Origin of the sequence: Leifsonia sp. NPDC056824 (genome assembly GCF_042789575.1) — a bacterium.
Taxonomy (GTDB): Bacteria; Actinomycetota; Actinomycetes; order Actinomycetales; family Microbacteriaceae; genus Leifsonia.
Window position 1 is genome coordinate 614,134 of the sequence record NZ_JBHUAV010000002.1, and the last position, 54,978, is coordinate 669,111.

A 54,978-nucleotide genomic window follows, 5' to 3' on the forward strand; every position below is an offset into this window, starting at 1 on the left:
GCACCTCCCAGGCACGCACGGAGGCCGAGACCTTCGGCACCGAGGCCCGCGAGACCGTCAAGAAGGCCCGCAAGGACGCCGAGAAGGTCGCCGCCGACATCGTCCGCGAAGCCCAGGAGCGTGCCGACGCCCTGGTGGCGGACGCCGAGGAGCGCACGCAACGCCTGGTCGCCGACGCGGAAGACCGCCTCTCCCAGATTAGGATTGAGCGCGAAGCCGTGGCCGGATACTTCGAGAACCTGAGGGGTATGCTCCAGCAGGCGGATACGGTTTCGGCCGACGACTGAGCTCCGCCTTCCCGGGCGGAGGGCCCGGAGGGGGACTGAGTGAAGATCCAGAACGCGTTTCGAGTCGGCCTGATCGGCACCCTCGGCGTGGGGCTGGGCTTCCTCATCCTGACCTCGATCGTGAGCCTGGCCACGATCATCACGTACATCGGCGCCGCGCTGTTCCTGGCGCTCGGCATCGAGCCGCTCATCTCCTTCCTGGAGCGGCGCAAGTTCCCGCGCTGGGCGGCGCTGGTGGTCACGCTCGTCGTCATCGTCGGCGCGTTCGTCGGCCTGATCTGGGCGATCGTCCCCATCGCGGTGAGTCAGGCCACGCAACTCGTCCAGAACTCGATCAACTGGGTCAACAACGGCGGCGCCGAGAAGTGGTTCCTCAGCCTCCAGCACCAGTTCCCGACCATCGTCAACCAGCAGAACATCGACGCGGTCACCCAGTGGCTGCAGAAGAACCTGCCCGACATCACGTCCAAGGTGCTGCAGACCGGTTTCGGCATCGTGCAGGGGGCGTTCGGCGTGGTCATCGTCGTCATCCTGACCATCTACTTCACCGCGTCGCTGCCGAGCATCAAGCGCGCGACCTACCAGCTCGTCCCGGCCTCCCGCCGCTCCCGCTTCGCCGACCTGGGCGACCAGATCACCGACTCGGTCGGCAAGTACGTCGGCGGCCAGGTGTCGCTCGCGCTCGTCAACGGCGTGCTGAGCGCGATCTTCCTCACGATCATCGGCGCGAAGTTCCCGATCCTGCTCGCGTCGATCGCGTTCTTCTTCTCGCTCATCCCGCTCGTGGGCACGATCACCGGCTCGATCATCATCGTCGCGGTCTGCTTCTTCTCGGGACCGCCCACCGCGATCGCCGCGGCGATCTACTACCTCGTGTACATGCAGGTGGAGGCATACGTGCTGAGCCCGCGCATCATGAACCGCGCGGTCTCGGTGCCGGGCGCGCTGGTCGTGGTCGCGGCCCTCGCCGGCGGCACGCTGCTCGGCATCCTCGGCGCGCTGGTCGCCATCCCGTTCGCCGCGGCGATCCTGCTCATCATCAAGCAGGTCGTCATCCCGCGGCAGAACGAGCTCTAGACCGCCGGTCTCGCCGGGCTCAGGCCGGCGGCCACTGCGTCGGCAGGGGCGCCGCCGCGGGGTTCATCCGCTCCACGATCTCGTCGAGCACGCGGCGGGTCTGGTTCTCCCCCACCCACAGGTGCTTGCCGCCCTCCACGTCGACCAGCTCGATCTGCGGCAGCGGGCGGAACCGCTCCGCCGCCTCCGCGGGCTGGAGGTAGTCGTCGTGCTCGGGGATCAGCGCGACGATCGGGCGGTGGTCCCCCGCCCAGGCGGCCAGGTGCTCCGGCTTGGCCCTGTGCAGCGGCGGCGACAGCAGGATGATCCCGTCCACCGGGCACTCCCGCCCGTACATCAGGGCGAGCTCCGTGCCGAACGACCAGCCCAGCAGCCACGGGTGCGGGAGGCCGCGCTCGGCGACGAACTCCATCGCCGCCTCCACGTCGTAGCGCTCGTCCACACCGTGGCCGAACTCCCCCTGACTGCGGCCGCGCGGCGACGCTGTGCCGCGCGTGTTGAAGCGCAGCACCGCGATGTCGGCCAGCGCAGGAAGGCGCCCGGCCGCCTTGCGGAGGATGTGGGAGTCCATGAAGCCGCCGCCGGTCGGCAGCGGATGCAGCGTGACCAGGGTCGCCACCGGCTCGCGGTCCAGCGGGGAGGCCAGCTCGCCGACGAGGGTCAACCCGTCGCGCGTGCGCAGCTCGATGTCCTCGCGCCGGGCGGGCAACTCGACGCCGCCGCGGACCTCGATCGGCCCCTGGGGCGCCGTGGCGCCTGCACTGTCGGTCATTCCGCTCTCTCCCTCATTCACGCGACCCGCCAGCACGTCGTGTGCCAGTGCCGGCGGGCGGCCAGGTCGGCCGCGTCGCCCATCACGCCGTCCGCGCGCCACGCGACCAGGTGCGCGACGCCGGGACCGATCTCGCGGCCGCAGCCGGGGCAGATGTAGCTCTTCTGCGCCTGCACGGCCGACACGGGCTGCACGTTCCATTCGGCGCCGCGCCGCACCTCCGTGCGCCGCCAGCCCGCGAGCAGGCGGTCGAGGCCGTCCTGCTCCTCCTCGGGCTGCTCGCCGTGACGGCGGCGGGGACGATTGCTGCGGGGCACCGCTCCAGTCTATGCAGGCCACGGCTGTCGCCCGCCGACCCACGCGCAGTACCATCGGCGGCATGAGCGACGACGCTCGAGACGACGGCTCCCGCAACACGGATGCCCCCAAGACGGATGCTCTGACAGCGCAGTTCCTCGCGACGGAGCACTGGAGCCTCCTGGCCTCTCGCAGCACGACCCAGAGCGAAGTGCTGACGCGGATCAGCATGCTGCTGACCCTCATGTCCGCGGCGCTGGTCAGCATCGCCCTGGTGGGGCAGGCCACGAAATTCACGGGCATCTTCCCGGCGTTCGCCGACGCGCTGCTCGGCCTCGTCGTGGTGGTCGGCGTCCTCACCCAGGTCCGCGTAACCAACGTGTCGATGGAGGACCTCATGTACGTGCTCGCGATGAACCGGTTGCGCGCGGAGTACGTCAGGCTGGCCCCGGAGGTCGCGCGGGCGCTCTCGGCGTCGTGGCACGACGACCGCGAGGGCGTGAGCCACACTTACTACTTCCTGGGCCGGCGCGATAAGACCCAGGTGATCGGCAGCAGCATGATGTTCACGCTCGTCGTGAACGGAGCGCTCGTCGGCCTTTTCCTCGGCGTCCTGCTCGCCACCAGCGGGGTCGACGTCCCCGTGGCGTGGACCGTCGGCATCGTCTGCGCCGTCGCCTATGCAGCGGTGTCGCTGTGGCTCGGCGCGCGGACCTACTTCCGCTTCTGGCGCGAGTACACGCCGGCCTCACCCACGGACTGAGGGACGGACTCCGCTCAGTACCAGCCGGCCGACTGCGACTGTCCCCAGGCGCCGCACGGGTTCGTGTAGCGGCCGGCGATGTAGCCGAGGCCCCACGAGATCTGCACGGAGGCGTCCGTCTGCCAGCCCGGGCCCATCTTGCTGCCGGGGAGGGCCTGCGGGATGCCGTAGGCGCCGCTCGGGTTGGACGCGTTCACGCGCCAGCCGGACTCCTTGTTCCACAGCGAGACCAGGCAGCTGTACTGATCGTCGCCCCAGCCGCGCTGGTGCACCATCTGGTAGGCGATCGCCTTCGCGGTGCCCGGGTCAGGGATGGGAGCGGACGGTGCGCTCGATCCGCCCGACGACGACGAGGACGACGACTTCGTCGGCGTGGGCGTCGGTGTCGGGGTGGGCGTCGGCTTGAGCTTCACGCCCAGCGTGTCGCGCGTGACGGCCGTCTCCGAGGCGTTCGGGGCCGTCAGGCTCTGAACGGGGACAGCGCCGTACCGGGAGCTCTGCTGGATGTTCTGGAGGGTGTCCGCGTACGCCGGCGTGGCCGCGGAGCCCGAGTACGGGTCCACCACGTTGACCAGCGCGAAGCCGACGGCCGCCGTGAAGGCGAACCCCCAGATGACGGCCCGCGAACGGACGTGAGGCCGTCGCGAACGACGGAATGCGACTCCGACCGGGTTGGCAGGGGTCAGCGGAACGAGCTCTGCTGCTTCTTGTCTACCCACGATCACAGAACCATAACGGACATTTCACACGTTTCCAACACGGCGCTCTCCTACTCAGGTAACGGCCAGGATCAGCGGACCGCGAGCATCACGTCCGTGACGCTGTCCAGGAGGAGGTCCACCTGGGCCTCACGGTACCCCCCTCGCTGCTCACGGAAAGTGACCGTGCGAACTTCGTCGACACTCATCGGGCGGCCGTCCTGGAAGTACTTCACCAGCCGTCCGGCGAACCGGTCGACGTCTTGGCGGCTGTAGCCGAGGGTCAGGAAGCTCACCCGCTGGAAGCGGTGGCCGACCGGCCGCTCCAGCCGGTCGAGGATCGCCTGCGCCGCCGTGCGGGCGTCCTCGAACCACGCCGAGTCGTGGCCGCCGCCCCGTGCGATGTCGCGCTCGCGGGCCGCGAAGGCGTCCTCCAGGCGCTCGAGGGCCGCGTCCACATGCGAGGTCGAGTAGCCGCCCTTGGTCATCGAGAAGGCCGTGTGGCGGATGTCGGAGGCCGACAGCGTGTCAGGGGTCGACGGGTCGGAGTCGTAGGCGCGTCGGGCGCTGACGAGGAATTCGTCGACCTGCGCGACGTCGTACCCTGGCTTCGACTTGGGGCTGCGGGGGAACGTGCTCACCCGCCCATTCTGTCAGGAGAAGATGAGGAACAGCACGTAGGTGGCGGCCGCGGACGGCAGGATCGAGTCCAGCCGGTCGAGGAAACCGCCGTGTCCGGGCAGCCAGGAGCTCATGTCCTTGATGCCGAGATCGCGCTTGATCAGCGACTCCGCGAGGTCGCCCGCGGTCGCCGTGAGCAGGGCGACGACGCCGAAGATCACCCCGAACCACCACGGCTGATGGATCATGAACAGCGAGACCAGGACGCCGGCGACGATCGCCGCGACGGCGGCCCCGGCGAAGCCCTCCCAGGTCTTCTTCGGGCTGATGATCGGCGCCATCGGGTGCCGGCCGAAGGACAGCCCGCTCGCGTACGCGCCCGTGTCGACGGCCACGACCACGATCAGGAAGCCGAGCACCCACCACTCGCCGCCGTTCTCCGCCAGCAGCAGGATGGCGAAGGAGCCGAGCAGGGTCACGTACATCTGGACGAGCACGCTCCAGGCGAGGTCGCGGGAGAGCGCCACTCCCCCGGCTCGCTTCGCGGGCAGCACGGCCTCCTCGACCAGCCGCCACACGACGACCAGCACGATGCCGGAGGCCAGCGCGACGAGCTGACCGCCCGCGTGGAACCAGAACGTGGCGGGGACGACCGCAAGCGAGGCGATCAGCGTCGGGACGCGCGGCACGCGCCGCCCCGCTCCCCGGAACGCCTGAGTGAGCTCGAAGGCGGCGAAGCCGATCATCCCGGCCCCGAAGACGAGGAACAGCTCCTTGATGAAGATGAGGCTGACCACCAGCAGCGCGCCGGCGACGAGCCCGATCAGGGTCGCCAGGATGAGGTTGCGTCCCGTCCGCGCCGCGATCCGCTCGTTCGTCGCGTCCAGCTGGGCCTTGCGGGCCAGCACCTGGCGCTCGAAGTCGGCACGGGTCGCCTGGACCTGCGCGCGCATCTCCGCACGCGTCACGGACTTCCCCCGTCTGCCCGACGCCGGCGTGCGAGGCTCGTCGGGGCTGCTCCCCTCGCTCATCTAGACCTCGAGGAGCTCGGCTTCCTTGCGCTTGAGTGCCTCGTCGACCGCGTCGACGTTCGTGCGGGTGATCGCCTCGAGCTCTTTCTCGCCGCGGGCCACCTCGTCGTCGCCGACCTCGCCCTTGAGCGCGTCCAGGTCGTCCTTCGCCTTGCGGCGGATGTTGCGGATGGCGACCTTGGCGTCCTCGCCCTTGCCGCGCACGAGCTTGACGAACTCCTTGCGGCGGTCCTCGGTCAGCTCGGGGAGGGAGACGCGCACGATCTCGCCGTCGTTGCCGACGTTCGCCGACAGGTTCGGCATGTTGACGATCGCCTTCTCGATCTCCTTGAGGGCGGACTTGTCGTACGGCGTCACCAGCAGCACGCGCGCCTCCGGGTTCTGGAGGCCGGCCAGCTGGGCCAGCGGCGTCGGCGAGCCGTAGTAGTCGACGAGCACCTTCTGGAAGAGGGCCGGGTTCGCGCGGCCCGCGCTCACCGTGCCGAAGTCGTCCCTCGCCGCGTCCACGGTCTTGGCCATGCGCTGGCGGGCGTCGGAAATCACATCCGCGATCACGGTTTCTCCTTCAGATCGATGAGTCTTGTCTAGTCTAGGGCCAGGCCGCGGAACGGCCCGTGCACGGCAGGGCGCCCCGCCGGGCCCGGTCAGCCGAGCAGGGTGCCGATCTCGGCGCCGAGCAGGGCCGCGGTCACGTTGCCGGCCGGCTCGATGCCGAAGATGCGCATCGGCATCCCGTTGTCCATGCAGAGGCTGAGCGCGGTGGAGTCGACGGCCTTCAGGCCCTGCGTCAGGGCGTCCTGGTGGCTGATCTGGTCGATCTTGCGCGCGTCCGGGTTGGTGCGCGGGTCGGCGTCGTACATGCCGTCGACGCCGTTCTTGGCGACCAGCACGAGGTCCGCGCTGATCTCCAGGGCGCGCTGGGCGGCCACGGTGTCGGTCGAGAAGTAGGGCAGGCCGGCGCCGGCGCCGAAGATGACGACGCGGCCCTTCTCCAGGTGGCGCTCCGCGCGGCGCGGGATGTACGGCTCGGCGACCTGGGTCATGGCGATCGCGGACTGCACGCGCGTCTCCGCTCCGGCCTGCTCCAGGAAGTCCTGCAGGGCCAGCGAGTTCATCACGGTGCCGAGCATGCCCATGTAGTCGGCGCGCCCCCGGTCCATGCCGCGCTGCGACAGCTCGGCGCCGCGGAAGAAGTTGCCTCCGCCGACGACGATCGCGATCTCGACGTCCTCCGCGGCCTGGGCGATCTCGCGGGCGATGCCGCTGACGATGTCGGGGTTGACCCCGAGCTGTCCGCCGCCGAAGGCCTCCCCCGAGAGCTTCAGAAGGACCCTGCGTCTGTGAGTGGCTGCCGTCATGTGTGTGGGAGTCCTTCCGTGTGTTTCGTTAACGCTAGTGCGTGCCCGCTGTGCCTGAACAGGGAGAGGCGGACACAGAAAAGGAGTCCGGATCGTTGTTCACGATCCGGACTCCTTCATGCCTGGGTCAGGCGCCGACCTTGAAGCGGGCGAAGCCCGAGACGGTCAGACCCGAGTCCTTGAGGACCTGGGCGATCGTCACCTTGTTGTCGCGGGCGTACTCCTGCTCGAGCAGGGCGACCTGCTTGAAGTAGGCGCCGAGGCGACCCTCGATGATCTTCGGCAGGGCGGCCTCCGGCTTGCCCTCGTTGCGGGAGATCTCCTCGACGATGCGACGCTCGTTCTCGACCTCGCCGGCCGGGACGTCCTCACGGGTGAGGTAGGTCGGGTTCGCGAACGAGATGTGCTGCGCGATGCCGCGGGCGGTCTCCGCGTCGGCGCCGGCGTAGCCGACGACCACGCCGACCTGCGGGGGCAGGTCCTTGGAGGTCTTGTGCAGGTAGATCGCGAAGTTCTCGCCCGAGACGACGGCGATGCGGCGGAGCTCCACCTTCTCGCCGAGGATCGCGGCCTCGTCACCGATGAGCTCGGCGACGGTCTGCGACCCTGCGGGGGCGGCAAGCGCCTCCTCGACGGTGGTGGCGCCCGCGGCGGCTGCCGCGTCGAGCACCTTGTCGGCGAGGGCGATGAACTTCTCGCCCTTCGCGACGAAGTCGGTCTCGCAGGCGAGCTCGATCATCGTCGCGGCGCCGTGGCCGTTCTCCTTCGCGGCCACGAGGCCCTCGGAGGTGGAGCGGTCGGCGCGCTTCGCGTTGCCCTTGGCGCCCTTGAGGCGGAGGATCTCGGTCGCCTTCTCGATGTCGCCACCGGCCTCCTCGAGGGCCTTCTTGGTGTCGACCATTCCGGTGCCGAGCTGCTCGCGCAGGGCCTTGATGTCAGCGATGCTGATGTTTGCCATGTTCTGAGTGGAACCTTCTGACTCGAAGTTTGGTGAGTGTGCTTACTTGGCCTCGGCGGCGGCTTCGCCCTCGGCGGAGTCCGCCTCGGCCTCGGCGTCGGCTTCGCCCTCGGCGACGATCTCGGCGGAGTCCGCCTTGGCCTCGGCGAGGTCGGCGTCGGCGGCCTTCTCGTTCTCGGCGGAGGACTGGACCTCGTCGCTCGGCTGGGCGAGGAGCTCCTGCTCCCACTCGGCGAGCGGCTCGGCCGGCTCAGCGCCCTCTTCCGGCTTCTGGTGACGCTGGATGAGGCCCTCGGCCGCGGCGTCGGCGACGATGCGGGTGAGGAGCGTGACGGAGCGGATGGCGTCGTCGTTGCCCGGGATCGGGTACTGGACCTCGTCCGGGTCGCAGTTCGTGTCGAGGATGGCGATGACCGGGATGCCCAGCTTCTTCGCCTCGTCGATCGCGAGGTGCTCCTTCTTGGTGTCCACGACCCAGATGGCGCTCGGGGTCTTAGCCAGGTTGCGGATGCCGCCGAGCGACTTGTGGAGCTTGTCCAGCTCGCGCTTCTTGATCAGCAGCTCCTTCTTGGTGAAGCCGCTGGTGGTGCCCTCGAAGTCGAGCTCCTCGAGCTCCTTCATGCGGGCGAGGCGCTTGGACACGGTCTGGAAGTTGGTCAGCAGACCACCCAGCCAGCGCTGGTTGACGTAGGGCTGGCCCACGCGGGTCGCCTGCTCGGCGATGGCCTGCTGCGCCTGCTTCTTGGTGCCGACGAAGAGGATGGTGCCGCCGTGGGCGACCGTCTCGCGCACGAACTCGTACGTCTTGTCGATGTAGGTCAGCGACTGCTGCAGGTCGATGATGTAGCTGCCCGAGCGCTCGGTGAGGATGAAGCGCTTCATCTTCGGGTTCCAGCGGCGGGTCTGGTGTCCGAAGTGGACGCCGCTGTCGAGCAGCTGGCGCATGGTGACGACGGCCATTTGCCGTTCTCCTGTTCTTGCGCGCCCGGCCTCACGGCGGGGACACGACTCTCGGTTTGTCCAGCGGCAGCCGATCGGCCGCCGCTCCTGGTGCCCCGCGCCTCCCCGCACCCGCGCTTCCGCACGGAGGACCGTGCTGGATGAGCGGGAGACCGGTGGGAAAGCGCACACCCTCATCGAGAATGAACTCGTGGAGGGCGTCCGGACACGCGTAGTCACTCCGACATGCGGAGTGCAGGACACACTCTATCAGGAACCGGGCCCCGGCCGCGGCGGCGGACCGCCGGCGGCCGGGCGGCCGTCACTGGCGCGGGACGGTGTCCCCGGACGACCGCACCTGCGGCCCGCGGCTGCGGCCCGCGTTGGCGAACAGGGTCTCGGCGTGCTCCAGCGCCATCCCGTTCGTCTCCGGCACCTTGAAGAACACGAAGAAGAACGACAGGGCGGCGAAGATCGCATACATCCCGTACGTGAACGGCAGCGAGAAGTCCGACATCGGCGGGAAGGAGACCGTGACGAGGAAGTTCGCGATCCACTGCGCCGACGCCGCGACGCCGAGGGCCGCACCGCGGATGCGCGGCGGGAAGATCTCGCCCAGCAGCACCCACACCAGCGGACCCCACGAGGCGCCGAAGCAGATCACGAAGAGGTTCGCCGCCACCAGGGCGATCGGCCCCCACGGGTTCGGCAGGCTGACGGCGCCGTTGACCTTGTCGGAGAAGCTGAACGCGAGCGCCATCACCGCGAGCGACAGGGCCATGCCCACCGAGCCGGTGAGCAGGATCGGCCGGCGACCGACGCGGTCCACCAGCAGGATCGCCACGACCGTCACCGCGACGTTCGTGACCGAGGTGATCACGGTGATGAGCAGCGAGTTGCTCTCGGTGAAGCCCACCGCTTTCCAGAGCGTCGTCGAGTAGTAGAAGATCACGTTGATGCCGACGAACTGCTGGAACACGGACAGGATGATGCCGATCCAGACGATCGGCTTCAGGCCGAACCGGTTGCCGCGCAGCGTGCCCTTGGCGGAGTTCTCGTCTTCCTTGATCGCGCTCTCGATGTCGCGCACCTGCCGGTCGACGTCCTCCTCCGGGACGAGCGTGGCGAAGATCTCCCGCGCCTCGTCGTGCCGGCCGGTGGAGAGCAGGTAGCGCGGGGACTCCGGCAGGCGCAGCGCCAGGATGCCGTAGATGACCGAGGGGATCACACCGACGAGGAACATCCACCGCCAGGCCTCCAGCCCGAACCAGAGCTGGTTGGCGGCCGCACCCGCGGCTCCCGCGAGCAGCGCGTCGGACAGCAGCGCCACGAAGATACCGATGGTGATGGCGAGTTGCTGGAGTGAGGCGAGGCCGCCGCGGCGCTGCTTGGGCGCGATCTCCGCGATGTACGCCGGCGCCACCACGGACGCGATGCCGATGCCGAGGCCGCCGATGATGCGCCAGAAGCCGAGGTCCCAGACCGAGAACGAGAGGCCGGCGCCGATCGAGCTGGCGAGGAACAGGACCGCGCCGATGAGCATCACCCGGATGCGTCCCCACCGGTCGGCGAGCCGCCCGGCAAGATAGGCGCCGAGCGCACAGCCGAGCAGGGCGATGGCGACGATGAACCCGGTGACGAACGCGTTGAGCGCGAAGTGGTGCTGGATCGAGTCGACCGCCCCGTTGATGACCGAGGAGTCGAAACCGAAGAGGAACCCGCCCATTGCGGCGGCGACGGCGAGCCCGACGACCTTCCGCCGCATCGCCGCCGTGGGCTGGGGAACGTTCTCCTCCTCCCGCTCGGACCCGGTGCTGCGCTGATCGGACATGAGACCCCTCCTCCGTCGGGTCGCCGTCCTCAGAACAGGACGGCGGAACGTGCGCTCGTCAACGTACGCCGACTCGTCCGCGTGCAAAAGACTCCTGCACAGGGCGGGCGTGGGAGCGAGTTGTGCACAGATGTGGTGGAGCCGCGAGTGGGGAGGCGGTCGACGGCGGAGGGTGGAGGTGGGGGTGACGGAGCATGTGGGTTCTTTCGAGGGTGGTGCGGGTGGCGGTCATGGTGGCTGTACCGATCGCGGTCGTGTTCGGTCTTGCCGCCGTCGCTGCGCCGACCGGCGGTCTCCCCTCCTCGCTGGCGAAAGGCGGCGTCTCGCCCCGAACCGCTGCGGCCTCCACCGAACCCCCGCGGGCCTCCCCGCGCTGGTCGTGGCCGCTCACGCCGCACCGGCTGGTGCGAGCGTACGAGGCCCCGCCGTCGCCGTACGCCGCCGGGCACCGCGGGGTCGACCTCGCGGCGCAGCCCGGCACGATCGTGACGGCCCCGTCGGAGGCGACGGTGCACTTCACCGGGGTGGTCGTGGACCGTCCGGTGCTCACCCTGGACCACGGATCGGGCGTGCTCTCCTCTTACGAGCCCGTCGTGGCGGCAGGCCTGGCCGTTGGCGCCCCGGTGACGCGCGGCATGGCGCTCGGCGTCGTCGGCGAGGGCGCGCACTGCTCCGGAGCCTGTCTGCATGTCGGCGTCCGCGTGGACGGCGAATACGTGTCCCCGCTGCAGTTCTTCGACCGGCCGCCGCGCTCGGTGCTGCTACCGCTGCGGCCGGGAGAAGCCTCGCCCGCGGCGCCGCGCGGCCGTCCCGTCAGGCGCGGGGATGCGCGATGCGGTAGGTCTCCTTGAGCCGCTCGCTGGAGACGTGGGTGTAGATCTGCGTTGTCCCGAGGCTGGCGTGCCCGAGGATCTCCTGGACCGCCCGCAGATCCGCTCCCCCGTCGAGCAGGTGCGTCGCGGCGGTGTGGCGCAGTGTGTGCGGACCGGCCGGCCCGCCGCCGGGAAGGTCGACGAGCAACGACGCCACCAGCTGGTAGACCGCGCGAGTGCCGAGCCGCCCGCCGCGCGCCCCGAGCAGCAGCGCGGGGCCGGAGCCTTCGGCGGCGAGCGCCGGCCGTGCGACCTGGAGGTACCGTCGGATCGCGCGCAGCGCAGGCACACCGAACGGGACGACCCGCTGCTTGTTCCCCTTACCGACGACCCGCAGCGTCAGCCGCTCGAGGTCGACATCGTCGACATCCAGCCCGGTGAGCTCGCTGACCCGGATACCGGCCGCATACAGCACCTCGATGACCGCCACATCCCGGATCGCCCCCGCCTCCCCGCCCTCCGCCCGGGCCGCGAGCGCATCGAGCAGCCCGTCGATCTGCGCCCGGGTGATCACGCGCGGGAGATGCTTGTCGGGCTTGGGCGCGCGCAGTCGCGCGGCGGGGTCGGTGGTGGTGGTCGCGGTCGCCGACGCGTCTGTCTCCGAGACGGCGACAACATCAGGCCCTGTCGCCGGCTCTGCCTCACTCGCGGACCCCGGGCCGGCGGGGGGCACAGGAGCGCCTCCGATCCGCGCGTTCCACCCGCTGAAGCCCCGCACCGCGGCCGATCGCCGCGCCAGCGTGGCCCGGGCGAGCCGCCGCTGCGCCCCCTCCCACAGCCAGTCCCGGAACAGGTCGAGGGTGAGCGCCTCCGTGCTGGTCACCTCACGCGTTTCGGCGAACCGCTCGAACTGGGCGAGGTCGGAGCGGTAGGCCCGCACCGTCTGCGCCGAGTACCCGCGCTCCACCTCCAGGTGGCGCAAGTAGCCGTCGACGGCGAGCCGGAGGTTCACTCCCCCAGCATCCGCCATCGGCGCCACCACCGGGCCGCGGACGCACCGGCGGCGCCCGATTCCGGTCCAGGGTGCGAGTGGCGATCGGTTATGCGTGGAGATCAACGAGGACACCTCGAAGACCTCGAGCGCGATACTCGCCTCCAGCGACGCGACGAAGCTCTTCAGCTACGCCGAGGCGTGCTTTCGTATCGGGTCTCAGCCCTGGGCATTATGACGACCGTCGAGCTGAAGCCGTGGTAGCGGAAGCCCCAGCGCCTCGCAGGACGCACAGAATGCCCTGGCCGAGACCGTGCCTTGGTCGGGGCTTTTCGTGCGTCAATACAGCGCGCACGATTTGTCGGCCTGTCGCAGGTCAGGTCGCGCGTGTGGCGGACCACAGAAAGACGGCCCTTGGGATCTCCGAGGGCCGCTGCCTGGTGTAGATCATGCGGCCGGGTCATCGAAGGCCCCTTCCTCATTGTGCTCGCGGTCGACGCGGTTATGACTCTCCTTCGCGGCTAACTCAGGTTCTGCGCGACGTGGGATGCGACGTCAGCTCGCGGGGTCTGCTAGCTGGGCCTTGCGCCACTGGAGAGCCCAGTACGGACAAGCCAATGTCCAATGTCCAATGTCCAATGTCCAGCGTCCTTTCGACCGTGCAGGAGAACTATCGCCGGACTCTCAACTGAGCGGTTGCATTGCGTCATGGGGGCGCGCTGTGTTGACCTTCGTCTTACTGGCATGGGCCGAGGCCTTCCGGCGGCGCCGGAGGGTTTTGCTCAGCCACCGGCTGAAAAGTAGTTCGACGATGGGAATCGTCAACACGGCTCCGAAGGCCGAAACGAAGATGATCTCGACTACTTGCCCAACCGACTTCGACGTTGGCCCCAACGTTGAAACCATTTTGTGCACGCAAACGTACTCGGACCCGGCGAAGGCGGCGGCCAGCGATAGGGCCAACACGGTAGCCAAGGTTATTGCCGCTCCCCGCCTCCAGGATGCTCCGGCGATGGGTTTACGCTTCCTACCGCGCTTCCGCTTTAGCTTTCCCGTGGTGAGGCCGAGCATGTACGGGATAGCGGCTATGGGAATAAGGGTCGCCATCGGGGCCCAGAAGGAAGCAACTTCGTCCGCGGAGTTCACTAGTTCAGCCTGACAGCAACGAGTTTGCGACGGACGGAGGGCTTCCACCCCATTTTGCGGGTCTGAGAGAGGGGCAGAGTAATAGCGGAGTGGTCGGACCAGGACGCAGGGCCGACGACGGACGCAAGAAGCGAAGTCTCTCTAGCATCCCGGCAGATCTCAACCGGCGTACCGACCGTGTCGACAGGCGCGTTCGTTCTTTCCGTCCGGGGCGTTCGGTATTCTTCGACCGTGAGTGATAGTCAGCCGCCGCGCACGCCCTGGTACCACGAGAACCTCTGGTCGAACATCCTGGGCGGAGTTGCTACGGCGCTTGTTCTTGGAGTCCTGTACTGGGCGTTCGGAGTCGTCAGTGCGGCCAAGCTACCTGTCTGGGTCTACGTCTTCGTCGTTGGGCTAGTGGTGCTCGTCGTATCAATGCTTATCCCGCTTTGGCGTCGTGCGATCTGGGGCAATGTCGGCCGCGGCCTCAAATGGATCTGGTCGTGGCACCCGGTATCCACTCGCCGATTTCGAGCGGCAAGGAAGGCTGACTACGAGTACCTGGACAAGCTCTTCGCAGATAACTTCGCATCTTGGGTTCGGAAAGTCATCAAGGACGACAAACAAGCTGAAGAGCGAATGAAGGAGATCATCGCGCCGGTCGTTGAGCAGCGCATGCGCAATCTGCAGGCAATCCGAGACGAGGCTGCCGCGGTTTCGGATCCCGGGCTCGCACCGGTGCCTCGGCCAGTGCCTAGGTGGAGCGTCGAGGTGGTCCGCGACGGCGTTAACGAGTTTGTCCTCGTCAACCACGTCCCTCGTAGCGGGGCGCGGGAAGTGAGGATCGAAGGCGACGACGATTTTACAATCACCAGTGCGGGACAGTGGGAAGACCTTTCCGGAGAAGCGCGAGGCGAGTTCACTGGCACATTCACTCGCAATGCAATGCAGGTGGGAGTCAAGTTCTTCATTACGTGGTTCGACGACAACGGCTTGACTAAGACCGCCGTAGTTTTCGTTTCCGCGCCTGAGATAGGCCTCGCAGCCCCGTTCTGAAAGAGCGCTTATGGGCGCGGCGAGGCACTCGCGAGATCAGCTATCGACTACCGACTAACCGTCGCATTGTGGCGACACCAGCCGCCTGCAGGCGACGCAATGCACTCGACATTGGTCAGAAGGGGGAATCATCCTCGGCGGACGCTTCGGCCGTAGTCGCGCTGCAGACGGCATGGGCGTAGCCATCGAGGCTGCGGAGGCGATTGATCCGCTGAGCCTTTTTGATCGACGCGGGCAGGGTCGCGTAAAGCGCTCGCTCTGCGCACAGTGCGAGGCGGCGCGCAGACCGTGAGGGCTCGGGACGGTCGTCGGCGTACGCGAGTGCTGCCCCGGCTACGCTCGCCGGATCCCATCCGTGTCGAGGCGTGACGGGCGAGAAGATGGGCGACGCGTGGTCGCCGTCGTACGGGGCGACGGTCATTGTCCGAGGCGACACTGTCGCTTCGGGTCGTCTCACCTCGCGTACCTTGCTCGGGCCGCGTCACGGCCTCTCCGCGAGGCTGCCTTAGGAACCGACAGTGGGCGGTACCAGGCGAGGATCGACGCCGCCGCGGTGCGTGCGAGCCGAGCCTCGGCGACCGCCGGATGGATGACTGTTTGGCCCGTCGACCCCTGCGCGATCATCCCGGCGGCGATTGCGACCTCGTCGAGTCGCTCGGCGGTCGAGTGCAAGGCGGCGGCGTACTCCAGCTCGTCCAGCTCAGCCCCCGCAAGGTCTGGCAACTGCTCTACGACTGAGAGGAAGAGATCCCGTGCGCCCTCGGTCCAAGAGCTAGGGAGTTCCCATCCGGTCGTGCCGGTGGTGACTGCGATAGAGAGATTGAAACAGGACCCCTAGCGGCAGTCACAAGGAGGGCGCTTACGCACCAGGGCGGCCAATTCGGACCCGGCGAATGTTCATCGTGCACTCTGCCGTTTCCTGGTCGCTCATCGGCGCCTGCTGCCTGCATGTCATCCGCGTCATCCGTCCACCCATCCCGCCAGGCGCCCGGACTCCCCGCCACCGATGTGCCCACCCAGCGGCTCCGCCAGCTCCGCCATCTCGTCCGGGCTGGTGACGCAGATCGCGCCGTATTCGCGGATGAGGCGGTGGCAGCCCGCGGACGCCGGCGAGGTGATCGGGCCCGGCACCGCTCCCAGGGGGCGGCCGAGCTGGGCGGCGTGACCGGCGGTGTTCAGGGAGCCGGAGCGGGCGCCGGCCTCGACGACCACGGTCGCGTTGCTCGCGGCGGCGATCAGCCGGTTGCGCATCAGGAAGCGCCAGCGCGTCGGGGTCGAGCCCGGAGGGAGCTCGGCCAGCAGCAGGCCGGTGTGGGCGATGCGCTGCAGGAGGTCGTCGTTCCCGGCCGGGTAGAGGCGGTCCACGCCTCCGGCCAGGAACGCGACGGTGACCTGGCCGCTCGACAATGCCGCGCGGTGGGCGGCGGCGTCGACGCCGTAAGCGCCTCCGGAGACGATCGCGAAGCCGCGGTCGCTCAGTCCGGCCGCGCTCTCCAGCGCGACGTGCTCGCCGTAGCCGCTGGCGGCGCGTGCTCCGACCAGCGCGATGGACTGCGCGAGGCGGGCCAGCCGGGCGGGGTCGCCGCGCACCCAGAGGGTGAGGGGCGCGCCGAGCTCCAGTCCGTCCAGGGCGGTGGGCCAGACCGGGTGCTCCGGCGTCACGAGCCGCGCGCCGAGGCGGGCGGCGCGTTCCAACGGCGCGTGGAGGGGCGCCCGCGGGAGGCGTCCGCGCCACCGGTCGAGGGCGTCCCGGAGCCGGTCGATCGGCGGAAGGGCCGGCGAGCCGGTGTTGCGCAGCGCGGCGCGGACGGACTGCGGCGATGTGTCGCCGATCACGGCGTTGAGGGTCGGCAGTGGGCCGAACGCGCCGACCAGCAGCGCGGCGTCGGTGTCGCCCGGCTCGATCGCCGACGAGAGGGCGGCCCGCGCCGCGGCGGCGAGCATCGACGACTCGTCGGGGTACTCCATGTCCGTGGAGACCCTGCCGACGAGGGCGGCGATCTCGCGGGAGGTCAGCCCGGGGAACGTTTCGGCGCTCATCGGGCACCCCCGGGGGTGATCGGCGTGGATGCGGGTGAATTCGCGACAGGGCTCCACACCTCCTCCACCGGACCCCGCACCTCCCCGACATCCGACCCCGTCTCTCGTTCCCCGTCCGTCTCCCCCGTCCCGGTCGCCGCCTGCCATACCGCACACTCGCCGCACCACCTCTCGCGCCCCCGCTCCGGGTTCTCGCGCTCCTCACGGATGAGGTCGACCCAGATCCTCCTCATGCGAACGCACCCCGTCTCAGGTACAGCGCCCGCGCGACGTGCTCGGCGGTCGGGCTTGCGGTGCCGTCGAGGTCGGCGAGGGTCCAGGCGAGGCGGAGGGTGCGGTCGTAGCCGCGCATCGTGAGGGCGCCGCGTTCCAGGGAGCGATCCAGCGTGGAGCGGGACGACGCCGAGAGCTGGTGTTCGGGGGCTCTGAGCCAGGTGCCTGCGGCTTGGGAGTTCGTCGTCCAACCCGTGCCGTGCAAGCGTTCGCGGGCGGCGGCGCGGGCGTGCTCCACCGCGCGGCGGAGCTGCTGGCTCGCGCGCGACGGGGCGGTACCGTCGGAGGCGGTTCGCAGGGCGCCCAACCCCAGGCGGCGCACGGTGAGGCGGATGTCGACGCGGTCGAGCAGCGGGCCCGAGAGGCGCGTGAGGTAGCGACGGCGCGCGGCGGGGGTGCACGAGCACTCCTCGTCGGCCGAGCCGTAGCGACCGCACGGGCACGGGTTGGAGGCGAGCACGAGCTGGAAGCGGGCGGGGAACGTGGCGCTCGCGGCCGCGCGGTCGACGGCGATCGAGCCGGACTCCAGCGGCTGGCGGAGGGCGTCCAGGACGTTGGGCTGGAACTCCGCCGCCTCGTCCAGGAACAGCACGCCATTCGACGCCCGCGCGATCGCTCCCGGCACCAGCCGTCCGCTGCCGCCGCCGACGAGGGCGGCGGACGACGCGGTGTGGTGCGGGGCCTCGAACGGCGGCCGCAGGATCAGACCGCCGCCGACGCCACGGCCCGACAGGGAGCGGATGGAGGTCGTCTCCAGGGCCTGCTCGGGGGTGAGGTCTGGCAGCAGGGACGGCAGGCGGCGCGCCAGCATGGTCTTGCCCGCTCCGGGCGGGCCGATCATCGACACGTTGTGACCTCCGGCGGCCGCGGCGACGAACGCGTCGACCGCGTCGTCGTTGCCGGCGACGTCGGCCATATCGGGCTCCTCGTCGACAGGTCCGCTGTCGTCGGGCAGGGCGACAGGGGTCTGGTCGATCGGGTCCAGCTCGGCGCCGTGGACGATCGCGGCGGCGCGGAGGCCGACCACAGGAACCACCTCGACGCCGTCGACCAGGGCGGCCTCCTCGGCGTTCGCGGTCGGGACCAGGACCCGCGCGAAGCCGGCGTCCCTGGCTGCCAGCACGACGGGCAGCACGCCGGGGACCGGACGCAGGCGGCCGTCGAGGCCCAGCTCGCCGACGTGGACGGCGCCGGCCGCCGACTCGGCAGGGACCTCGCCGGAGGCCGCCAGCGCGGCCACCGCGATCGCGAGGTCGAAGCCGGAACCCTGCTTGCGCAAGGATGCCGGCGACAGGTTCACCGTCAGCTTGCGCTGCGTGAGCGTGCAGCCGGCGTTGGCGGCCGCCGCGGAGACCCGCTTGCGCGACTCACCGAGTGCGGCGTCGGGCAGCCCGATGAGCACGAAGGCGGGCAGCCCGGCCGAGATGTCGGCCTCCACCTCCACGATGTCGCCGCGCATCCCGGTCAGTGCCACGGCGAACGTGCGTGCGAGCGCCATCACGCCACCCCCGCCCGGTGCTCCACCGACGGCGTCGTGTTCCACGCGTCGAGCACGGCGATCGCGTCGATGCGCGTCACGCCGCGGACCGGGCCGTGCGCCCGGCACCACTCAGCCGCCAGACGGCGCAGCCGCGCGGCCTTCTTCGCCGTGATCGCCTCGAACGGGTGCCCGAACTCGATCGAGCTCCTGGTCTTGACCTCCACGAACGCGGTCACGCGCCCGAGGCGTGCGATCAGATCGAGCTCGCCGCTCGCGCAGCGCCAGTTGCGGGCAACGATCTCGTAGCCCTGCGCCTCCAGCCAGTCCGCCGCCACGGCCTCGCCGCGACGACCCAGACGGTCTTTCTCTGCCATGTTTCCTCCCACGACCAGCGTGGTCGGAGGGGACCGGGCAGAACCGGGCGGAGCGGAATCTGTGGAGAAGTCGTCAGCTCAGCGCGTTGTGCAGGACAAAGCCAGACAGGACAAAGCCAGACAGAACACGCAGCACGAACGCGACGACCTCACTCGTCGAGCGCCAGCTCCTTCGGGAGCTCGAACTCCTTGCTCGAGAGCTCCTCGATGTTCACGTCCTTGAACGTCAGCACGCGAACGGACTTCACGAACCGGTCGGCGCGGTAGACATCCCACACCCAGACGTCGTTCATCGTCAGCTCGAAGTAGAAGTCGTGCTCCGTGTCCCGTCGCACGAACTCCACCTCGTTCGCGAGGTAGAAGCGGCGCTCGGTTTCGATCACGTACTTGAACTGCGAGACGACGTCCCGGTATTCGCGATACAAAGCCAGCTCGACCTCGCGGTCGTAGTCGTCGAACTCGTCCTCATCCATCGTTCGCCAAGTCTAGCCGTGCCGACTCAGCTCGGCATGTCGAGCGTCGCCAGGTCCTTCAGCCAGGTCAGCCGGTGCAGCGCGCTCGGGCCGAGCTCGGCGATCGCGGCGAAGTGCTCCGGGGTCGAGTAGCCCTTGTTGCTCACCCAGCCGTAGCCGGGGTAATCCACGTCGTGGCCGATCATCAACCGGTCGCGGTGCACCTTCGCGATGACGGAGGCCGCGGCCACCGACGCGCAGTCGCGGTCGGCCTTGATCCGCGTGACGACGCGCACCGGGCGCATCACCGCCGGGCTGAGGTAGTCGTAGTTCCCGTCCAGGATCAGCGTGCTCTCCCGCACCTGCGCGCCCTGTTCCTCCAGCATCGCGAGGGCGCGGGCGCCGGCGAGGCCCAGGCAGCGCATGATGCCGAGCGAGTCGACCTCTGCGGCGGAGGCCATCCCGACCGCGTGGAACAACGACCAGCGCCGGCAGGCGGGCTCGAGCGCCTCGCGCACCGGCTCGGGCAGCAGCTTGGAGTCGCGCAGCCCGGGCGGGATGCGCTTGACCGCGGTGTCGATGACCACCATTCCGACCGCCACCGGGCCGGCCAGCGCCCCGCGGCCGACCTCGTCGACGGCCACGATCGAGGTGACGCCGTCGCGGTAAAGCGCCTTCTCGAAGCGCAGCGACGGCGAGACCGGGGTCATCATTCCTTCTTCTCCTCCACGCCTCTGAAGACATCAGGATAGTCGTCCAACCACGTCCATCTGCTGACCGGCCAGCTGATCACGGACGCCCGCCCGACGACGTGGTCGAGCGGCACGAAGCCGTGGCCGGGGAGCGCCTGATTGCGGGAGGAGTCCTGCGAGTCGTAACGGTTGTCCCCCATGACCCAGATGCGGCCCTTCGGGACCGTCACGTCGAAGGCGAGCGTCGCGGCGTTCTTCTGCCCGGGCGGGATCACGATGTAGGGCTCGTGGATCGCGGTGCCGTTGACGGTGATCCGGCCCGCCGCATCGCAGCACACCACATGGTCCCCCGGGAGGCCGATGAGCCGTTTCACGAGGTGGTCGTCGCTGTCGGAGGCGGACAGGCCGACGAACGTCAGTGCCGTGTCCGCCGCCTGGGCCACCGGGTCGCGGACGACCGGCGGCGACTTCGGGAGCCAGCCGCCCGGGTCCCGGAACACCACGACGTCACCGCGGCTCAGCGGGAACACCGACGGCTGCAACTCGTTGACCAGGATCTTGTCGTTGACCTGGAGGGTGTTCTCCATCGATCCGGAGGGGATGTAGAACGAGCGCACGACGAAGGTCTTCACCAGGAACGCCACGAGCAGCGCGATCACCACCACGACCAGCACGTCCCGCAGGAACAGCAGGCCGCCGCGCCTGCCGCGCTCTCCCCGCACCACGCGTTCGGGCCGCGTGGGCAGTGTCTCGTCCGTCATCCACCCTGCCTGGCTCGTTAACCGCCTGAGCTCCCGGTCCAGTGTAGGACCGGGAGCTCAGGAAGAGTCGCGCGCGAAACGCTCAGTTCTCGCGCTTCTCCTTGATCTTCGCCTTCTTGCCGCGCAGCTCGCGGAGGTAGTACAGCTTGGCGCGACGGACGTCACCGCGGGTGACGACCTCGATGTGGTCGATGACCGGCGAGTGCACCGGGAAGGTACGCTCGACGCCGACCTGGAAGCTGACCTTGCGGACCGTGAAGGTCTCGCGGACGCCTTCGCCCGAGCGGCCGATCACGACGCCCTGGAAGACCTGGATACGAGAGCGGGTGCCCTCGATGATGTTGACGTGCACCTTCACGGTGTCGCCGGCGCGGAACGCGGGGATGTCCGACTTGAGGGACGCGGCGTCCACCTGATCGAGGATGTGCATTGCTGTTCGCTCTCTGTACCCGCCTGCAGGTCGGGGACGGATTCGGGGCCGTCGTGGGGTTGCGCGCTGCGCACCGCGGACGGCCGGGATTCGATTGGGTGTGCACGCTCGAATTGCTGGCTCCCCTGCGGCAGAGCCTGGCGGCGGCACGAACAACCATTCTGCCACGCGCACGGCCCTATTGCCAAAGCGCGCAGGCGCGGAGAGCGCGGAGGTCAGTCCTCGCGGTGCTCTTCGATGACGATCACGTCGGCGTCGTCCACCACAGGGCTGGACGGACGGGGCACCTGCTGCGGCTGCGCGGCCTGCTGGTAGGCGGCGAAGGTGACCGCCACCCGGTCGCGCGCCTCGGTCACCAGCTCCCACAGCCCGACCCAGAACGTGGCCAGGAAGAACAGCACGCCGAGCACGGCGAGCCAGCCGGTGGCGCCGGGCGGGAAGAACCCGAAGGCGATGATGGAGGCGCTCCAGCCGGCGAGGAGGCCGGTGTCGTACCAGGAGACCGCGCGGGTCTCCCTGACGCTCTTGCGCGCCATGACGATGCCGCCGATCGCGAGCAGCGCGACGAAGAGGATCGGGCACAGGATGAGCAGCCCGAGGAACGTCCAGCCGCTGCCCTGGTTGAACGCGGCCCAGCCGATCAGCAGCCAGACGGGCAGCACCACGGCGGACGGGAAGAGCCACCAGTAGAACGCCTTGCGGATGAACATGCGGCCAGCGTAACGTCGCGCGGCTGTGCGCGGGCTGCCGGTTCGCCGAGGGCGGACTCCGGACCGCGCCGCATGGAAGACTGGACGCAGTCACACCAGAGAAAGAGGACGAGCGTGATCGAGCTGAGGACCCCCGCCGAGATCGAGCAGATGCGACCGGCCGGCCGGTTCGTCGCCGAGGTCCTCGCCGAGACCGCCGCCGCCGCGAAGGTGGGCGTCAACCTGCTGGAGCTGGACCGGATCGCGCACGAGCTGATCCGCAGCCGTGGCGCGGAGTCCTGCTACATCGACTACCACCCGTCGTTCGGCGCGAGCCCGTTCGGCAAGGTGATCTGCACCTCCGTCAACGACGCCGTGCTGCACGGCCTCCCGCACGACTACCGGCTGCGCGACGGCGACCTGCTCAGCCTGGACTTCGCGGCGAGCGTCGACGGCTGGGTGGCCGACTCGGCGGTCAGCCTCGTGGTCGGCTCGGCGCGCGACGAGGACCTCCGCCTCATCGACACGACCCGCCGGGCGCTCACCGCGGGCATCGCGGCCGCGCAGCCTGGAGGCAAGGTGGGCGACATCTCGGCGGCGATCGCGGCCGTGGCGCACGCCGAGGGCTACTCGGTGAACACGCAGTTCGGCGGGCACGGCGTCGGCCGCACGATGCACGGCGACCCGCACATCCCGAACGACGGCCGCGCAGGACGCGGCTTCCCGCTGCGTCCCGGCCTGGTCGTCGCGATCGAACCGTGGTTCCTTCAGACGACCGACAAAATCTTCACCGACCCCGACGGCTGGACGCTCCGCTCCGCCGACGGCTCCCGCGGCGCCCACTCCGAGCACACTGTCGCCATCACCGACTCCGGCCCCCTCGTCCTCAGCGCCCCCTGACCATCCGTTCCGGAGTTGTGTACGCCTCGCATCGGCGTGTCGCGTACAGAACTCCGGAAGAGATGGATCGGGGTCGCTACGGGAGGAGGTCGGGGCGGACGCGGGCGGTGCGGGCGAGGGACTGCTCGCGGCGCCACGACTCGATGGCGCCGTGGTTGCCGGAGAGCAGGACGGGCGGGACCTCATGGCCGCGCCAGGCGGCGGGCTTCGTGTACGACGGGTACTCGAGGAGGCCGTCCTCGTGCGACTCCTGCACCAGGCTCTCCGGGTTGCCGACGACGCCGGGGATGAGCCGCCCGATCGCCTCGATCATCGCCATCGTGGCGACCTCGCCGCCGTTGAGCACGTAGTCGCCGATGCTCACCAGCCGCACCCGCGCCCGGGAGGCGTACTCGTCGAAGACGCGCTGGTCGATGCCCTCGTAGCGGCCGCAGCCGAACACGAGGTGGGACTCGGTCGCGAGCTCGCGGGCCATCGCCTGGGTGAACACCTCGCCGGCCGGCGACGGGAACAGGAGCACGGGGTCGTCCGAGCCGTCCAGGACGGCGTCCAGCGCCTCCCCCCAGGGCTCCGGCTTCATCACCATGCCGGCGCCGCCGCCGTACGGGGTGTCGTCGACGGTGCGGTGCCGGTCGTGGGTGTGATCGCGCAGGTCGTGGACGCCGAGCGCGATGATGCCCGCCTGCCGCGCCTTGCCGAGCAGGGAGATGTCGAGCACATCGAAGAAAGTCGGGAAGATCGTGACGATGTCGATGCGCATGGGGGAATTCTATTCGGGGACGACCGCGAGCTCCCGGTCGCGCGGCACCAGCGGGGCCGCCACCGCCGGGCAGACGGCGACCGCGGCGAACGCCAGCGGGAAGCCGACGAAGCCGATCAGCGCGCCGACGGCGGGTCCGACGACCGACGCCGCCAGGAACTGGCCGGTGTTCTGCGCGCCGAGCGCCCTGCCCGACCAGAACGGCCCGGCGATCTCGGCGACCGACGTGTAGGCGAGGCCGTTGTCGGCGACGGTGACGATGGCCGCGACGATCAGGATGACGGCGGCGGCCACCGAGCCGAGAGCCGAGGCCGCGCCCATCAGCAGCATGACGACGATCGCCGCGACGGACACCCAGCGCAGCGGCACCAGGTGGCTGCCGACCCGGTCGCTCAGCACGCCGACGCCGATCCGGCCGAGCGCGCCGGCGAACTGGCTGACCGCGATGACGATGCCCGCGGCGAGCGAGGTGAAGTGCAGCTCGGTGACGAGCCAGACCAGCCCGAACGTGGACACGGTGAACTGCGGGACGACCAGCAGCATCGACACCAAGTGGATGCGCCAGAGCAGGGAGGTCTCCCGGTACGGACGCCACGCGGCCTGCGGGTGGGTGTCCTCCCCCTCCGCCGTGCGACGCGGCGGCCGGGGCGGGTCGACGATCCCGATCGCGCACAGCACCGCGGAGACGCCGCACAGCACCGCGGGCACCGTGAGCGCCGCTGCGATCCCGCCGGAGGCCGCCAGCAGCGGGACGCTGATCGCGGCGATCGCGACGCCGAGCGGCTGGCACATCTGCCGGATGCCCATCGCGAGACCGCGCCGTTCCTTGGCGAACCAGCCGATCACCACGCGGCCGCTCGCCGCGTTGGGGCTGGCGGCCGCCATCCCGCCCACCAGGAACAGCGCGCCGAGCGCGATGTACGACGAGACGAACATGGCGGCGACCGCGGCGGCCGCGGTGACGGCCAGCCCGGACGCGATGACCCAGCGCTCCCCGATCCGGTCGCTCAGGGCGCCCCACGCGATCAGCGCGAGCACCAGCCCGAGGGTGGGCGCGGAGGCGAGCAGGCCGGCCTGCGCGAGGCTCAGCCCGCGCTCGGTGTGCAGCAGCGGGATGAGGAAGGCCGGGGTCGAGACGAAGACCGTCGAGGAGGCCTGACCGATGACGCCGAGGGCGAGCATGAGCCACGGTCGAGGGGTTCTGGTCGCCTGCCCGGTCTCGTCTCGTGTTTCTCGGTTCATACGGTATACCCTAGCGGTATACCGGCTTGGTATACCAACGAAGGAGACCGATGCCCGAGCAGCCTCACGTCTACGAGCGCCTGCGCTCCGCGATCCTCGACCTCGACCGCGTCCCCGGCTCCCGCATCACCGAGCGCGGCCTCGAAGCCGAGCTCGGCGCCTCGCGAACGCCGTTGCGCGCGGCGCTCATGCGCCTGGAGGCGGAGGGGCTGGTCCGCCGCGAGGGCCGCGGGTGGGAGGTCTCCCCCATCGACCTCGGCGAGATCGCCCGGCTCAGCGAGCTGCGCGACGCCCTGGAGACCGCCGCCGTGCGGCTGAGCGCCGTCCGGGCTGCGGATGACGACCTGCGCGCGCTGCACGACGACCTCGGCGCCTACGACCCCGACCGGCGCGACGAGGACGCGGTCGGCGCCGGCGCGGGCTTCCACGTACGGCTCGCCGCCCTCAGCGGCAACCACTTCTTCGCCGACTCGGTGTCCTCCGCGATGACCCGGCTGGCCCGCACCCGCTGGCTGGAGGTCCGCACCGCCGACGCGCGGCGCACCGCGTGGGAGGAGCACCGCGCGATCGTCGAGCAGCTCGCGGCGCGGGACGCGGACGCGGCAGCCGACAGCATCCACCGCCACATCGTCGGCACGCACGAGCGGCTGCTCGCGGCCCTGGACGCCGACACCCGCCTCCTCCGCGCCCGCGGCCTCACCATCCTCCGGCCCGAGAGGTGAGTCGTCGCGGGAATGACCGCGCGGATTTCCGCAACGAGTCACATCTCGGCGGCGGGGGTTAGGAGTCCTCGGGGGTCTCCGGGTCGGCCGGAGCGTCCGGCTCGTCGTCGTCGGGGAGGTCCTCGAAGAGGCCGGGCGGCGGCGTCAGCGTGACGGTGCCCGCGGCGATGTCGACCTCGGGCACGATCGCCTTCACGAACGGCACCAGGACCTCGCCGTCGGCCGTGCGGACGACGAGCAGGTCCTGTGCGGGAAGGTGGTCGACCCGTGCGATCGTGCCGACCTCCACGCCGTCGCGGCGTGCGCTCAGCCCGACCAGCTGGTGGTCGTACCAGGCGTCCTCCTCCCGAGGGAGCTGTTTGGCGTCCTGGCTCACCCAGAGGATGGCCTTCACCAGCGTCTCGGCCTCGGTGCGGTCGTCCACGCCGGCGAAGAAGCCGACCGGGTGACCGTTGTACCAGCGCAGCTCGATGAGCTCGAGGGTCTTGCCGTGCCATTTGGAGGCCGTGGGCACCTGGAGCGTGAACACCGCGCCGGGGACGAAGCGGTGCTCCGGCTCGTCCGTGAACAGCTCGAGCTTCAGAGCGCCCTTCAGACCGTGCGCCTTGGTCAGCCGGCCGACGCGCAGCTCGGTCTCACCCGGTCGCGGTGCGACCTCCTTGCGGGGCAGCTTGTGGTCCGCCACCTCAGTCGTCGACGACGTCGACGCGGACGCGTCGGCCGTCGGCCAGTGCGGCCACGATGGTGCGGAGGGCCTTGGCGGTACGGCCGGAACGGCCGATGACCCGCCCGAGGTCCTCGGGGTTCACTCGAACCTCGAGGACCTCGCCACGCGGCGAACCCTTGGCCACGACGTGCACGTCGTCCGGGTGGTCGACGATGCCCTTGACCAGGTGCGTGAGAGCGGGAGCGAGCAAGGTGTTACGCCTTCTCGCCGTCGGCCTCGGCCGTGATCTCCTCGGCCTCGGCGACGACCTCGGCCTCAGCGGCCTCCTCGGCCTCGACCTCGGCCTCGACGACGGCCTCCGCCTTCTTGGCGGTGTCGTCCTTCTTGGGCTTCAGGACCGGCTTCTTCTTCTCGTCGGCGACGAACGTCTCCTTGGCCTCGGCCGTCTTGACGGTCGAGACGGCGTTCTTGTCGCCCTTGAACTTTCCCCAGTCGCCCGTGAGCTTGAGCAGCACGAGGACCTGCTCGGACGGCTGAGCGCCGACGCCGAGCCAGTACTGAGCGCGCTCGGAGTCGACCTCGATGCGCGAGGGCTCCTCGGTCGGGTGGTACAGACCGATCTCCTCGATGACGCGGCCGTCGCGCTTGGTGCGCGAGTCGGCGACGACGATGCGGTAGTACGGAGCGCGGATCTTGCCCAGGCGCTTCAGACGGATTTTGACAGCCACAATTCTCCTGTGTTGACGTCCGGAACCCGCAGGGTTCCGGTGGATTCGTTGTCGAACTGACTGCCGTGGGCGTGGGGGCACACGCGGCAGGAGGTCTATTGTTCGTCCGTCGCGCCGGATAGAGGGTCGGGCACGATGAACTCAACTAGATATTCTGTCAGAAAAGCGCGCCCAATGAACAATCGGACGGACGGGGTCACAGCGATGCAGATCCAATTCGCAGAGTCGGAGCGCTCCACCGTGGGCATCGAGTGGGAGCTGGCGCTCGTCGACGGCGCCAGCGGCGACCTGGTGCAGATCGCGGACGACGTGCTCCGCGAGCTCGGGACGCCGGACGGCCAGGAGCATCCGCAGATCACCCACGAGCTGCTGCTGAACACCATCGAGTTGGTCAGCCGGGTGCACCACAGCGTCCCGGCCGCCATCACCGACCTGCAGGAGCTGGTCGCGCTGACCCGCGAGGTCACCGACCCGCTCGGCGTGGAGCTGATGTGCGCGGGCACGCATCCCTTCGCCCAGTGGTACGACCAGAGGATCACGCCGAACGAGCGCTACGACCGGCTGCTGGACCGCACGCAGTGGTGGGGCAGGCAGATGATGATCTGGGGCATCCACGTCCATGTCGGCATCGACGACCGCGACAAGGCGCTGCCGATCGTCAACGGGCTGCTCACCTACTACCCGCACCTCCAGGCGCTCAGCGCGTCGAGCCCGTTCTGGGCGGGCGCGCGCACCGGGTACGCCTCGAACCGCGCGCTCATGTTCCAGCAGCTCCCGACCGCTGGGCTGCCGTGGCAGTTCGGCAGCTGGGCCAACTACGAGGAGTACGTGCAGGACCTCGTGACCACCGGGGTGGTGGAGGACCACAGCGAGGTGCGCTGGGACATCCGGCCGTCGCCGCGCTGGGGCACCGTCGAGATGCGCGCGTGCGACGGGCTCTCGACCGCGGACGAGGTCGGGGCGGTCGGCGCGCTCATCCACTGCCTGACCGACCGGATGTCCGGCGACCTCGACGAGGGCGTCGAGCCGGTCACGCTGCAGCCGTGGTTCGTGCGCGAGAACAAGTGGCGCGCCGCACGCTACGGGCTGGACGCCGAGATCATCGTCGCGCCGGACGGCACGGAGCGCCTGGTGCGCGACCAGCTCCTCCAGCTCGTCGACGAGCTCGGCGACACGGCAGAGCGGCTGGGCTGCTCCGCCGAGCTCGCCACGGTCGCCGACGTGCTCGGCACCGGCGCCAGCTACCAGCGCCAGCTCGCCGTCGCCGAGACCAACGGCGGCAGCCTGCAGGCCGTGGTCAGCTCGCTCACGCACGAGCTCCGCAGCGGACTGGACCGGACGCCGCGGGACGCCGCCCAGCCCGGCACAGGCGGCTCATAGCCGTGCATAGAGCATCCATAGGCTCTTCGTTTAAGCTCGAAGACATGTTCCGCCACCGGCCTCTCGCCACCGCCGCCACGGCGCTCGCCGCGCTGCTGCTCGGCACGGTCGCCCTGAGCGGATGCGCGTCCGCTTCGTCCCAGCTCGCCGTCGGCGCCACCGTCGCGGCCGGCAAGCACCCGGTGGTCGCGATCGTCGGCGACTCGATCGAGTCGGGCATGGGGCTGGAGCCGTTCGAGGCCTGGCCCGCCCTCGTCGCCGTCGACCGGCGCTGGGGCCTGGAGAACTTCAGCCAGCCGGGTGCGGGCTTCGTCGCCGTCGGCGCCACCAACGCCGACTTCAACGGCCAGGTCGACCAGGCCATCGCCGCGAAGGCGAACGTGGTGCTGATCGGCGCCTCCGACAACGACCTCGGTCAGGACAACGCCTCCGTCGCCAAGGCGATGGCGGCCGCGGTCGAGCGGCTGAGCGACGCCCTGCCGAAGGCCCACCTGATCGGCTACAACGCTCTCACCGGGGAGGCCAGCGACAGCGACCTCGCTCCCCTGAACGCCGCACTCAAGCAGGCAGTGACCACGGCGGGCGGCAAGTGGATCGACCTCGGCCAGCCCTACCGCGGCCAGCTCGGCCTCGTCCAGGACGACGGCGAGCATCCCACGCTCGAAGGCCAGCAGGCGATCGCATCGGTCGTCCTGTCGAAGCTCGACGGGATCGTATGAGGCAGGCGATACGACGCGACGGTCGGGTGCGCCGCGTCGCGGCCGTCCTCGCCGTGGTCGCGGGCCTGGCGCTGACCGGCTGCACGACGCTCACCACGTCCGGGCCGGCGACCCCGTCCCCGTCGGCGCCGACGGTCCGGGCACAGCCCACGGCCGCGGCGATCGGCGACTCCATCGCGATCGGCTGGGGCGTGCCGGCCGACGACGCCTGGCCGCTCATCGCCGCGACCCGGCTCGGCTGGGACCTGACGGACCTCGGCGAAGGCGGCGCCGGCTTCACGAAGCCGGGGGTGAACACGCACGACTTCGACGACCAGGTCAGCGCGGCCATCCGGTTGCGCCCGCAGGTCGTCATCGTGGCCGCGACGCGCAACGACTCCGCCACGGCCGCCGCCGCTCCCGCGACGGTCAAGCGCGACACGGTGGCGGCGATCGACCGGCTGTCCACCGCGCTCCCGCGCACCACGATCGTCGGGATGGGCTCGGTCTGGGGAGCGACCGCCGCCGACCGGACGGCCACCGTCATCGACGAGGCCCTGAAGAGCGCCGTCCTCGCCGTCGGCGGCCACTGGCTCCCGCTGGGCCAGCCGTTCCTCGGCAAGCCCACCCTCATGCAGTCGGACGGCATCCACCCGACCAGCGCCGGCCAATCGCTGCTCGGGAGGACCGTGGCTGACGCGATCGCGAAGGCGCGGATCGAGCCGGGACCCGCTCGCGGCTAGGGCCGGCCGGCACGATCCGACACGCCCGGGCGGGATACACAGCGATCTGCCAGTCAGGGCGGTCTAGCCTCACCTCGTGCCCACCCGTCCCCGCCTGATCGCCGTCGTCGCGATCGCGCTCGCCACAGCCGCTCTCGCCGGCTGCTCCTCGGCCGTCACCGCGCGCCCGGTCGCCGCCGGCGGCACGGCCGTCGCGGCCCCTGCTGAGCACGCGAAGCCGCAGGTCGTCGCCATCGGGGACTCCATCGCGTTCGGCAAGGGTGTCCGCCCCGATCAGGCCTGGCCCGCGCTCGTCGCGGCGCAGCACGGCTGGACGCTCACCGACCTCGCGGTCTCGGGCTCCGGGTTCGTCAAGCCGGGCTGGAACGGCGACACCTACCGCGAGCAGGTCGCCACCGCCGTCGGCCTGCACCCCGACTACATCCTGATCGCGGCCACCAGGAACGACCGCACCGAGAGCGCCGCGCTCGTGGCCTCCTCGGCGGACGAGCTGCTGGGTGAACTGCGCGACACGTTCCCGCGGGCGCGCATCATCGGCATCACGACGGTCTGGGGCGCGGACACACCGCCGCCGACCGTGGCGACCGTCAACGGGATCGTCGAGAAGGCCGTGACCGGCGTCGGCGGGACCTTCCTCGACATCGGCTACCCGCTGGCGGGACACCCGGAGCTGGTGCAGGCGGACGGCATCCACCCGAACGCGGCGGGCGAACGCGCCGTCGCGAAGGTCATCGAGGACCGGCTCGCGCCGCTCGGCGTGACCTCCTGAGCAGTCGCGGGGCCTAGCGCCCTGGCGTCATCGCCCCATGAACTTCTGCAGGGCGGCCAGCTCCTCCTCGCTCGGGCCTCCGGCCTTCGCCTTGTTGCCGGAGCCGAGCCCGAAGCCGGTGCCTGCCGGTGCGTTCCCCGCCGGCTTGACACCGGAGGCGAGCGCCGCGTTCTCCGCGGCGCGCTTGGCCGGGTTGCCCGAGCGGGAGCCCTTCTTCTTGGGCTGCGGCTTGCCCTTGCCCGCGTAGCCGGCGCCGGGGATCGGGCCCATGCCCGGAACGTTCGGAACGCCACCCTTGGCAACGGTCTTCATCATCTTGGCGGCCTGCTCGAAGCGGTTGACGAGCTGGTTCACCTCGGTGACCGTCGTGCCGGAGCCCTTGGCGATGCGCAGGCGGCGGGAGCCGTTGAGCAGCTTGGGGGTGGTGCGCTCGGCCGTCGTCATCGACTGGATGATGGCCTCCGTGCGCACGATCTCGCGCTCGTCGAAGTTGTCGAGCTGCTGCTTCATCTGGCCCGCGCCGGGGAGCATGCCCATCATCTTCTTGATGGAGCCCATGTTGCGCAGCTGCTGCATCTGCTTGAGGAAGTCGTCGAGCGTGAAGCTGTCGGTCGCGAACTTCTCGGCGACCTTGCGCGCCTCGTCCTCGTCGAAGGCCTCCTGCGCCTGCTCGATGAGGGTGAGGATGTCGCCGAGGTCGAGGATGCGCGACGCCATGCGGTCGGGGTGGAACGGCTCGAAGTCGTCCAGGCCCTCGCCGGTGGAGGCGAAGATGATCGGGCGGCCGGTGACCGAGGCGACCGAGAGGGCCGCGCCGCCGCGCGCGTCGCCGTCGAGCTTGGAGAGCACGACGCCGGTGAAGTCGACGCCGTCCTGGAACGCCTTGGCCGTGGCCACGGCGTCCTGACCGATCATCGCGTCGATCACGAACAGCACTTCGTCCGGGTCGGTGGCCTTGCGGATGTCGGCGGCCTGCTTCATCAGCTCGGCGTCGACGCCGAGGCGTCCTGCGGTGTCGATGACGACCGTGTCGTACTGCTTGGTCTCGGCGAACTTCATGGCGTCCTTGGCCACCTTCACCGGGTTGCCGACGCCGTTGCCGGGCTCCGGCGCGTAGACCGGGACGCCGGCCTGCTCGCCGACGATCTGCAGCTGGGTGACGGCGTTGGGCCGCTGGAGGTCGGCGGCGACGAGGAGCGGCGTGTGGCCGTCCTTGATCAGCCACTTGCCGAGCTTGCCCGCGAGCGTGGTCTTACCCGCGCCCTGGAGGCCGGCGAGCATGATCACCGTCGGCGGCTTCTTGGCGAACTGGAGGCGGCGCTGCTGACCGCCGAGGATGGCCACGAGCTCCTCGTTGACGATCTGGACGACCTGCTGCGCCGGGTTCAGCGCCTTGTTGACCTCGTCGGACAGCGCGCGCTCGCGCACCTTGCCGGTGAACTCCTTGACGACGTCGAGCGCCACGTCGGCGTCGAGCAGGGCGCGGCGGATCTCGCGCACGGTGCCGTCGACGTCGGAGGGGGTGAGCTTGCCCTTGGTGCGCAGGTTCTTGAAGGTGTCCGTCAAACGGTCGGACAGGGAGCCGAAAGTAGCCATGATCGTAGAAGTCTACCGGGCGAGGCTGGCCGGTCGCCGAGGCTGCGCCGCGCGCGTCAGGGCGTCGTGTCGGGCCTGCGGGTCAGCCCTGCGTGTCGACCGCGACCACGTCGCCGCGCACGTCGAACGAGACCGTCAGGATCGCATCCGTCTCGTCCGGGCTGATCGAGTAGTCGAACGTCGCGAAGACCTCGTCCTCGCCGGCCTGGTCTGCCTGCACCGTCACGGTCAGGAGCTGGAGCGAGCGCAGCACGTCCATCGCGATGTCCCCCGAGTTGTAGACCAGGAGGTCGAGCAGCGACTCCCCCAGCTTGTCCACATGCTCGTCGATGTAGCTCGTCGTCGCCGACTGCTGGGAGCTCAGCTCGGCGATCAGCGCGTCCCTGGCCCTGGCGTCGAAGCCCTCCAGCGCCTGGATGAGCGCCGCCGCGGAGTCGAGGGCGAACTCCCCCACCGCGCGCTCGTCGTCGGCGCGCAGCTCGACCTCCACCGCCTGATCGGCGAGGTCGACCGTGTCGTTCCAGGCGAGGCCGCCGGAGGCCGTCTCGTCGATGACGCCGAAGTAGTCGTGTTCGATGGCCATGCCGTCCCCTATCCGACGAGCTGCTGCGCGAAGACGTGCGGGGTGAAGCCGGTCAGGTCGTTGATCCCCTCGCCCTGGCCGATGAGCTTGATCGGGAGGCCGGTGCGCTCCTGCACCGCGAGGACGAAGCCGCCCTTCGCCGAACCGTCGAGCTTCGTCAGCACGAGGCCGGTCACGCCGGCGTGCTCCAGGAACGCCTCGGCCTGCGCCAGCCCGTTCTGTCCGGTGGTGGCGTCGAGCACCAGCAGCACCTCCGCGATCGGCGCCTGCTTCTCGACCACGCGCTTGATCTTGGACAGCTCGTCCATCAGGCCGCCCTTGGTCTGCAACCTGCCCGCGGTGTCGATGATGACGATCTCGGTGCCGTCGCGCTTGGCCTTCTCGACCGTCTGGAACGCCACGGACGCCGGGTCCTGGCCCTGCTGCTGCGGCCGCACGATCTCCGCTCCGGCGCGCTCCGCCCAAGTGGCGAGCTGCTCGACCGCCGCGGCGCGGAAGGTGTCCGCCGCGCCGACGACGACCGTGCGGTCGTAGGTGCGCAGAAACTTGGCGAACTTGCCGATGGTCGTGGTCTTGCCGACGCCGTTCACGCCGACCACCAGGACGATCGCGGGACGCTCGCTGAGCTTGAGCGTGGTGTCGAGCTTGGAGAGCCGCTCCTCCATCGTCTCGCGCAGCATGCGCTGGAGGTCGGCCGGGTCGGTGGTGTGGTATCGCTCGACCTTGGCGCGCAGGTCGTCGACGACCGCTTCGGTGACGTCCGGACCGAAGTCGGCGGTGATGAGCGCCGTCTCCAGATCGTCCCAGGTGGTGTCGTCGATGGTCTTCCTCGCGAACATCCCGCGGAGGGCGCCCGACAAGGACCAGGGGGTGCGGTCTGCCATGCACTCAGACTAGTTGGTACGGTGGCGCCATGTTCTCCCTCGTGGCGGTGTCGGCGGAGCTCGCGGAGCAGCTCGTCGCGATCGACGAGGACGGGGAGGACGCCGTCCATCAGGCCCGCATCCGGGTGCGCAGGCTCCGCAGCGTCCTGCGGGTCTACCGGGCCGCGTTCGAATCGCATGCCGCGCTCGGCATGCGACTGCGGCTGGAGGCGCTGGGCGACCGGCTCGGCGCCGTGCGCGACCTGGAGGTCAAGGCCGACACCCTCGAGGACCTGTTGGAGGCCGACGACGAGCCGGAGCTGGTCGACGCCGTCTCGGCGGAAGCGGCGGCGACCCGTTCCGCCCACGAGGAGGCGCTCAGTTCGTTGCTGCGTTACCTGCACGGCCCGGTGGTCAGGGCGCTCCTGGCCGACCTCCAGATGTTCGCCGCCGAGCCGCCGCTCTCGGCGAAAGGCAGGAAAGACCCCGCGCGGGTGACGACGCGCGGTCTGGCGAAGGCGGTGGAGAAGGTGCACCGCCTGCGCGGCGACAGCCTTGAGGAGCGCCACGCCACCCGCAAAGCGGCACGAAAGGTGCGTTATGCGGCCGACGCGGTCGCGGACGAGCTCGGCCGCTCTGCCGTCCGGCTCGCCGCAGCGGCCAAGGCCGTCCAGGACGCGCTCGGCGACAACCGCGACGACCTCCTGCTGGCGCACGAGTTGCGCGAGCAGGGCCATGTCGGCCTCGCCATGCGCTGCGAGCGGCGCGCGGCGGACGCCCTCGACGGGATCGACGGCAAGCTCGCCGCGATCGCGTTCGAGGGAGCGGACGCCTAGGCGGAGGCCTTCTCCTGCGCGACGCGCTGGCCGACGACGGCCGAGACGCCGTCCTGGCGCATCGAGACGCCGTAGAGGGCGTCGGCGATCTCCATCGTGCGCTTCTGGTGCGTGATCACGATGAGCTGGCTGTTCTCGCGCAGGTCCTCGAAGATCGTCAGCAGGCGACCGAGGTTGGCGTCGTCGAGCGCGGCCTCCACCTCGTCCATGATGTAGAACGGGCTGGGGCGGGCCTTGAAGATCGCGATCAGCAGCGCGACCGCGGCCAGCGACCGCTCGCCGCCGGACAGCAGCGAGAGGCGTTCGATCTTCTTGCCGGCCGGCTTGACTGACACCTCGATGCCGGTGGTGAGCAGGTCGTCCGGGTTCGTCAGCGAGATGTGCCCGGAGCCGCCGGGGAACAGGATCGGGAAGACGCGCTCGAAGGCGGCCTCGGTGTCCGCGAAGGCCGACTCGAAGATGGTCTGCATCTTCTCGTCGATCTCCTCGATGATCGTCACGAGATCCTTGCGGGTGTTGGTGAGGTCGGTGAGCTGCTCGGTGAGGAACTTGTGCCGCTGCTCAAGGGCCGCGAACTCCTCCAGCGCGAGCGGGTTGACCCGTCCGAGCTGGCCGAGCTTGCGCTCGGCTGAGGCGAGGCGCTTCTGCTGCTGCTCGCGGACGTAGGGGGTGCCCGGGCGCTCCTCGCCGTCGGCCTCCGCCTCGGGTGCCTCGTCCTCCTCGCGGGTGTCCGGCGGAACCGGCACGTCCGGCCCGTACTCCGCCACCAGCACGTCCTCCACGAGGCCGAGCTCGCTGCCCGCCCGCTCCAGCAGGCTGGACAGGTGCAGCTTCTTCTCGTAGATCTGCAGCTCCAGGCCGTGCACCGACTCGGTGATGCCGTGCAGGCGCTCGCGCAGGGCGGCCTCCTCGCGGCGCACGGTCGCGAGCTCCTCATTCTGGCTCGCGCGCTGCGCCTCGGCGGTGGCGAGCTCCAGGCGCGCCTGCGACACCGAGCGGTCGGCGGAGGCGAGCACCGCGGGCAGCACGTCCACGACCCCCTCTGCCGCTTCCCGCTGCCGGCGGCGGATGACGGCACGGCGGGCGGCCTCCTCGGCGGCGGCGCGCTCGGCCTCCAGCTGCCGGGACAGCGCCTCGCCGCGCGCCTGCTCCGCACGCACGCGCTCCTTCGCGGTCTCGACACCGAGCCGCGCCTCCACCTCAGCCTCGCGCGCCGCGTCGAGCTCCACGGACAGGGCGTCACGGGCGGAGACGTCGAGGATCGGCCGCGGACGCGAGCGGGCGACCTCCAGCTCCGACTTCGCCGTGTCCGCCGCGGTCTCGGCCTCGGCGACGCGTTCGGCCGCCTGCTCCAACGCACGGCTCAGGCGCTCGGACTCGGCCTGGGAGGCCTCGAGCTGCACGCGCACCCGGTTGAGCTGCTCCGTCTGCGCGGCCAGCTTCGCGTCGAACTCGCGCAGGGCCGTGAGCGCGTACTGCGACTGCTCCTTGGCCACCTGCACGACGCCGCGCTGCTCGGCGAGAGCGAAGCGGGCGCGGTCGATGAGGGAGGTCACCTCACCGAGCCGCTCCTCGGCGGCGTCGCGGTCGGCGAACAGCTCGATCCGGCTCTGCTTCGCACCGGAGCCGCCGCGCAGCACGAAGTCGGTGAGCACGTCACCGGTGCGGGTGATCAGCGTGACGGGGCCGCCGAGCTTCCTGGCGCGGAAGGCGTCGGCGGCAGCCCGGGCGGACTCCACATCGTCCGCGATGGCGGTGAAGGCGAGCAGGCCGAGCACGCCGTCCGGCGCCTCGACGACCGAGCGCGCGGGGACGACACCGGCGATGCCGCTCAGGTCGACTTCCGGGGCTGCCGCGTCGGCGACCACGACCTCCACCCGCCCCAGGTCGTCGCCGGCGGCGTGCGAGACGGCGTCGAACGCGGCGTCCCTGCTCTCGGCGAGCACCGCGTCGGCCAGTGAGCCGAGGGCCGCGGCGACGGCGGCCTCGAAACCGGGGTGCACCCGGATGTGCTCGGCGGCCAGACCGCGCACGCCCGGCAGCCGCGCCGCGACCAGCGCGGCGGAGCCGTCCTTCTGGTCGAGGGCCAGCGAGAGCGCGGACGTGCGGGCAGCAAGGGCGTCGCGCTCGCGTTCGAGCGCGTGGAGGTCCTCGCGCAGCTTCTCGATGAGGCCCTCCGCCTCGAACACCTCGGACTGGGCGAGCTCGTACGCCTCGTCGAGGCTGCCCTCGCCCATGTCGGCTGTGACGGCCTCGGCCTCCCGGGAGGCGAACTCGGCCTGCGCCTTCTCGCGGCGCTCCGTGGCGGCGTCGAGCGCGTTCTGCTGACGGAGCACCTCGCCGCGCACGGCGGCCAGTCGCTGGCCTGCGGCCTCGGCCTGGCCGTTCAGCTTGCTGATCTCCAGGTCGTGCTTGGAGACGAGCGCGCTCTGGGCGGCGATCTCGTCGTCCACCGAATCGAGCCGGCCGCGCGCGGCGCGGGTCGCGGACTGCGCCGCCTCCCAGGCCGCCTCGGCCGCCACGACGGCGGCGCGCAGCCGCTCCACCTCGTCGGCGGCGTCCTGCACCATCTGCGGGCTGACCCGCGGACCGTCGTCGGTGGTCTCGGCCTGGCTGCCGAGCAGAGCGACTCGCTGGGTCGCGAGCGAGTAGAGGCTGCGCAGGCGGTCCTGCGCCTGCTCCAGCGCGAACGCTGTGCTGCGCGCGACGTCGACCGCATCGCCGATCTGCGCCTGCTCCAGTCGGGCGCGGCGGAGCTGTTTCTGCTCGAGCTGCTCCTGCAGGACGATCTGCTCGCTGTGGCGCGATGCCTCGGTGCGAGTGTGGTCGTCCAACGAGCGACGCAGTCCGACCACATCGTCGGCCAGCAGGCGCGCGCGGGCGTCGCGGACGATGGCGGCGATGGACTGAGCCTCGCGCGCGATCTCGGCCTGGTGGCCGAGCGGCTTGAGCTGCCGGCGCACCTCGCCTGCGAGGTCGCTCAGCCGGGTGAGGTTGGTCTGCATGGCCTCCAGCTTGCGGAGGGTCTTCTCCTTGCGGCGGCGGTGCTTGAGGATGCCTGCGGCCTCCTCGATGAAGCCGCGGCGCTCCTCCGGCGTGGCGCGCAGAACAGCGTCGAGCTGGCCCTGGCCCACGATGACGTGCATCTCGCGGCCGAGGCCGGAGTCGCTGAGCAGCTCCTGCACGTCGAGCAGGCGGCAGGACTGGCCGTTGATGGCATACTCGCTGCCGCCGTTGCGGAACAGCGTGCGCGAGATGGTGACCTCGGTGTACTCGATCGGCAGGGCGCCGTCACTGTTGTCGATCGTGAGCTGCACCTCGGCGCGACCGAGCGGGCCCCGGGTGGAGGTCCCGGCGAAGATGACGTCCTCCATCTTGCCGCCGCGAAGCGTCTTGGCGCCCTGCTCGCCCATCACCCAGGCGAGGGCGTCGACCACGTTCGACTTGCCGGACCCGTTGGGCCCGACGACGCAGGTGACGCCCGGCTCGAAGGCGAAAGTCGTCGGCGTTGCGAACGACTTGAAGCCCTTCAGCGTCAGACTCTTCAGATACACATGCAGAATCTACCCGACCCCCCGCGCCACCCCGCGCAGCCGAGGGGCACGTCGTTGTCACTTTCCGGGCGGAAAAGCGACAACGACGTGCCCCTCGGCGGTGGATAGCAGCGCAGCGTCAGCCGACGCCGAGGTAAGCCTCCTTGATGGCGGGGTCGGCGAGCAGCTCGCGGCCGGTGCCGGAGCGGGTGATGCTGCCGGTCTCCAGCACGAAGGCGCGATTCGCGCGGGCCAGCGCCTGGTTGGCGTTCTGCTCCACGAGCAGTACGGTGGTGCCCTGCTTGTTGATCTCCGTGATGATCGAGAAGATCTGCCGGATGAACTGCGGAGCCAGGCCCATCGAGGGCTCGTCCAGCAGCAGCAGCCGCGGGTTCGACATCAGCGCGCGCCCGATGGCGAGCATCTGCTGCTCGCCGCCGGACATCGTGCCGCCGGCCTGCGTCTTGCGCTCGGCGAGCCGCGGGAACAGCGAGAACACCCGGTCGAAGTCCGGACCCATGTTGGATCGGTCCTTGCGGCCGAACGCACCCATGTCGAGGTTCTCCATCACCGTCATCCCCGGGAAGATCCCGCGGCCCTCCGGAGCCTGCGAGATGCCGCGGACGACGCGGATGTGCGCCTTCATCTTGGTGATGTCCTGGCCGTCGAACAGGATGGAGCCGGTCGACGGGTTCAGGATGCCCGAGATCGTCTTCATCGTGGTCGACTTGCCCGCGCCGTTCGCGCCGATCAGGCTGACGATCTCGCCCTCCTCGACGGAGAACGACATGTCGTGGATCGCCTCGATGCGCCCGTAGGAGACGCTGATGTTCTTCAGTTCAAGCAACGTCATCTTCTGGCTCCCCGAGGTAGGCGGCGATCACGCGCGGGTCGTTCCGGATCTCCTGCGGCACGTCGTCGGCCAGCTTGCGGCCGAACTCCAGCACCACGATGCGATCCGTCACGCCCATGACCAGCTTCATGTCGTGTTCGATGAGGAGGACGGTGTACCCGTCGGCCCGGATGGTCCGGATGAGGTCCATCAGGTCCTCCTTCTCCGCCGGGTTGAAGCCGGCGGCCGGCTCGTCCAGGCAGAGCACCTTGGGGTCCGTCGCGAGGGCGCGAGCGATCTCCAGGCGGCGCTGCGACCCGTAGGGCAGCGACCGGGAGAGGTCGGCGGCGTGGTCGGCGATGCCCACGAACTCGAGCAGGGCCATGCCGCGCTCGATCGCGGACTTCTCCTCCCGCGTGTGCCGCGGCAGCCGCAGCAGCGCGCCGGGCACCGACGTGCGGTGCCGGGCGTCGAGGCCGACGACCACGTTCTCCAGCGCCGTCATCTCGCCGAACAGGCGGATGTTCTGGAACGTGCGCGCCAGTCCGAGCCGGGTGATCCTGTGCTGCTTCTGGCCCTTGATCGACTGGCCCTCCAGCAGCACGTCGCCGCTGGTCGGCTTGTAGACGCCGGTCATGGCGTTGAAGCACGTTGTCTTGCCCGCGCCGTTCGGCCCGATCAGGCCGAGGATCTCGCCGCGGCGGATGTCGAACGAGACGTCGTCGAGGGCGAGGAGGCCGCCGAACTTCACCGTGAGGTTGCGGACCTCCACGATGTTCTCGCCGACCTCGACCGCGATCTCGCGGTCGGGGGCCGCGGCCTCCGCGACCTCGAGGTCGATGCCTGCCGCCTCCAGCTCCTCCTCGTTGGCGCCGAGGGCCGGCTCCTCCTCCGGAACCGCTGCAGTGTTCTCGTCGCTCATCGCGCGCCTCCCTTCGCGCTCTGCGCCACTCTTCGATACGCGAGCCGCCCGTACGCCAGGAGCTTCTGCCGCGCCGGGAACAGGCCCTGCGAGCGGAAGATCATGATCAGCACGAGCGCGATGCCGAAGATCAGGTACTTGTAGTCCGCGATCGCGGTGAACCGCAGCGGGATGTACGCCACGATCGCGCCGCCGATCATCGCGCCGACCTTGTTGCCCGCGCCGCCGAGCACGACGGCCGCGAGGAACAGGATCGACGTCTGGACGTCGAACTTCTGGTTGTTGACGAAGCCGACCTGCCCGGCGAACAGCGCTCCGGAGAGGCCGCCGACGCCGGCGCCGATCGCGAACGCCCACACCTTGTACTTGAAGGTGGGAACGCCCATGATCTCGGCGGCGTCCTCGTCCTCGCGGATGGCGATCCAGGCGCGGCCCACGCGGCTGCGCTCCAGGTTGCCGACCAGCAGCAGGATCACGATGATGATCGTCACCGTGAGCCAGTACCAGGGCACGCCGTTCGAGTTGGAGAAGATCGGGATGCCCTTGGCGGTCTCCCCCGGCGGGTGCCCGACGTTCTGGAAGCCGACCTGGCCCTTCATCGCCGGGATGATCGTGGCGAGGATGCGCACGATCTCACCGAAGCCGAGCGTGACGATCGCCAGGTAGTCGCCGCGGAGGCGGAGCGTCGGCACGCCGAGGATCACGCCGAACGTCATCGTGACCGCCATCGCGACCGGCACCGTCCACAGGTACGGGATCTTGATGAACGGCGAGTCGGGGCTCGTGAGCATGGCCGCGGTGTACGACCCGACGGCGAAGAACGCGACGTAGCCGAGGTCGAGGAGGCCGGCGTAGCCGACCACCACGTTCAGGCCGACCGCGATCAGTCCGTAGGTGGCCATCGCGAAGCACGCGAGCGGCCAGTCGTTACCGGGCTCGGTGGTGAGCGGGAAGAAGTTCAGGTACGGCAGCGCGTACGCCACGGCCACCACGATGAGCAGCCACGCCCACTGCACGGCCCGCGGGAGGCCGTTCCAGTAGTCGCGCAGCGGCTGCAGCGGACCCTTCTTCTTGCTCGCGCGCGACGCTTCGAGGGCGTCGCCCGCCTGCTCCGAACGGCCGTCGGGCAGGACCTTGGGACCTTCGGTCGTGCTCATGCGCGGCTCCTTCCGAGCGAGGTGCCGAGGATGCCGGTCGGCTTGATCAGCAGCACCAGCACCAGGACGACGAACGCGACGACGTCGGTCCACTGCGAGTCGCCCAGCAGGATCTGGCCGTAGTTGCCGATCACGCCGAGCAGCAGGCCGCCGAGGAGCGCGCCGCGCACGTTGCCGATGCCGCCGAGGACGGCCGCGGCGAACGCCTTGACGCCGAGCACGAAGCCGCCGTTGTAGATCACGCCGGAGGGCACCAGCATCACGTAGAACAGGGCGGCGGCGCCGGCGAGGACACCGCCGGTGATGAACGTGATCTGGATGATCCGCTCCTTGTTGACGCCCATCAGCGTGGCTGTGTCGGCGTCCTGCGCGACGGCGCGGATGCCGCGGCCGGTGCGGGTGCGCCGGATGAACCAGTCGGTGGCGATCATCAGGATCACGGACGCCACCACGATGATGATCTGCTGGCTGTTCACGATCGTCCCGAAGACGTCGAAGATCGGCGTCGGGATGAACATCGTCACCGCCGGCTCCGCGTTCGCGCCCCGGATCAGGAAGATCAGGTACTGGATCGTGAACGAGGCGCCGATCGCCGTGATGAGGAACACGAGGCGTGGCGCGTTCCGTTTTCGCAGCGGCCGGTACGCGACGCGTTCGAGCACCCACGCGGTGAACGCGGACGCCGCCATGCCGACGAGGAGGGCGAGCAGCAGGTCGCCGATGATCGCGACCGGGCTCAGGTTGGGGGCGCTCGGGCCGAAACCGAGCGAGGTCAGGGTGATCACGACGCCGTACGCGCCGACGATGAACACCTCGGAGTGGGCGAAGTTGATGAGGTTGAGCACGCCGTAGACCAGCGTGTAGCCGACGGCGATCAGGCCGTAGATGGCTCCGAAGGTCAGGCCGTCGAAGGTGGCGCTCCAGAAGTTCTGTATGAGCGCGTTGACATCGAAGTTGATCCACGAGTTGTCGAGGACCGGATGGACGAGGAGGAGGGTTTCGAGCATTCGAGCTTCCAGTGTCAGTGCCGGATCGTCGTTGGTCCGGCTCAGTTCTTACGAGCGTAAGTCGAAACAAAGGTGCCGCGGGCCACGGTGGCCCGCGGCACCTTCGTGTGTCGCGTTATCCGCCGATGGTTCCGATCGGGACGATCTTGCCGCCCTCGACCTTGTACCCGTAGACGGTCGGCGCCTGGAGCTCACCGGTGGAGTCCCACTTGTAGTGCTTGCTCAGGCCGTCGGCGTCGTAGTTCTTCACGTAGTCGACGAGCTTCGCGCGGGCGGTGTTGCCCTTGTCGATGCCGGAGAGCAGGACGGTGGTGGCGTCGTAGCCCTCGATCGAGTAGGTGCCGGGCTCGGCGCTCGCGAGCGACTTGTAGGCCGATTCGAACGACGGGATCAGCTCGCCCGGGATGCAGGGGCAGGTGAAGTACGCGTTGCTGGACGCGTCGCCGGCCAGCTTGATGAACTGGTCGTCCTTCACACCGTCGGGGCCGACGAACGTGCCCGTGTAGCCCTTGTTGACCAGCTGCTGGTCGAACGGCGCACCCTCGGCGTAGTAACCCGAGTAGTACACGGCGTCGGGCTTCGCGTTGAGGATCTTGGAGATCACCGCGGAGAAGTCCTTCTGGCCGGTCGTCACCTTGTCGGTGCCGATCAGCGCGCTGCCGAGCGCCTTGGAGGTCGTCGTGCCGAGGCCGATTCCGTAGTCGGAGTCGTCCTGGACCAGGTAGACCTTCTTGGCCTGCAGCTTGTCGGTCATGAACTTCGCCGCCGCCGGGCCCTGCACGGCGTCGTTGCCGAGGCCGCGGAAGAAGGTCTTCCAGCCGTTCTGGGTCAGCGCCGGGTTGGTCGCGGACGGGGTGATGTGCACCAGGCCCTGCTGCTCGAAGATGTTGCCGGTGGCCTTCGACTCACCAGAGAACGGCAGGCCCACGACGCCGATGATGTCGGCCTCGTTGACCGCCTGGGTGACCGGGCCGGTCGCCTTGTTCGGGTCGCCCTCGGTGTCGAACTTCTTGAAGCCGACCTGGCATCCCTTGTTGGCCGTGTTGTGCTGGTTGATGGCCAGCTGGATGCCGTTGAAGATGTTGATACCGAGCTGGGCGTTCGGGCCGGTCTCGGCTCCGACGTACGCGATGGTGAGCCCTGACGGGCAGGTGGCCTTGCCGTCACCCGCGGGGAGAACCGCGTCCTTCGGGGTGGAAACCGAGGTGATAGCCGGGATGTTCACCTTCGAGTTGGTGTTGGTGGAGCCACCGGTTGACGGCTGGTTGGCGCACCCAACGAGGAACAGTGCGACTGACGCTGCAACAGCCGCACCGATCGTGACTTTCTTTCCTAGCATCTTCTGCCTCTCGACGTGAATCCGTGTCGAACGCGGCGTGTTTGCCTCGTCGCACCACGAATATGTGTGCTGAGACTACATGCGATGCAAGCATTTGCACCCGCCATTCGGGCCCAGATTTACACGATCGAAACCAAACCGTTCGGTGCTCTTCACAGCGATCCGAACCCGCGTTAGTGTGGGCGGTTGGCCGCATATCCGAATCGACGACAGCGGGAGGCAGCGGTGCGCATCGAGCGGCTCTCGCCTCCCCCGGCACTCGGCACTCCGGAGTCCCTGCTGTTCGAGGAGCTCGTCGGCGTCCTGAACGGGATCAGCGTCGCCCTCTGGAAGGCCGACGACTTCGTGGAGACGGCCGAGGAGGCCCTCGCCGCGTTCCGCGCGCAGGAGTACCAGGAGAAGATCCTGCTCGTCGCGATCGAGGACGGCGTGGTGGTCGGGCGCGTCCAGGCCGACTTCCCGCTCGACGAGGCGGCCGAGACGATGAGCCTTCTGGTCGACGTGGCACCGGAGGCGCGCGGCCGCGGCATCGGGTCGGCACTGCTGGCGGCCGGCGAAGAGCTGGCGGCCGAAGGCGGCCGGCGCATCGTCAGCGCGTACACCGAGCACCCGGCGAGCACCCTGGCCGACAGCGTGTCGGTCATCCGCGCCCGCTCCGGCACCGCCGGGCTGCCTGCGGAGTCGCGCGACGTGCGCTTCGCTCTGCGGCACGGCTACCGGCTGGGCCAGGTGGAGCGCTCCAGCGAACTGCTGCTGCCGCTACCCCGGGCCACGGAGGCCGGCCTTGCGAGCACGGCGGCCTCCGCCACCGGCTACCGCGCGGTGTCCTGGCTCGGCCACGCACCCGACGACCTGCTCGAACCGTTCGCCGCGCTGAAAGCGCGTATGTCGACGGACATCCCGCAGAGCGGCATCGCGGTCGACCGCGAGGAGTGGACGGGCGAGCGCGTGCGCGCACAAGAGCGCGAGCTGGCCGAACGCGGCGAGCCGCTGCTGGTCACGGCCGCCGAGCACATCGACACCGGCGAGCTGGCCGCGTACACCGAGATCGCGGTCCCGGCCGACGGCGACAAGGCCGAGCAGTACGACACTCTGGTCGCCATCCCGCACCGCGGCCACCGCCTCGGCACGCTGGTGAAGCTCCAGAACATCCACGAGCTGGCCCACCACGCCCCGCACATCCACCGGCTTCTGACCTGGAACGCGGACGAGAACGCCCCGATGCTGGCGATCAACCGCGCGTTCGGGTTCCAGCTGCACGCGCTGACGGGGCACTGGCAGAAGACGGTGGGGTGAGGCGCGAGCGGCTACAGGTGTCGCGTCGGGTCCATGCGCTGGTGGAGGATGCGGATGACATCGACGCCGTCGCCACTCTCGATGTAGAAGAGAAGGTGGCTCCCGATCGCATAACGCTGGTAGCCCGCACGGATGTCGTCACACGGACGTCCGCGGTCAGGTCCGGCCGCCACCCGTTCGATCGCGGCGCGGATCTCGGTCACGGAGGTCTCTGCTTGGTGCGCACCCCAGTTCTCCTCGGAGAAGTCCCAGATCGAGGAGAGGTCGCGGCGAGCAGCCGGGGACAGCCGGAACGGGCTCACGACTTCTTCGCTGCGATGAACGCGTCGAAGTCGAATGCTTCCGGCTCGCCGCTCTCCTCGCCGGCGATCAGGGCGGCCCGGAGCGCGGACATCTGCGTCTCCTGGTCCTCCAGCAATCGCAATCCCGCCCGCACGACCTCGCTCGCCGAGCGGTATCGTCCCGTCGCCACTTCGTGGGCGAGGAAGCCGGCGAAGTGGTCGTCCAGGCTGATCGACGTGTTCATGGCCATGCGGCCAGGTTACCAACTATTGGTACTTACCGCAGCCGTTGGCAGTGCGGGCAGAAGTGCGACGAGCGGTTCATGAAGCGCTCGCGCACAATGGGCGTCCCGCACCGCGGGCACGGCTTCCCCTCTTGCCCGTACGCGTTCAGGCTGTGGGCGAAGTACCCCGAGTTGCCGTTCACGTTCACGTACTGCGCGTCGAAGCTCGTCCCGCCTTCGGCAAGTGCCTTCTCCAGCACATGGCGCACCTCGGCCAGCAGCGTGCGGGCCTTCGCGCGGCTGAGCGACGACGCCGGCTGCTCGTAGTGGATGCGGGCGGCCCAGAGCGCCTCGTCGGCGTAGATGTTGCCGATGCCGCTGATCACCGTCTGGTCGAGGAGGACGCGCTTGATCCCGCTGTTCTTGCGGGCGAGGGCGGCGTAGAACCGCGCGTCGTCGAAGGCCGGGTCGAGCGGGTCGCGGGCGATGTGGGAGACCTGGGTCGGGATGAGCGGCTCGGACGTCCCCAGGCCGGCGGCGGCGCCGTCCGCGGTCGGGATCAGGGTGTCCACGGCCATCGAGCCGAAGATGCGCTGGTCCACGAAGTTGACCCACAGTTCGCGGTGGTCGCCGGGCAGGGTCGCTGCGGTCTCGATGTGCAGGCGGATGCGGAGCAGTCCCGCCTCGTCCCAGCCGGGCTCGCGCAGCAGGATCTGGCCGCTCATCCCGAGGTGCGCGACGATGGCGCGGCGCGGGCTGCCCTGCAACGGTATCCAGAGGAACTTGCCGCGGCGGGCGGGCTCCTCCATCACGCGACCGGTCAGCAGCGTCTCGAAGACGCCGGCGACGGGGTCGTGGCGTTTCAGCGAACGCGGCTCGAAGACCTCGACACCGAGGATGGTCGCACCCGTGACCGCCGGCGCCAGGCCGGCGCGGACGACCTCAACCTCGGGGAGCTCTGGCACGGCGGCGGGTCAGCTCGGTCCAGGCGCTGAGCGCGGCGGCCATCTCGGCCTGCTTCTTGCTCGTGCCCTCCCCCGTCGCGGTGACGAGGTCGCCGACCGAGACGGTGGCGTGGAAGGTCTTGGAGTGGTCGGGGCCCGTGTTCGTCACGGTGTAGACCGGGAGGCCGGCGCCGCGATGGGCGGCCGCCTCCTGAAGGCTCGTCTTGGGGTCCATCGCCGCCCCGAACCGGTCGGGGTCGGCCAGCAGCGGGTCGACCAGGCGCAGCACGAGCGCGGTCGCCGCCTCGCCGCCTGCGTCCAGGTAGGCGGCGCCGATCAGCGCCTCCACGGTGTCGGCGAGGATGGACGCCTTCTCGCGGCCGCCGCTCTGGTTCTCGCCGCGGCCGAGCCGCAGGTACTGGCCGAGGCCGATGCTGCGCGCGACCTCCGCGAGCGCCACCGAACTGACCAGGCTGGCCCGGCGCTTCGCCAGCTCACCCTCGTCGAGGTGCGGGTTCTCCCGGAACAGCTTGACGGTGACGGCCTGGCCGAGGATCGAGTCGCCGAGGAACTCCAGGCGCTCGTTGTTGGGGATGCCGCCGTTCTCGTACGCGAACGAGCGGTGGGTCAGCGCAAGCACGAGAAGCTCGGGGTCGATGTCGACCCCGAGCTTCTCGATGAGGGCGGAGCGGTCAGTGTTCTCGCCGACCACGTTCCTGTTTCCCCCTACTTCGTTGCCTCGCGTGCTGTTCAGCCCTGTGGGCGAATCAGACGTCGGCGACCTTGCGGCCCTTGTACTCCATGAAGAGCGCGGTGCCCGCGGAGTCCTCGACGACCTTGGCACGGTGCGGAAGGCTGTAGACGACCTTGCCGTTCTCGATCGACTTGACGAGCGTGGGGACCTCGGCCTTCCACTGCGAACGACGGGCGTGGGTGTTGGCGCGAGACTGCTTCCGCTTCGGAACGGCCATGACTATCTCTCTTCTCCAGCCCCGGCGGCCGGGGCGTTGTTGCTGGTGGACTCGGTGTCGGAAGCCTGGAACGCCGCGAGCGCGGACCAGCGAGGATCGACGGTCTCGTTCGGCTTGCGGTCCGGTACATCCGCCAGCCTCTCCCCGGTCTCTGGATCGAGACCCGGGCAGTCCGGCCGGCACACCGGCTGAAACGGCAGTGACAGCACTACCGCATCCCTGATCAGAGGTTCAAGATCCACGTGGTCGTCGTGAACCTCATAATCGAAAGCTTCCGTAGAAGGATACGCGAAAAGTTCCTGGAAATCGACTTCGACAGGCTGGTCGATGTCGATCAGGCAGCGCCCGCAGACGCCGGTGGCGGTGGTCTCGGCCTCCCCGGTGACGAGGATTCCCTCGTGCATCGACTCCAGCCGGAGGTCGAGTTCGATGGTCGAGCCCTCCGGCACGGACAGCAGTCCCTCGCCCAGCTTGTCGCCGATCGGAAGGCTGAGGTGCTGCTCCCGCATCTCGCCAGGGCGCCGCATGATGTCGTACACGTTGACGGCGTACGGGCTCTTGTAGTAGGTGGTCACGGTCGACCAGTTTACGCGGGGCCTCCGACGCTCGCAGGCGAGCGCCAGCCTGCTGGCAGCAACGACACAGGAATCAGCGCCGCCTTCAGCCGCAGCCCGCGGCCCGCCTGAGCCTCGAGCGCGTCGATCACCCGTCGGAGGTCGTCGGCGAGACCGACCGCGACGGCGCGTGTCGGCGGCCCGAACGCGTCGCGCTCGCGCACGTCCAGCAGGCGCAGCACCGCCTCCTCCCCCGGCGTGCCCTCGACGGCGGCGGCGATGCGGTGGGCGAACACGCGCGGCGTCTCGGTGTCCGGCGCCGACCAGCCCAGGTCGCGCGCGGTGTCGCGCAGCTCGTCCCACACGACCGACGCGCCGCCCCACGACTCCGAGAGCCGTCTCAGCCGGGCGCGTCGGCGCATCCGGCGCATGACGGCGGGAGTCAGCAGCACCGCGAGCACCAGCAGTGCGACGCCGAGCCCGGAGAGCAGCGGCTGCAGCGGCGACGGCGGCGTGGTGCCGCCCGCGCCCGCGACGTTCGGCTGGTCGGTGGGGACGAGGCGCTTCGCCGCGGCGGACGAGCCGGGAGCCGTCGTCGGCGTGATCTGATCGGGCGTGGCGTTCGGCCGGGTGTAGCTCGGGATCGTGCCGCGGCCGACCGTCGGCTCGAACGACACCCAGCCGACACCCGCGAAGTACAGCTCCGGCCACGCGTGCAGATCGTCGCTGGTCACCGTGTAAGTGCCGGGGCTGTTCGCCGTCCCGCCGCTGGAGGTGCCCGGCAGGTAGCCCTCCGCCACCCGCGCCGGGATGCCGAGGCTGCGCGCCATCAGCGCCATCGCGGAGGCGAAGTGGACGCAGTAGCCGCTCTTGATCTCCAGGAACTTCGCGATCACCCGTGCGCCGTCGCCGTCGAAGCCCTGCTTGAGCGGCGTCTGCGTGGAGTACACGAAGCCGTTGTCGCGGAAGTAGTCCTGCAGCGCCACCGCCTTGTCGTACTCCGACACCGCTCCGGCGGTGGCGGAGAGCGCGGTCTGCCCGACGATCGCCGGCATGTTGGAGGGCAGGAACAGGTCGCGCTGGATGTCGGCGGGCACGGAGCCGCCCGCCGCCTTCAGCTGGTCGGCGGTCGGCTCCAGCACCAGGCTCGTCGCGGTGTACTTCTGGCCCTGCGTCGTCACGTTGATGCCGCCGAGCGTGAGGTCGTCGGGGTCCCACGACCAGGTGCCGTTCAGGCCCTTCACCGACTGCACGGGCGCCGGCACCGGCAGCCAGCGGCTGGTCATGTCGTCGATCTGCACCGAGGTGGCGATCTTGGCCCGCTTGACGGTGTTGGACAGCCCGGGGACCGGGCCGACCGCGACGCCGTCGGACAGGCGCTTGGTGTCGCGTTCGCGGTGCTTCCAGACCGAGCCGGTGAACTGGTCGAGCGAGGCGAGCTTGAGGTACTGCCCTGCGGAGGCTGTGGTCGTGTAGGTCAGCGCGCGCACGGCGGCGGGACGGCGGAGGTCCTTGCCGAGGTCGATCAGCGGGGTCACCGTGCCGCCGATCGAGATGCCGCCGGCGGTGAAGGAGGTCGCGCCGCCTTTGTCGAACCCCGGCGCCGTCCCGGACAGGAGTACAGCGACGACCACGGACGCGGCGCCGACGGAGAGCGCGGCTCCCGGCCGGCCGGCGCCCGGCCTCCTGGTGCGGACGTCGCAGCGCAGCAGCCAGAGGAATGCGGCAGCCGACGCCGCCAGCGCGATCGGGTCCAGCCCGTCGCCGAGCAGCGTGCCCGGCACCACCAGCACGGCGGCGACGCCGATCGCGGTGAAGGCGGGAGCGCGGATCGCGACCGCCAGGATGTCGAGGACGATCGCGATGAGGCACGCGCCGGCGACCACCAGGAAGATGAACTCGGGCAGGCTCTCGGCGGGAGTCCCCTGCTGGTAGATCGAGAGGATCGCCTGCTGCAGGTACTCGCCCCAGCGCTGCACCGTCCCCGCCGTCGGGATGAGGCCGAGCAGCCCGGTGCCGTTGCCGAACGTCACCGTCATGATCATCGCCGCGAGTACGAGCTGGAGCACAGGCACGAGCCCGCGGTGCACACCGACGGCGCGCAGGCCCGCTCCGCACACCAGCAGGATCGAGCTGGTCAGCATGAGCGCGAACCACCAGGTCGGTCCCTGGATGAGGCCGCCCAGCGCGAAGCTGAGGGCCAGCATCTGCAGTACGAGCGCCCCGGTGATCCGCCAGTAGGCCTGCCGCCGGCGCCGGACGCGGGTCAGCCCGAGCGGGAGGGCCTCGCTAACCATGACCCACCACCGCGCGCTGACGGTCGCGGGCGCGCTGCCAGCACTCGGCCGGGTCGTCGCCCGCGGCGAACGGCACGCAGAGCCAGCCGGCGTCGCCGAGCACGTCCTCCACCTCGGGAGGCGCCCCTTTGCCGACGAACGCCACGGCGGGGTCGCCCATCCCGCGCAACGCGGCGAGTGAGCCGAGCTCCGGCATGCCGTCGAGCAGCACCGCGAAGATCGGGACGGCCCGTCCCGCGCGCCGCAGCCCGGAGGACAGCTCGGCGACCGCGTCGTCGCGAGTGAGGGCCGTGGCGTCGACCGCGGCCAGGTCCGCCAGCAGCAGCCGGTCGGCCGTCCCGCGATCGTAGGTGGGCGTCACCGACCCGAGGGTGCCGGTCCTGCCCGCTCCGCTGCGGCCGGAGAGCTGCCGCGGGGCCGTCTCCACCACGCTGAGCACGAAGCCCTCGTCGAGGAGGTGGACACCCACCGACGCGACCAGCTCCATCAGCGTTTCGAACAGCGCGTCGTCCGGCTCGTACGCGCTCGCGGCATCGGGAGCGCGGAGGACTCCGGCCGGTGCCGGAGCGGGCCGGGTGTCCATCACGATCCACGCCTCCGGGTTGCTGCGCTGCTCCTCCTGCCGCACCATCAGCTTGTCGTGCCGGGCCGTCGCCCGCCAGTGCACGCGGCGCAGCGGGTCGCCCGGCCGGTACTCGCGCGCGATCAGCTCGTCGGCGCTCGGGATGCTGTGCCGCTGCAGCTCGTGCTCGGCGCCCTCGCTGTGTGCGACGTCCAGCTCGCCGCTCGACAGCGGCACCACGCGCGGCGTCACCAGCAGCTGGCGCGGCTGGCCGACGGCGTACTCCGCGTAGGCCACGCCGAACGGGTCGGTCCGGCTCACGATGAGCGGCCCGACCGCGTGCGACCCGCGCTTGAAGGCGACGACATCCTGCCGCAGCACGACCGTGTCGCGGCCGTGGTTGACGTTCACCTGGTGGGCGCCCAGCCGCGGGAACGGCGCGGAGCCCTGCACCTCGATCCCCGCCGGGGCGTACTCGCGCCAGCGGGCGGGCGGGCTCGGCCGGGCGGACTGGTTGCGCGCGGTCGTGACGATGGTCGCCTGCTCCCCCACGGCGACGACGTCGGGATGGAAGCTGCGGGCCACCGTCAGCCGCGGCCTGTCGAGGGTGACCGAGATCATCGCCGCCAGCGGAAGCACGGTGAGGAAGACGCCGATGAAGAGCACGTCGGTGCGGCCGAAGAACGCGGAGGCGGCCAGCGCCACGACGCCGACAGCGCCGAAGGTCCAGCCGCGCGCGGTGGGGCGCGGTTTCTTCAGGGGCGACGGCCCCCGCGCCCGGCCACGGCCTACTCCCCGCCTGTGCGCGCGGCTCCGGAGGCGGCCCGGCCGGTGGCGGTCGCCACGCTGCCGCGCGCGCTGCCCCTCGCGCCGTTCCCGGTGCCGTTCCTCTCCTGCCCGCCTCCGATCGCGCCGGAGCCGACCGGCACGGGCGTCGCCGCGACGATCCGCCGGACGATGTCCGCGATGACCGGCGCGCTCTCGTGGTGGTGGCCGAGCGCGCGGCTGGTCGGCAGAAGCCGGTGACCGAGCACAGGCACCGCGAGGGCGTCGATGTCGTCGGGCAGCACGAAGTCGCGGCCGTCGAGCGCCGCCATCGCCTTGGCCGCGCGGACGAGCTGGAGCGTCGCGCGCGGGCTCCCGCCCAGCCGCAGGTCGCGGTCCTCGCGCGTCGCGCGCACGAGGTCGACCGCGTACTGCTTGACCGGCGTCGACGCGAACACCGCGCGCGCCGTCGTCATCATCATGCGCAGCTCCTCCGCCGTGACCACCGGCCCGATCCGGGAGAGCGGGCTGGAGGTGTCGCGGGTGGTCAGCATGGCGAGCTCGGAGTCGTCGTCCGGGTAGCCCATCGCGATGCGGGCCATGAACCGGTCCCGCTGCGCCTCCGGGAGGGCGTAGGTGCCCTCCATCTCGATCGGGTTCTGGGTCGCCACGACGATGAACGGGGCGGCCAGCGGATAGGTCGAGCCGTCGACCGTGACCTGCCGCTCCTCCATGCACTCAAGCAGGGCGGACTGCGTCTTCGGGCTGGCCCGGTTGATCTCGTCGCCGATGACGATGTTCGCGAACACCGCGCCCGGCTTGAACTCGAAGCGCCGCTCGGCCTGGTTGTAGACCGAGACGCCGGTGACGTCGCTCGGCAGCAGGTCGGGCGTGAACTGGATGCGGCTGACCGAGCAGTCCACCGACTTCGCCAGCGACTTCGCCAGCATCGTCTTGCCGACGCCCGGCACGTCCTCGATCAGGAGGTGACCCTCGGCGAGCAGGACGACCAGCGCCGTCTGCACCGCGTCGTGCTTGCCGTCGATGACGGACTCCACGTTGGCGGTGATCTGCTCCGCGGCGCGTCTCAGCTCGTCCAGGTCCATGCCCGGCGCGGGGAGGCCGACCTCCTCCGGGGCGACCGAGGACTCCGTCGGCTGACGCGTCGCGTAACTGTTCATCTCTCCACCCGGGTCATGTGGTTGACAGCAGTTCTGATACGGCGGCAGGCACGTAGGGGCTCACGTCCCCGCCGAGGTTGGCGACCTGGCGCACGAGCGAGCTCGAGACGTGCGCGTTCGCCGGGTCGGGAAGCAGGAAGACCGTCTCGACGTCGGCGAGGTGGCGGTTGACGATCGCCATCGGGGTCTCGTAGGCGACGTCGACCTGGGAGCGGATGCCCTTGACCAGCACGTCCGCCCCGACATCGGTGCAGTAGTCGACCAGGAGGCCGACCGACCAGGAGGCCACGACGATCCGCCCCAGGATGCCGGCGTCCTCGATCGAGCGCTCGATCAGCGCCACGCGCTGCGCGATGGGCAGCAGCGCCGACTTGTCCGGGTTGTGGACGACCAGCACATGGACCTCGTCCCACAGCCGAGCGGCCCGCTCGATGACATCGAGATGTCCGAGAGTGACCGGGTCGAACGATCCAGGGACTACGGCGATCCTGTTCATAGGGCACCAGACTATTACGCGATACCCGGCTATTCGTTGTGAATCCGTTATCTTCCCAGGGCGGCGCGCCGCGTGGCCCGGCGGCCGGTGTCAGGACTTCCCGAGGAAGGCCCGCTCGGACTCGTCGAGCCGCCGGGCGAGCGCCGCGGCGAGGGCGGGATGGGCGGCGAGGCCGCCGTCGTCCAGGGTCTCGGCAGCGGCGACGCGCGCCTCGGCGATGAGCTCGCCGTCGGAGACCACGCGCAGCAGCTTGAGCGACGACCGGCCGCCCGACTGGCGGCTGCCGAGCACGTCGCCCTCGCGGCGCAGCTCGAGGTCGACGTTGGCCAGCTCGAAGCCGTCGAGCGTCGCCGCGACCGCGTCGACGCGCTCGCGGGCGAGCGACCCCTCCTCGGCGTAGGTGACGAGCAGGCACAGGCCGGGGATGTCGCCGCGACCGACCCGGCCGCGGAGCTGGTGGAGCTGCGAGACGCCGAACCGGTCGGCGTCCAGCACGATCATGGCGGAGGCGTTCGGCACGTTGACGCCGACCTCGATCACGGTGGTGGCGATGAGGAGGTCGAGTTCGCCGGCGGCGAAGGCGCGCATGACCGTGTCCTTCTCGTCGGAGGACAGCCTCCCGTGCAGCACGCCGACGCGCGTCTCAGCGAACAGCGGATCGGCGCGCACCTGGGCGGCGACCGACTCGACGTTCGCGGTGGGGCGCGGCGGGCCTGCTGCGTCGTCGGCGTCGGGCGCCGGCGCGTCCTCGCCGTCGTCCTCGGCCTCCTTGGCGCTGATCGCCGGGCACACCACGAACACCTGGCGGCCGCGGCCGATCTCCTCTGCCGCGCGCTCCCAGATGCGGCGCTCCCAGCCCGGCCGGTCGGCGAGCGGGACCACGAAGCTCTCGATCCCCTGGCGGCCGGCGGGGAGTTGGGCGATCGTGGAGACCTCCAGGTCGCCGAACACCGTCATCGCGACCGTGCGCGGGATGGGCGTCGCCGTGAGCACGAGGACGTGCGCAGGCGTCCCGCCCTTCGCGCGCAGCGCCTCCCGCTGCTCGACGCCGAAGCGGTGCTGCTCGTCCACGACGACGAGACCGAGGTCGAAGAACGTGACGGCGTCGCCGAGGAGGGCGTGCGTCCCGACCACGATGCGCGACTGCCCGCTCACCGTGCGCAGCAGCGCCCGCTTGCGCTCGGCCGTGGACAGCTGGCCCGTGAGCAGCGTCGGCATCACCTGCGCGGACAGGTCGGGGCCGAGCATGTCGGCGATGGAGCGCAGGTGCTGGGCGGCCAGGACCTCCGTCGGCGCGAGCAGCGCGGACTGGCCGCCGCTGTCCGCCACGGCCAGCATCGCCCGCAGCGCGACCAGGGTCTTGCCGGAGCCGACCTCGCCCTGCACGAGCCGGTGCATCGGCTCGGCCGCGCCGAGGTCCTGGGAGATCTCACGGCCGACGACCGCCTGGTCGTCCGTCAGGGTGAACGGCAGGACGGCGTCGAAGCGCTCCAGGAGACCGCCGGGCGTCGCCTGCCGCGGAGTCGCCGCCACCGAGCGGTTCTCCGCACGCTGCTGCAGCAGCGCCGCCTGCAGCACGAACGCCTCCTGGAAGCGCAGCGCGTCGCGGGCGCGCTGCCACTCGGCATTCTTCTGCGGCCGGTGGATGCCCTCCAGCGCCCCGCGGAACGGCAGCAGCCCGCGCTCGGTCGCGATGGCCTTCGGCACCGGGTCGGGGCACGGCCCGAGCGCATCGAGCGCGAGGACGACCGCCTTCTGCACCTGCCAGCTCGCCACCGTGCCGGTCGCCGGATAGATCGGGATCGGGGTCTGCGCCCACTCCTTCGCGGCGGCGCTGCCCGGGGCGACGGCGTTCTCGTCGTCGTCGGCGAACAGCTCGTAGTCGGGGTGCGCGAGCTGAAGGGCGCCGCGGTAGGCGGACACCTTGCCGGCGAAGATGCCGCGCACGCCGGGCGCGAGCTCCTTCGAGCGCCAGGCCTGGTTGAAGAAGGTGAGGGTCAGGATGCCCTCGCCGTCGGAGATCTTGACCTCGAGGATGGACCCGCGCCGCGCGCGCATCGGACGCTCCTGCACCCGCAGCACCTCGGCCACGATGGTGACGTGCTCGTCGAGCGGGAGGTTCGCCAGCGCGGTCAGCTCGCCGCGCGAGGCGTACCGGCGCGGGTAGTGCGCGAGCAGGTCGGCGACGGTGCGCATCCCGAACGCCTTCTCGAACGCGGAGGCGGTTCGGCCGCCCAGCACGCCGGTCAGCCGGGTCTCGAGCGCGACGGAGCCTCCGGGGGCCGGGGCGGTGCTGGAGGTCATGGTTCGATCGTAGGGG

At 70.2% G+C, this 54,978-nt stretch carries 59 protein-coding genes (2 of these 59 cut by a window edge); 14 read left to right on the plus strand and 45 right to left on the minus strand.

Annotated features, from left to right (window positions below):
* Positions 1 to 287, plus strand: the end of a protein-coding gene (locus ACFRFH_RS12455) for a hypothetical protein (RefSeq protein WP_382463310.1). The gene continues 3,007 nt to the left of window position 1, outside the view; the window shows 287 of its 3,294 coding nt (coding positions 3,008-3,294); its start codon lies off the left edge, out of view; the stop codon is at positions 285 to 287.
* Positions 288 to 326: 39 nt separating this feature from the next.
* Positions 327 to 1,364, plus strand: coding sequence for an AI-2E family transporter (locus ACFRFH_RS12460; protein ID WP_382463311.1), 1,038 nt, complete (start codon positions 327 to 329; stop codon positions 1,362 to 1,364).
* A 19-nt stretch (positions 1,365 to 1,383) separates the two neighbouring features.
* Here ACFRFH_RS12460 and ACFRFH_RS12465 read toward each other — a convergent pair whose 3' ends face one another.
* Complete coding sequence (locus ACFRFH_RS12465; protein ID WP_382463312.1) at positions 1,384 to 2,136, minus strand: alpha/beta hydrolase; 753 nt, start codon at positions 2,134 to 2,136, stop codon at positions 1,384 to 1,386.
* A gap of 17 nt (positions 2,137 to 2,153) precedes the next feature.
* Positions 2,154 to 2,453, minus strand: a complete 300-nt coding sequence (locus ACFRFH_RS12470) for a hypothetical protein (RefSeq protein ID WP_382463313.1) — start codon at positions 2,451 to 2,453, stop codon at positions 2,154 to 2,156.
* A 62-nt stretch (positions 2,454 to 2,515) separates the two neighbouring features.
* Between ACFRFH_RS12470 and ACFRFH_RS12475 the strand changes: the two genes are divergently transcribed.
* On the plus strand, positions 2,516 to 3,196 hold the full coding sequence (locus ACFRFH_RS12475; RefSeq protein WP_382463314.1) for a hypothetical protein: 681 nt from the start codon (positions 2,516 to 2,518) through the stop codon (positions 3,194 to 3,196).
* A gap of 14 nt (positions 3,197 to 3,210) precedes the next feature.
* Here the strand turns inward: ACFRFH_RS12475 and ACFRFH_RS12480 are convergent, their stop codons facing one another.
* The 8 genes from ACFRFH_RS12480 to ACFRFH_RS12515 form a co-directional block, all read right to left on the minus strand.
* Positions 3,211 to 3,915: a lytic transglycosylase domain-containing protein gene (locus ACFRFH_RS12480; protein ID WP_382463315.1), complete on the minus strand. Its 705-nt coding sequence runs from the start codon at positions 3,913 to 3,915 to the stop codon at positions 3,211 to 3,213.
* 71 nt (positions 3,916 to 3,986) lie between these two features.
* Positions 3,987 to 4,535, minus strand: coding sequence for a DivIVA domain-containing protein (locus ACFRFH_RS12485; RefSeq protein ID WP_382463316.1), 549 nt, complete (start codon positions 4,533 to 4,535; stop codon positions 3,987 to 3,989).
* A 12-nt stretch (positions 4,536 to 4,547) separates the two neighbouring features.
* The gene (locus tag ACFRFH_RS12490) at positions 4,548 to 5,483 is read right to left on the minus strand and encodes a phosphatidate cytidylyltransferase (RefSeq protein ID WP_382463317.1); all 936 of its coding nucleotides are present in this window, start codon (positions 5,481 to 5,483) and stop codon (positions 4,548 to 4,550) included.
* A gap of 63 nt (positions 5,484 to 5,546) precedes the next feature.
* Positions 5,547 to 6,101: a ribosome recycling factor gene (gene frr, locus ACFRFH_RS12495; RefSeq protein ID WP_382463318.1), complete on the minus strand. Its 555-nt coding sequence runs from the start codon at positions 6,099 to 6,101 to the stop codon at positions 5,547 to 5,549.
* An 89-nt stretch (positions 6,102 to 6,190) separates the two neighbouring features.
* Positions 6,191 to 6,904: a UMP kinase gene (gene pyrH, locus ACFRFH_RS12500; protein ID WP_382463319.1), complete on the minus strand. Its 714-nt coding sequence runs from the start codon at positions 6,902 to 6,904 to the stop codon at positions 6,191 to 6,193.
* Positions 6,905 to 7,031: 127 nt separating this feature from the next.
* On the minus strand, positions 7,032 to 7,862 hold the full coding sequence (tsf, locus tag ACFRFH_RS12505; protein ID WP_382463320.1) for a translation elongation factor Ts: 831 nt from the start codon (positions 7,860 to 7,862) through the stop codon (positions 7,032 to 7,034).
* Positions 7,863 to 7,904: 42 nt separating this feature from the next.
* On the minus strand, positions 7,905 to 8,822 hold the full coding sequence (gene rpsB, locus ACFRFH_RS12510) for a 30S ribosomal protein S2 (protein WP_382463321.1): 918 nt from the start codon (positions 8,820 to 8,822) through the stop codon (positions 7,905 to 7,907).
* 301 nt (positions 8,823 to 9,123) lie between these two features.
* Positions 9,124 to 10,632 carry a sugar porter family MFS transporter gene (locus ACFRFH_RS12515; protein WP_382463322.1) on the minus strand — a complete coding sequence of 503 codons (1,509 nt, stop codon included), beginning with the start codon at positions 10,630 to 10,632 and terminating at the stop codon, positions 9,124 to 9,126.
* Between the two features lie 230 nt (positions 10,633 to 10,862).
* Between ACFRFH_RS12515 and ACFRFH_RS12520 the strand changes: the two genes are divergently transcribed.
* Entirely contained in the window at positions 10,863 to 11,483 is a 621-nt protein-coding gene (locus tag ACFRFH_RS12520) for a murein hydrolase activator EnvC family protein (RefSeq protein ID WP_382463405.1), read from the plus strand.
* Here ACFRFH_RS12520 and ACFRFH_RS12525 read toward each other — a convergent pair.
* The gene (locus ACFRFH_RS12525; protein ID WP_382463323.1) at positions 11,446 to 12,456 is read right to left on the minus strand and encodes a tyrosine recombinase XerC; all 1,011 of its coding nucleotides are present in this window, start codon (positions 12,454 to 12,456) and stop codon (positions 11,446 to 11,448) included. The two genes, ACFRFH_RS12520 and ACFRFH_RS12525, sit on opposite strands and share 38 nt — an antisense overlap.
* A gap of 1,356 nt (positions 12,457 to 13,812) precedes the next feature.
* On the opposite strand from ACFRFH_RS12525, the gene ACFRFH_RS12530 reads away from it, so the two are divergent.
* Complete coding sequence (locus tag ACFRFH_RS12530; protein ID WP_382463324.1) at positions 13,813 to 14,619, plus strand: hypothetical protein; 807 nt, start codon at positions 13,813 to 13,815, stop codon at positions 14,617 to 14,619.
* 597 nt (positions 14,620 to 15,216) lie between these two features.
* On the plus strand, positions 15,217 to 15,357 hold the full coding sequence (locus ACFRFH_RS12535) for a hypothetical protein (protein ID WP_382463325.1): 141 nt from the start codon (positions 15,217 to 15,219) through the stop codon (positions 15,355 to 15,357).
* A 222-nt stretch (positions 15,358 to 15,579) separates the two neighbouring features.
* Here ACFRFH_RS12535 and dprA read toward each other — a convergent pair whose 3' ends face one another.
* From dprA to ACFRFH_RS12575, 8 genes are all read right to left on the minus strand, one after another.
* The gene (gene dprA, locus ACFRFH_RS12540; RefSeq protein WP_382463326.1) at positions 15,580 to 16,659 is read right to left on the minus strand and encodes a DNA-processing protein DprA; all 1,080 of its coding nucleotides are present in this window, start codon (positions 16,657 to 16,659) and stop codon (positions 15,580 to 15,582) included.
* 229 nt (positions 16,660 to 16,888) lie between these two features.
* A complete protein-coding gene (locus ACFRFH_RS12545; protein WP_382463327.1) occupies positions 16,889 to 18,430 on the minus strand; it encodes a YifB family Mg chelatase-like AAA ATPase in 1,542 nt (513 codons plus the stop codon).
* On the minus strand, positions 18,430 to 18,786 hold the full coding sequence (locus tag ACFRFH_RS12550; protein WP_382463328.1) for a YraN family protein: 357 nt from the start codon (positions 18,784 to 18,786) through the stop codon (positions 18,430 to 18,432). Before ACFRFH_RS12550 ends, ACFRFH_RS12545 begins: the two co-directional genes overlap by 1 nt.
* Before the next feature lie 149 nt (positions 18,787 to 18,935).
* Positions 18,936 to 19,259, minus strand: coding sequence for a DUF2469 family protein (locus ACFRFH_RS12555; RefSeq protein WP_018190696.1), 324 nt, complete (start codon positions 19,257 to 19,259; stop codon positions 18,936 to 18,938).
* A gap of 26 nt (positions 19,260 to 19,285) precedes the next feature.
* On the minus strand, positions 19,286 to 19,948 hold the full coding sequence (locus tag ACFRFH_RS12560; protein WP_382463406.1) for a ribonuclease HII: 663 nt from the start codon (positions 19,946 to 19,948) through the stop codon (positions 19,286 to 19,288).
* Positions 19,948 to 20,691 (minus strand): signal peptidase I, encoded by a 744-nt coding sequence (gene lepB / locus ACFRFH_RS12565; protein ID WP_382463329.1) that lies wholly within the window; start codon positions 20,689 to 20,691, stop codon positions 19,948 to 19,950. The genes ACFRFH_RS12560 and lepB overlap by 1 nt, the downstream gene beginning before the upstream one ends.
* An 82-nt stretch (positions 20,692 to 20,773) precedes the next feature.
* Positions 20,774 to 21,121, minus strand: a complete 348-nt coding sequence (gene rplS, locus ACFRFH_RS12570) for a 50S ribosomal protein L19 (protein WP_382463330.1) — start codon at positions 21,119 to 21,121, stop codon at positions 20,774 to 20,776.
* A 215-nt stretch (positions 21,122 to 21,336) separates the two neighbouring features.
* A complete protein-coding gene (locus ACFRFH_RS12575) occupies positions 21,337 to 21,831 on the minus strand; it encodes a hypothetical protein (RefSeq protein WP_382463331.1) in 495 nt (164 codons plus the stop codon).
* 114 nt (positions 21,832 to 21,945) lie between these two features.
* On the opposite strand from ACFRFH_RS12575, the gene map reads away from it, so the two are divergent.
* On the plus strand, positions 21,946 to 22,710 hold the full coding sequence (gene map, locus ACFRFH_RS12580; RefSeq protein WP_382463332.1) for a type I methionyl aminopeptidase: 765 nt from the start codon (positions 21,946 to 21,948) through the stop codon (positions 22,708 to 22,710).
* 76 nt (positions 22,711 to 22,786) lie between these two features.
* On the opposite strand, the gene trmD is transcribed toward map, so the two are convergent.
* Both trmD and ACFRFH_RS12590 read right to left on the minus strand, forming a co-directional pair.
* On the minus strand, positions 22,787 to 23,470 hold the full coding sequence (gene trmD, locus ACFRFH_RS12585; protein ID WP_382463333.1) for a tRNA (guanosine(37)-N1)-methyltransferase TrmD: 684 nt from the start codon (positions 23,468 to 23,470) through the stop codon (positions 22,787 to 22,789).
* Positions 23,471 to 23,479: 9 nt separating this feature from the next.
* Positions 23,480 to 24,712 carry an MFS transporter gene (locus ACFRFH_RS12590; RefSeq protein ID WP_382463334.1) on the minus strand — a complete coding sequence of 411 codons (1,233 nt, stop codon included), beginning with the start codon at positions 24,710 to 24,712 and terminating at the stop codon, positions 23,480 to 23,482.
* Between the two features lie 50 nt (positions 24,713 to 24,762).
* On the opposite strand from ACFRFH_RS12590, the gene ACFRFH_RS12595 reads away from it, so the two are divergent.
* Positions 24,763 to 25,434, plus strand: a complete 672-nt coding sequence (locus ACFRFH_RS12595; RefSeq protein WP_382463335.1) for a GntR family transcriptional regulator — start codon at positions 24,763 to 24,765, stop codon at positions 25,432 to 25,434.
* A gap of 58 nt (positions 25,435 to 25,492) precedes the next feature.
* Here ACFRFH_RS12595 and rimM read toward each other — a convergent pair whose 3' ends face one another.
* Genes rimM through rpsP form a run of 3 tightly spaced genes read right to left on the minus strand, consistent with a single transcriptional unit; the run spans position 25,493 to position 26,829 of the window.
* Positions 25,493 to 26,119, minus strand: coding sequence for a ribosome maturation factor RimM (gene rimM, locus ACFRFH_RS12600; protein ID WP_382463336.1), 627 nt, complete (start codon positions 26,117 to 26,119; stop codon positions 25,493 to 25,495).
* A 1-nt stretch (position 26,120) separates the two neighbouring features.
* Entirely contained in the window at positions 26,121 to 26,351 is a 231-nt protein-coding gene (locus ACFRFH_RS12605; RefSeq protein WP_179606430.1) for an RNA-binding protein, read from the minus strand.
* A 4-nt stretch (positions 26,352 to 26,355) separates the two neighbouring features.
* Positions 26,356 to 26,829 (minus strand): 30S ribosomal protein S16, encoded by a 474-nt coding sequence (rpsP, locus tag ACFRFH_RS12610; RefSeq protein WP_382463337.1) that lies wholly within the window; start codon positions 26,827 to 26,829, stop codon positions 26,356 to 26,358.
* A gap of 204 nt (positions 26,830 to 27,033) precedes the next feature.
* Here rpsP and ACFRFH_RS12615 point away from each other — a divergent pair, with 204 nt between their 5' ends.
* The 4 genes from ACFRFH_RS12615 to ACFRFH_RS12630 all read left to right on the plus strand — a co-directional run bounded on the left by ACFRFH_RS12615 (position 27,034) and on the right by ACFRFH_RS12630 (position 30,419).
* Positions 27,034 to 28,209, plus strand: coding sequence for a glutamate--cysteine ligase (locus ACFRFH_RS12615; RefSeq protein ID WP_382463338.1), 1,176 nt, complete (start codon positions 27,034 to 27,036; stop codon positions 28,207 to 28,209).
* 44 nt (positions 28,210 to 28,253) lie between these two features.
* On the plus strand, positions 28,254 to 28,928 hold the full coding sequence (locus ACFRFH_RS12620) for an SGNH/GDSL hydrolase family protein (protein WP_382463339.1): 675 nt from the start codon (positions 28,254 to 28,256) through the stop codon (positions 28,926 to 28,928).
* Positions 28,925 to 29,650 carry an SGNH/GDSL hydrolase family protein gene (locus ACFRFH_RS12625; RefSeq protein WP_382463340.1) on the plus strand — a complete coding sequence of 242 codons (726 nt, stop codon included), beginning with the start codon at positions 28,925 to 28,927 and terminating at the stop codon, positions 29,648 to 29,650. Before ACFRFH_RS12620 ends, ACFRFH_RS12625 begins: the two co-directional genes overlap by 4 nt.
* A 76-nt stretch (positions 29,651 to 29,726) precedes the next feature.
* Positions 29,727 to 30,419 (plus strand): SGNH/GDSL hydrolase family protein, encoded by a 693-nt coding sequence (locus ACFRFH_RS12630; RefSeq protein ID WP_382463341.1) that lies wholly within the window; start codon positions 29,727 to 29,729, stop codon positions 30,417 to 30,419.
* Positions 30,420 to 30,446: 27 nt separating this feature from the next.
* Here the strand turns inward: ACFRFH_RS12630 and ffh are convergent, their stop codons facing one another.
* The 3 genes from ffh to ftsY form a co-directional block, all read right to left on the minus strand.
* On the minus strand, positions 30,447 to 32,015 hold the full coding sequence (gene ffh / locus ACFRFH_RS12635; RefSeq protein WP_382463342.1) for a signal recognition particle protein: 1,569 nt from the start codon (positions 32,013 to 32,015) through the stop codon (positions 30,447 to 30,449).
* 82 nt (positions 32,016 to 32,097) lie between these two features.
* Positions 32,098 to 32,598 carry a DUF2004 domain-containing protein gene (locus ACFRFH_RS12640; RefSeq protein ID WP_382463343.1) on the minus strand — a complete coding sequence of 167 codons (501 nt, stop codon included), beginning with the start codon at positions 32,596 to 32,598 and terminating at the stop codon, positions 32,098 to 32,100.
* 8 nt (positions 32,599 to 32,606) lie between these two features.
* The gene (gene ftsY, locus ACFRFH_RS12645; RefSeq protein WP_382463344.1) at positions 32,607 to 33,482 is read right to left on the minus strand and encodes a signal recognition particle-docking protein FtsY; all 876 of its coding nucleotides are present in this window, start codon (positions 33,480 to 33,482) and stop codon (positions 32,607 to 32,609) included.
* Positions 33,483 to 33,511: 29 nt separating this feature from the next.
* Here ftsY and ACFRFH_RS12650 point away from each other — a divergent pair, with 29 nt between their 5' ends.
* The gene (locus ACFRFH_RS12650) at positions 33,512 to 34,297 is read left to right on the plus strand and encodes a CHAD domain-containing protein (protein ID WP_382463345.1); all 786 of its coding nucleotides are present in this window, start codon (positions 33,512 to 33,514) and stop codon (positions 34,295 to 34,297) included.
* Here the strand turns inward: ACFRFH_RS12650 and smc are convergent.
* The 6 genes from smc to ACFRFH_RS12680 form a co-directional block, all read right to left on the minus strand.
* A complete protein-coding gene (smc, locus tag ACFRFH_RS12655; RefSeq protein WP_382463346.1) occupies positions 34,294 to 37,851 on the minus strand; it encodes a chromosome segregation protein SMC in 3,558 nt (1,185 codons plus the stop codon). The genes ACFRFH_RS12650 and smc overlap by 4 nt on opposite strands.
* Positions 37,852 to 37,969: 118 nt before the next feature.
* Positions 37,970 to 38,677, minus strand: a complete 708-nt coding sequence (locus ACFRFH_RS12660) for an ABC transporter ATP-binding protein (protein WP_370057407.1) — start codon at positions 38,675 to 38,677, stop codon at positions 37,970 to 37,972.
* Positions 38,670 to 39,584, minus strand: a complete 915-nt coding sequence (locus tag ACFRFH_RS12665) for an ABC transporter ATP-binding protein (protein WP_382463347.1) — start codon at positions 39,582 to 39,584, stop codon at positions 38,670 to 38,672. Before ACFRFH_RS12665 ends, ACFRFH_RS12660 begins: the two co-directional genes overlap by 8 nt.
* Positions 39,581 to 40,741: a branched-chain amino acid ABC transporter permease gene (locus ACFRFH_RS12670; RefSeq protein ID WP_382463348.1), complete on the minus strand. Its 1,161-nt coding sequence runs from the start codon at positions 40,739 to 40,741 to the stop codon at positions 39,581 to 39,583. Before ACFRFH_RS12670 ends, ACFRFH_RS12665 begins: the two co-directional genes overlap by 4 nt.
* Positions 40,738 to 41,748, minus strand: coding sequence for a branched-chain amino acid ABC transporter permease (locus ACFRFH_RS12675; protein ID WP_382463349.1), 1,011 nt, complete (start codon positions 41,746 to 41,748; stop codon positions 40,738 to 40,740). The genes ACFRFH_RS12670 and ACFRFH_RS12675 overlap by 4 nt, the downstream gene beginning before the upstream one ends.
* 115 nt (positions 41,749 to 41,863) lie before the next feature.
* Positions 41,864 to 42,973, minus strand: a complete 1,110-nt coding sequence (locus ACFRFH_RS12680; RefSeq protein WP_382463350.1) for a branched-chain amino acid ABC transporter substrate-binding protein — start codon at positions 42,971 to 42,973, stop codon at positions 41,864 to 41,866.
* Positions 42,974 to 43,312: 339 nt separating this feature from the next.
* On the opposite strand from ACFRFH_RS12680, the gene ACFRFH_RS12685 reads away from it, so the two are divergent.
* Positions 43,313 to 44,383, plus strand: a complete 1,071-nt coding sequence (locus ACFRFH_RS12685; protein WP_382463351.1) for a GNAT family N-acetyltransferase — start codon at positions 43,313 to 43,315, stop codon at positions 44,381 to 44,383.
* 11 nt (positions 44,384 to 44,394) lie between these two features.
* Here the strand turns inward: ACFRFH_RS12685 and ACFRFH_RS12690 are convergent, their stop codons facing one another.
* From ACFRFH_RS12690 to ACFRFH_RS12745, 12 genes are all read right to left on the minus strand, one after another.
* Complete coding sequence (locus tag ACFRFH_RS12690; protein ID WP_382463352.1) at positions 44,395 to 44,685, minus strand: type II toxin-antitoxin system RelE/ParE family toxin; 291 nt, start codon at positions 44,683 to 44,685, stop codon at positions 44,395 to 44,397.
* A complete protein-coding gene (locus ACFRFH_RS12695; RefSeq protein WP_382463353.1) occupies positions 44,682 to 44,915 on the minus strand; it encodes a type II toxin-antitoxin system ParD family antitoxin in 234 nt (77 codons plus the stop codon). The genes ACFRFH_RS12690 and ACFRFH_RS12695 overlap by 4 nt, the downstream gene beginning before the upstream one ends.
* 26 nt (positions 44,916 to 44,941) lie before the next feature.
* Positions 44,942 to 45,853: a bifunctional DNA-formamidopyrimidine glycosylase/DNA-(apurinic or apyrimidinic site) lyase gene (gene mutM / locus ACFRFH_RS12700; RefSeq protein WP_382463354.1), complete on the minus strand. Its 912-nt coding sequence runs from the start codon at positions 45,851 to 45,853 to the stop codon at positions 44,942 to 44,944.
* Complete coding sequence (gene rnc, locus ACFRFH_RS12705; protein ID WP_382463355.1) at positions 45,831 to 46,544, minus strand: ribonuclease III; 714 nt, start codon at positions 46,542 to 46,544, stop codon at positions 45,831 to 45,833. The genes mutM and rnc overlap by 23 nt, the downstream gene beginning before the upstream one ends.
* Before the next feature lie 55 nt (positions 46,545 to 46,599).
* Positions 46,600 to 46,803, minus strand: a complete 204-nt coding sequence (gene rpmF / locus ACFRFH_RS12710; RefSeq protein WP_055919953.1) for a 50S ribosomal protein L32 — start codon at positions 46,801 to 46,803, stop codon at positions 46,600 to 46,602.
* A 2-nt stretch (positions 46,804 to 46,805) separates the two neighbouring features.
* On the minus strand, positions 46,806 to 47,330 hold the full coding sequence (locus tag ACFRFH_RS12715; protein ID WP_382463407.1) for a YceD family protein: 525 nt from the start codon (positions 47,328 to 47,330) through the stop codon (positions 46,806 to 46,808).
* A 59-nt stretch (positions 47,331 to 47,389) separates the two neighbouring features.
* Positions 47,390 to 49,654 carry a transglutaminaseTgpA domain-containing protein gene (locus tag ACFRFH_RS12720; RefSeq protein WP_382463356.1) on the minus strand — a complete coding sequence of 755 codons (2,265 nt, stop codon included), beginning with the start codon at positions 49,652 to 49,654 and terminating at the stop codon, positions 47,390 to 47,392.
* The gene (locus ACFRFH_RS12725) at positions 49,647 to 50,921 is read right to left on the minus strand and encodes a DUF58 domain-containing protein (RefSeq protein ID WP_382463357.1); all 1,275 of its coding nucleotides are present in this window, start codon (positions 50,919 to 50,921) and stop codon (positions 49,647 to 49,649) included. Before ACFRFH_RS12725 ends, ACFRFH_RS12720 begins: the two co-directional genes overlap by 8 nt.
* 83 nt (positions 50,922 to 51,004) lie before the next feature.
* Entirely contained in the window at positions 51,005 to 52,162 is a 1,158-nt protein-coding gene (locus tag ACFRFH_RS12730) for an AAA family ATPase (RefSeq protein WP_382463358.1), read from the minus strand.
* Between the two features lie 13 nt (positions 52,163 to 52,175).
* Positions 52,176 to 52,658 (minus strand): pantetheine-phosphate adenylyltransferase, encoded by a 483-nt coding sequence (coaD, locus tag ACFRFH_RS12735; RefSeq protein ID WP_382463359.1) that lies wholly within the window; start codon positions 52,656 to 52,658, stop codon positions 52,176 to 52,178.
* Between the two features lie 90 nt (positions 52,659 to 52,748).
* A complete protein-coding gene (locus ACFRFH_RS12740; RefSeq protein ID WP_382463360.1) occupies positions 52,749 to 54,962 on the minus strand; it encodes an ATP-dependent DNA helicase RecG in 2,214 nt (737 codons plus the stop codon).
* Positions 54,959 to 54,978, minus strand: the 3' end of a protein-coding gene (locus ACFRFH_RS12745) for a tetratricopeptide repeat protein (protein WP_382463361.1). It continues 814 nt past the right edge of the window; 20 of the gene's 834 nt are visible here — the last part of the coding sequence; its start codon lies beyond the right edge, outside the window — the gene reads right to left on this strand; its stop codon occupies positions 54,959 to 54,961. The genes ACFRFH_RS12740 and ACFRFH_RS12745 overlap by 4 nt, the downstream gene beginning before the upstream one ends.

Bases quoted from the DNA above. Each gene is read 5' to 3' on its own strand.
- ACFRFH_RS12465 (WP_382463312.1), bottom strand. From the start codon at position 2,136: ATGACCGACAGTGCAGGCGCCACGGCGCCCCAGGGGCCGATCGAGGTC.
- ACFRFH_RS12475 (WP_382463314.1), top strand. From the start codon at position 2,516: ATGAGCGACGACGCTCGAGACGACGGCTCCCGCAACACGGATGCCCCC.
- pyrH (WP_382463319.1), bottom strand. From the start codon at position 6,904: ATGACGGCAGCCACTCACAGACGCAGGGTCCTTCTGAAGCTCTCGGGG.
- tsf (WP_382463320.1), bottom strand. From the start codon at position 7,862: ATGGCAAACATCAGCATCGCTGACATCAAGGCCCTGCGCGAGCAGCTC.
- rpsB (WP_382463321.1), bottom strand. From the start codon at position 8,822: ATGGCCGTCGTCACCATGCGCCAGCTGCTCGACAGCGGCGTCCACTTC.
- ACFRFH_RS12515 (WP_382463322.1), bottom strand. From the start codon at position 10,632: ATGTCCGATCAGCGCAGCACCGGGTCCGAGCGGGAGGAGGAGAACGTT.
- ACFRFH_RS12520 (WP_382463405.1), top strand. From the start codon at position 10,863: ATGGTGGCTGTACCGATCGCGGTCGTGTTCGGTCTTGCCGCCGTCGCT.
- dprA (WP_382463326.1), bottom strand. From the start codon at position 16,659: ATGAGCGCCGAAACGTTCCCCGGGCTGACCTCCCGCGAGATCGCCGCC.
- ACFRFH_RS12545 (WP_382463327.1), bottom strand. From the start codon at position 18,430: ATGGCGCTCGCACGCACGTTCGCCGTGGCACTGACCGGGATGCGCGGC.
- ACFRFH_RS12550 (WP_382463328.1), bottom strand. From the start codon at position 18,786: ATGGCAGAGAAAGACCGTCTGGGTCGTCGCGGCGAGGCCGTGGCGGCG.
- ACFRFH_RS12555 (WP_018190696.1), bottom strand. From the start codon at position 19,259: ATGGATGAGGACGAGTTCGACGACTACGACCGCGAGGTCGAGCTGGCT.
- ACFRFH_RS12560 (WP_382463406.1), bottom strand. From the start codon at position 19,948: ATGACCCCGGTCTCGCCGTCGCTGCGCTTCGAGAAGGCGCTTTACCGC.
- lepB (WP_382463329.1), bottom strand. From the start codon at position 20,691: ATGACGGACGAGACACTGCCCACGCGGCCCGAACGCGTGGTGCGGGGA.
- rplS (WP_382463330.1), bottom strand. From the start codon at position 21,121: ATGCACATCCTCGATCAGGTGGACGCCGCGTCCCTCAAGTCGGACATC.
- ACFRFH_RS12575 (WP_382463331.1), bottom strand. From the start codon at position 21,831: ATGTTCATCCGCAAGGCGTTCTACTGGTGGCTCTTCCCGTCCGCCGTG.
- trmD (WP_382463333.1), bottom strand. From the start codon at position 23,470: ATGCGCATCGACATCGTCACGATCTTCCCGACTTTCTTCGATGTGCTC.
- ACFRFH_RS12590 (WP_382463334.1), bottom strand. From the start codon at position 24,712: ATGAACCGAGAAACACGAGACGAGACCGGGCAGGCGACCAGAACCCCT.
- ACFRFH_RS12595 (WP_382463335.1), top strand. From the start codon at position 24,763: ATGCCCGAGCAGCCTCACGTCTACGAGCGCCTGCGCTCCGCGATCCTC.
- ACFRFH_RS12615 (WP_382463338.1), top strand. From the start codon at position 27,034: ATGCAGATCCAATTCGCAGAGTCGGAGCGCTCCACCGTGGGCATCGAG.
- ACFRFH_RS12620 (WP_382463339.1), top strand. From the start codon at position 28,254: ATGTTCCGCCACCGGCCTCTCGCCACCGCCGCCACGGCGCTCGCCGCG.
- ACFRFH_RS12625 (WP_382463340.1), top strand. From the start codon at position 28,925: ATGAGGCAGGCGATACGACGCGACGGTCGGGTGCGCCGCGTCGCGGCC.
- ffh (WP_382463342.1), bottom strand. From the start codon at position 32,015: ATGGCTACTTTCGGCTCCCTGTCCGACCGTTTGACGGACACCTTCAAG.
- ACFRFH_RS12640 (WP_382463343.1), bottom strand. From the start codon at position 32,598: ATGGCCATCGAACACGACTACTTCGGCGTCATCGACGAGACGGCCTCC.
- ftsY (WP_382463344.1), bottom strand. From the start codon at position 33,482: ATGGCAGACCGCACCCCCTGGTCCTTGTCGGGCGCCCTCCGCGGGATG.
- ACFRFH_RS12650 (WP_382463345.1), top strand. From the start codon at position 33,512: ATGTTCTCCCTCGTGGCGGTGTCGGCGGAGCTCGCGGAGCAGCTCGTC.
- ACFRFH_RS12665 (WP_382463347.1), bottom strand. From the start codon at position 39,584: ATGAGCGACGAGAACACTGCAGCGGTTCCGGAGGAGGAGCCGGCCCTC.
- ACFRFH_RS12670 (WP_382463348.1), bottom strand. From the start codon at position 40,741: ATGAGCACGACCGAAGGTCCCAAGGTCCTGCCCGACGGCCGTTCGGAG.
- ACFRFH_RS12675 (WP_382463349.1), bottom strand. From the start codon at position 41,748: ATGCTCGAAACCCTCCTCCTCGTCCATCCGGTCCTCGACAACTCGTGG.
- ACFRFH_RS12695 (WP_382463353.1), bottom strand. From the start codon at position 44,915: ATGGCCATGAACACGTCGATCAGCCTGGACGACCACTTCGCCGGCTTC.
- rpmF (WP_055919953.1), bottom strand. From the start codon at position 46,803: ATGGCCGTTCCGAAGCGGAAGCAGTCTCGCGCCAACACCCACGCCCGT.
- ACFRFH_RS12715 (WP_382463407.1), bottom strand. From the start codon at position 47,330: ATGCGGCGCCCTGGCGAGATGCGGGAGCAGCACCTCAGCCTTCCGATC.
- ACFRFH_RS12720 (WP_382463356.1), bottom strand. From the start codon at position 49,654: ATGGTTAGCGAGGCCCTCCCGCTCGGGCTGACCCGCGTCCGGCGCCGG.
- ACFRFH_RS12730 (WP_382463358.1), bottom strand. From the start codon at position 52,162: ATGAACAGTTACGCGACGCGTCAGCCGACGGAGTCCTCGGTCGCCCCG.
- coaD (WP_382463359.1), bottom strand. From the start codon at position 52,658: ATGAACAGGATCGCCGTAGTCCCTGGATCGTTCGACCCGGTCACTCTC.
- ACFRFH_RS12740 (WP_382463360.1), bottom strand. From the start codon at position 54,962: ATGACCTCCAGCACCGCCCCGGCCCCCGGAGGCTCCGTCGCGCTCGAG.